Source organism: Maribacter sp. PR1 (assembly GCF_028464145.1).
Lineage (GTDB): Bacteria > Bacteroidota > Bacteroidia > Flavobacteriales > Flavobacteriaceae > Maribacter.
The window spans coordinates 288,356-346,026 of the sequence record NZ_JAQPCG010000004.1; the positions used below are offsets into that span (position 1 = coordinate 288,356).

54 protein-coding genes (2 of these 54 running past the window's edge) are annotated in these 57,671 nt (G+C 38.3%); 39 read left to right on the plus strand and 15 right to left on the minus strand.

Features of this window, described 5'->3' with window-relative positions; translation table 11 throughout:
• A protein-coding gene (locus PP182_RS10285; protein WP_272651157.1) for a response regulator crosses the window boundary here: on the minus strand, positions 1–17 show its start. Its footprint begins 1,054 nt before the window's first position; 17 of the gene's 1,071 nt are visible here — the first part of the coding sequence; it begins with the start codon at positions 15–17; its stop codon lies beyond the left edge, outside the window.
• A 324-nt stretch (positions 18–341) separates the two neighbouring features.
• On the opposite strand from PP182_RS10285, the gene PP182_RS10290 reads away from it, so the two are divergent.
• On the plus strand, positions 342–1,136 hold the full coding sequence (locus PP182_RS10290; protein ID WP_272651158.1) for a patatin-like phospholipase family protein: 795 nt from the start codon (positions 342–344) through the stop codon (positions 1,134–1,136).
• Positions 1,137–1,362: 226 nt separating this feature from the next.
• Here PP182_RS10290 and PP182_RS10295 read toward each other — a convergent pair whose 3' ends face one another.
• Positions 1,363–1,827 carry an Hsp20/alpha crystallin family protein gene (locus tag PP182_RS10295; protein ID WP_272651159.1) on the minus strand — a complete coding sequence of 155 codons (465 nt, stop codon included), beginning with the start codon at positions 1,825–1,827 and terminating at the stop codon, positions 1,363–1,365.
• A gap of 131 nt (positions 1,828–1,958) precedes the next feature.
• Here PP182_RS10295 and PP182_RS10300 point away from each other — a divergent pair, with 131 nt between their 5' ends.
• The gene (locus PP182_RS10300) at positions 1,959–4,454 is read left to right on the plus strand and encodes a cation-translocating P-type ATPase (protein WP_272651160.1); all 2,496 of its coding nucleotides are present in this window, start codon (positions 1,959–1,961) and stop codon (positions 4,452–4,454) included.
• Between the two features lie 19 nt (positions 4,455–4,473).
• On the opposite strand, the gene upp is transcribed toward PP182_RS10300, so the two are convergent.
• Together upp and PP182_RS10310 are read right to left on the minus strand one after the other, a co-directional pair.
• A complete protein-coding gene (gene upp, locus PP182_RS10305) occupies positions 4,474–5,127 on the minus strand; it encodes a uracil phosphoribosyltransferase (protein WP_272651161.1) in 654 nt (217 codons plus the stop codon).
• A gap of 12 nt (positions 5,128–5,139) precedes the next feature.
• Positions 5,140–6,228, minus strand: coding sequence for a site-2 protease family protein (locus PP182_RS10310; protein WP_272651162.1), 1,089 nt, complete (start codon positions 6,226–6,228; stop codon positions 5,140–5,142).
• A gap of 119 nt (positions 6,229–6,347) precedes the next feature.
• Here PP182_RS10310 and PP182_RS10315 point away from each other — a divergent pair, with 119 nt between their 5' ends.
• From PP182_RS10315 to PP182_RS10330, 4 genes are all read left to right on the plus strand, one after another.
• Positions 6,348–7,313: a 1-phosphofructokinase family hexose kinase gene (locus PP182_RS10315; RefSeq protein ID WP_272651163.1), complete on the plus strand. Its 966-nt coding sequence runs from the start codon at positions 6,348–6,350 to the stop codon at positions 7,311–7,313.
• 25 nt (positions 7,314–7,338) lie between these two features.
• The gene (locus PP182_RS10320) at positions 7,339–9,195 is read left to right on the plus strand and encodes a CBS domain-containing protein (protein ID WP_272651164.1); all 1,857 of its coding nucleotides are present in this window, start codon (positions 7,339–7,341) and stop codon (positions 9,193–9,195) included.
• A gap of 1 nt (position 9,196) precedes the next feature.
• The gene (locus tag PP182_RS10325; protein ID WP_272651165.1) at positions 9,197–10,408 is read left to right on the plus strand and encodes a succinylglutamate desuccinylase/aspartoacylase family protein; all 1,212 of its coding nucleotides are present in this window, start codon (positions 9,197–9,199) and stop codon (positions 10,406–10,408) included.
• Positions 10,409–10,571: 163 nt separating this feature from the next.
• A complete protein-coding gene (locus tag PP182_RS10330; protein ID WP_272651166.1) occupies positions 10,572–10,970 on the plus strand; it encodes a DUF302 domain-containing protein in 399 nt (132 codons plus the stop codon).
• Between the two features lie 161 nt (positions 10,971–11,131).
• On the opposite strand, the gene PP182_RS10335 is transcribed toward PP182_RS10330, so the two are convergent.
• Complete coding sequence (locus PP182_RS10335) at positions 11,132–11,587, minus strand: DinB family protein (RefSeq protein ID WP_272651167.1); 456 nt, start codon at positions 11,585–11,587, stop codon at positions 11,132–11,134.
• A gap of 3 nt (positions 11,588–11,590) precedes the next feature.
• A complete protein-coding gene (locus PP182_RS10340) occupies positions 11,591–12,262 on the minus strand; it encodes an FMN-binding protein (RefSeq protein ID WP_272651168.1) in 672 nt (223 codons plus the stop codon).
• A gap of 93 nt (positions 12,263–12,355) precedes the next feature.
• Between PP182_RS10340 and PP182_RS10345 the strand changes: the two genes are divergently transcribed.
• The gene (locus PP182_RS10345) at positions 12,356–12,499 is read left to right on the plus strand and encodes a hypothetical protein (protein WP_272651169.1); all 144 of its coding nucleotides are present in this window, start codon (positions 12,356–12,358) and stop codon (positions 12,497–12,499) included.
• A gap of 6 nt (positions 12,500–12,505) precedes the next feature.
• On the opposite strand, the gene PP182_RS10350 is transcribed toward PP182_RS10345, so the two are convergent.
• On the minus strand, positions 12,506–13,267 hold the full coding sequence (locus PP182_RS10350; RefSeq protein WP_272651170.1) for an SDR family NAD(P)-dependent oxidoreductase: 762 nt from the start codon (positions 13,265–13,267) through the stop codon (positions 12,506–12,508).
• 50 nt (positions 13,268–13,317) lie between these two features.
• Entirely contained in the window at positions 13,318–13,956 is a 639-nt protein-coding gene (locus tag PP182_RS10355; RefSeq protein WP_272651171.1) for a WG repeat-containing protein, read from the minus strand.
• 119 nt (positions 13,957–14,075) lie between these two features.
• Between PP182_RS10355 and PP182_RS10360 the strand changes: the two genes are divergently transcribed.
• Entirely contained in the window at positions 14,076–14,387 is a 312-nt protein-coding gene (locus PP182_RS10360) for an HPF/RaiA family ribosome-associated protein (RefSeq protein WP_272651172.1), read from the plus strand.
• Between the two features lies 1 nt (position 14,388).
• On the plus strand, positions 14,389–15,219 hold the full coding sequence (locus tag PP182_RS10365; RefSeq protein ID WP_272651173.1) for a universal stress protein: 831 nt from the start codon (positions 14,389–14,391) through the stop codon (positions 15,217–15,219).
• Between the two features lie 39 nt (positions 15,220–15,258).
• On the opposite strand, the gene PP182_RS10370 is transcribed toward PP182_RS10365, so the two are convergent.
• Positions 15,259–15,660 (minus strand): hypothetical protein, encoded by a 402-nt coding sequence (locus tag PP182_RS10370; protein ID WP_272651174.1) that lies wholly within the window; start codon positions 15,658–15,660, stop codon positions 15,259–15,261.
• Positions 15,661–15,749: 89 nt separating this feature from the next.
• Between PP182_RS10370 and PP182_RS10375 the strand changes: the two genes are divergently transcribed.
• The 10 genes from PP182_RS10375 (at position 15,750) to PP182_RS10420 (ending at position 26,759) form a co-directional block, all read left to right on the plus strand.
• Complete coding sequence (locus tag PP182_RS10375) at positions 15,750–17,264, plus strand: sensor histidine kinase (RefSeq protein ID WP_272651175.1); 1,515 nt, start codon at positions 15,750–15,752, stop codon at positions 17,262–17,264.
• 3 nt (positions 17,265–17,267) lie between these two features.
• The gene (locus PP182_RS10380) at positions 17,268–18,320 is read left to right on the plus strand and encodes a response regulator (RefSeq protein WP_272651176.1); all 1,053 of its coding nucleotides are present in this window, start codon (positions 17,268–17,270) and stop codon (positions 18,318–18,320) included.
• Positions 18,321–18,414: 94 nt separating this feature from the next.
• A complete protein-coding gene (locus PP182_RS10385) occupies positions 18,415–19,251 on the plus strand; it encodes a universal stress protein (RefSeq protein WP_272651177.1) in 837 nt (278 codons plus the stop codon).
• Positions 19,252–19,501: 250 nt separating this feature from the next.
• Entirely contained in the window at positions 19,502–20,473 is a 972-nt protein-coding gene (locus tag PP182_RS10390) for an ROK family protein (RefSeq protein ID WP_272651178.1), read from the plus strand.
• A 58-nt stretch (positions 20,474–20,531) separates the two neighbouring features.
• The gene (locus PP182_RS10395; RefSeq protein ID WP_272651179.1) at positions 20,532–21,371 is read left to right on the plus strand and encodes a universal stress protein; all 840 of its coding nucleotides are present in this window, start codon (positions 20,532–20,534) and stop codon (positions 21,369–21,371) included.
• A gap of 103 nt (positions 21,372–21,474) precedes the next feature.
• On the plus strand, positions 21,475–22,314 hold the full coding sequence (locus PP182_RS10400) for a universal stress protein (protein ID WP_272651180.1): 840 nt from the start codon (positions 21,475–21,477) through the stop codon (positions 22,312–22,314).
• 155 nt (positions 22,315–22,469) lie between these two features.
• On the plus strand, positions 22,470–23,534 hold the full coding sequence (locus PP182_RS10405; RefSeq protein WP_272651181.1) for a serine hydrolase domain-containing protein: 1,065 nt from the start codon (positions 22,470–22,472) through the stop codon (positions 23,532–23,534).
• A gap of 686 nt (positions 23,535–24,220) precedes the next feature.
• The gene (locus PP182_RS10410) at positions 24,221–25,015 is read left to right on the plus strand and encodes a DUF6090 family protein (RefSeq protein ID WP_272651182.1); all 795 of its coding nucleotides are present in this window, start codon (positions 24,221–24,223) and stop codon (positions 25,013–25,015) included.
• A gap of 128 nt (positions 25,016–25,143) precedes the next feature.
• On the plus strand, positions 25,144–25,866 hold the full coding sequence (locus tag PP182_RS10415; RefSeq protein WP_272651183.1) for a DUF6090 family protein: 723 nt from the start codon (positions 25,144–25,146) through the stop codon (positions 25,864–25,866).
• Positions 25,867–26,000: 134 nt separating this feature from the next.
• The gene (locus PP182_RS10420) at positions 26,001–26,759 is read left to right on the plus strand and encodes a DUF6090 family protein (RefSeq protein WP_272651184.1); all 759 of its coding nucleotides are present in this window, start codon (positions 26,001–26,003) and stop codon (positions 26,757–26,759) included.
• 195 nt (positions 26,760–26,954) lie between these two features.
• On the opposite strand, the gene PP182_RS10425 is transcribed toward PP182_RS10420, so the two are convergent.
• Positions 26,955–27,827, minus strand: a complete 873-nt coding sequence (locus PP182_RS10425; RefSeq protein WP_272651185.1) for a hypothetical protein — start codon at positions 27,825–27,827, stop codon at positions 26,955–26,957.
• A gap of 310 nt (positions 27,828–28,137) precedes the next feature.
• On the minus strand, positions 28,138–30,549 hold the full coding sequence (locus tag PP182_RS10430) for a glycoside hydrolase family 3 C-terminal domain-containing protein (protein WP_272651186.1): 2,412 nt from the start codon (positions 30,547–30,549) through the stop codon (positions 28,138–28,140).
• Positions 30,550–30,596: 47 nt separating this feature from the next.
• Here PP182_RS10430 and PP182_RS10435 point away from each other — a divergent pair, with 47 nt between their 5' ends.
• Entirely contained in the window at positions 30,597–31,346 is a 750-nt protein-coding gene (locus PP182_RS10435; RefSeq protein ID WP_272651187.1) for an NUDIX hydrolase, read from the plus strand.
• A gap of 16 nt (positions 31,347–31,362) precedes the next feature.
• Here the strand turns inward: PP182_RS10435 and PP182_RS10440 are convergent, their stop codons facing one another.
• Positions 31,363–33,417, minus strand: a complete 2,055-nt coding sequence (locus PP182_RS10440; protein ID WP_272651188.1) for a helix-turn-helix domain-containing protein — start codon at positions 33,415–33,417, stop codon at positions 31,363–31,365.
• Between the two features lie 236 nt (positions 33,418–33,653).
• On the opposite strand from PP182_RS10440, the gene PP182_RS10445 reads away from it, so the two are divergent.
• From PP182_RS10445 to PP182_RS10505, 13 genes are all read left to right on the plus strand, one after another.
• A complete protein-coding gene (locus tag PP182_RS10445; protein WP_272651189.1) occupies positions 33,654–34,304 on the plus strand; it encodes an ankyrin repeat domain-containing protein in 651 nt (216 codons plus the stop codon).
• Between the two features lie 22 nt (positions 34,305–34,326).
• On the plus strand, positions 34,327–35,427 hold the full coding sequence (locus PP182_RS10450; RefSeq protein WP_272651190.1) for an acyltransferase family protein: 1,101 nt from the start codon (positions 34,327–34,329) through the stop codon (positions 35,425–35,427).
• Positions 35,428–35,483: 56 nt separating this feature from the next.
• Positions 35,484–36,248, plus strand: a complete 765-nt coding sequence (locus tag PP182_RS10455) for a DUF6090 family protein (protein WP_272651191.1) — start codon at positions 35,484–35,486, stop codon at positions 36,246–36,248.
• Between the two features lie 39 nt (positions 36,249–36,287).
• The gene (locus tag PP182_RS10460; RefSeq protein WP_272651192.1) at positions 36,288–36,878 is read left to right on the plus strand and encodes a hypothetical protein; all 591 of its coding nucleotides are present in this window, start codon (positions 36,288–36,290) and stop codon (positions 36,876–36,878) included.
• A gap of 149 nt (positions 36,879–37,027) precedes the next feature.
• Complete coding sequence (locus PP182_RS10465; protein WP_272651193.1) at positions 37,028–37,882, plus strand: CPBP family intramembrane glutamic endopeptidase; 855 nt, start codon at positions 37,028–37,030, stop codon at positions 37,880–37,882.
• A 38-nt stretch (positions 37,883–37,920) separates the two neighbouring features.
• Positions 37,921–38,967 carry a serine hydrolase domain-containing protein gene (locus tag PP182_RS10470; protein ID WP_272651194.1) on the plus strand — a complete coding sequence of 349 codons (1,047 nt, stop codon included), beginning with the start codon at positions 37,921–37,923 and terminating at the stop codon, positions 38,965–38,967.
• A gap of 17 nt (positions 38,968–38,984) precedes the next feature.
• Positions 38,985–39,416, plus strand: coding sequence for a hypothetical protein (locus PP182_RS10475; protein ID WP_272651195.1), 432 nt, complete (start codon positions 38,985–38,987; stop codon positions 39,414–39,416).
• Positions 39,417–39,701: 285 nt separating this feature from the next.
• On the plus strand, positions 39,702–41,348 hold the full coding sequence (locus PP182_RS10480) for a hypothetical protein (RefSeq protein WP_272651196.1): 1,647 nt from the start codon (positions 39,702–39,704) through the stop codon (positions 41,346–41,348).
• A gap of 25 nt (positions 41,349–41,373) precedes the next feature.
• A complete protein-coding gene (locus tag PP182_RS10485; RefSeq protein ID WP_272651197.1) occupies positions 41,374–42,861 on the plus strand; it encodes an APC family permease in 1,488 nt (495 codons plus the stop codon).
• 3 nt (positions 42,862–42,864) lie between these two features.
• Positions 42,865–44,313 carry an aldo/keto reductase gene (locus PP182_RS10490; RefSeq protein WP_272651198.1) on the plus strand — a complete coding sequence of 483 codons (1,449 nt, stop codon included), beginning with the start codon at positions 42,865–42,867 and terminating at the stop codon, positions 44,311–44,313.
• 563 nt (positions 44,314–44,876) lie between these two features.
• Positions 44,877–46,124, plus strand: coding sequence for an esterase (locus PP182_RS10495; RefSeq protein WP_272651199.1), 1,248 nt, complete (start codon positions 44,877–44,879; stop codon positions 46,122–46,124).
• A gap of 20 nt (positions 46,125–46,144) precedes the next feature.
• Positions 46,145–47,146 carry an amidohydrolase family protein gene (locus PP182_RS10500; RefSeq protein ID WP_272651200.1) on the plus strand — a complete coding sequence of 334 codons (1,002 nt, stop codon included), beginning with the start codon at positions 46,145–46,147 and terminating at the stop codon, positions 47,144–47,146.
• A 575-nt stretch (positions 47,147–47,721) separates the two neighbouring features.
• A complete protein-coding gene (locus tag PP182_RS10505; protein ID WP_272651201.1) occupies positions 47,722–50,586 on the plus strand; it encodes a PQQ-dependent sugar dehydrogenase in 2,865 nt (954 codons plus the stop codon).
• A 236-nt stretch (positions 50,587–50,822) separates the two neighbouring features.
• Here the strand turns inward: PP182_RS10505 and PP182_RS10510 are convergent, their stop codons facing one another.
• Positions 50,823–51,509: a helix-turn-helix domain-containing protein gene (locus tag PP182_RS10510; protein WP_272651202.1), complete on the minus strand. Its 687-nt coding sequence runs from the start codon at positions 51,507–51,509 to the stop codon at positions 50,823–50,825.
• 66 nt (positions 51,510–51,575) lie between these two features.
• The gene (locus PP182_RS10515; RefSeq protein WP_272651203.1) at positions 51,576–51,875 is read right to left on the minus strand and encodes a hypothetical protein; all 300 of its coding nucleotides are present in this window, start codon (positions 51,873–51,875) and stop codon (positions 51,576–51,578) included.
• Between the two features lie 595 nt (positions 51,876–52,470).
• On the opposite strand from PP182_RS10515, the gene PP182_RS10520 reads away from it, so the two are divergent.
• From PP182_RS10520 to ablB, 6 genes are all read left to right on the plus strand, one after another.
• The gene (locus PP182_RS10520) at positions 52,471–53,331 is read left to right on the plus strand and encodes a sigma-70 family RNA polymerase sigma factor (protein ID WP_272651204.1); all 861 of its coding nucleotides are present in this window, start codon (positions 52,471–52,473) and stop codon (positions 53,329–53,331) included.
• A 10-nt stretch (positions 53,332–53,341) separates the two neighbouring features.
• Positions 53,342–53,539 (plus strand): 30S ribosomal protein S21, encoded by a 198-nt coding sequence (gene rpsU, locus PP182_RS10525; protein ID WP_272651205.1) that lies wholly within the window; start codon positions 53,342–53,344, stop codon positions 53,537–53,539.
• Positions 53,540–53,953: 414 nt separating this feature from the next.
• Positions 53,954–54,769 (plus strand): pyrroline-5-carboxylate reductase, encoded by an 816-nt coding sequence (proC, locus tag PP182_RS10530; protein ID WP_272651206.1) that lies wholly within the window; start codon positions 53,954–53,956, stop codon positions 54,767–54,769.
• Positions 54,762–55,553 (plus strand): glutamate 5-kinase, encoded by a 792-nt coding sequence (proB, locus tag PP182_RS10535; protein WP_272651207.1) that lies wholly within the window; start codon positions 54,762–54,764, stop codon positions 55,551–55,553. Before proC ends, proB begins: the two co-directional genes overlap by 8 nt.
• Entirely contained in the window at positions 55,550–56,749 is a 1,200-nt protein-coding gene (locus PP182_RS10540; RefSeq protein ID WP_272651208.1) for a glutamate-5-semialdehyde dehydrogenase, read from the plus strand. The genes proB and PP182_RS10540 overlap by 4 nt, the downstream gene beginning before the upstream one ends.
• Positions 56,750–56,788: 39 nt before the next feature.
• Complete coding sequence (gene ablB / locus PP182_RS10545; protein WP_272651209.1) at positions 56,789–57,631, plus strand: putative beta-lysine N-acetyltransferase; 843 nt, start codon at positions 56,789–56,791, stop codon at positions 57,629–57,631.
• 11 nt (positions 57,632–57,642) lie between these two features.
• Here the strand turns inward: ablB and PP182_RS10550 are convergent, their stop codons facing one another.
• A protein-coding gene (locus PP182_RS10550) for an NAD(P)/FAD-dependent oxidoreductase (RefSeq protein ID WP_272651210.1) crosses the window boundary here: on the minus strand, positions 57,643–57,671 show its 3' portion. It continues 1,225 nt past the right edge of the window; only the last 29 of its 1,254 coding nucleotides appear in the window; its start codon lies beyond the right edge, outside the window — the gene reads right to left on this strand; the stop codon is at positions 57,643–57,645.

Below are 57,671 nucleotides of genomic sequence, written 5' to 3' on the forward strand. Positions count from 1 at the left end.
AATAGTATTGTTTTCATTTTCTTCTATATTTAAGGGAAACCAAACGGTTATAGTACTACTTGTACCGGTTGTATTTAAAAAGTTGATACTTCCTTTCGTTAATTCCCTATACATTTAACCAGTTGAAAACCAAGACCAGTTCTTTGTAATTTTATTGCGCTACCTAAAAGAAAAAAATAGCGCTGAACTTTCTGTACATTGCTAAATAAATATATTACAGATATTTAGGTCAGGAAATGACATCAGTCATATTGAGGGTACCAAAACCTAATATGATGATTATCATATTAACCAAGGAGCTTGCTAATTATTTTTGATCGAGCTTTGAAAAAAAGTCGAGTATGAATATAGGTTTGGTACTTTCAGGTGGGGGCATACGGGGTGTAGCACATATTGGTGCAATCAAGGCGCTTGAGGAATTTGGTATTCGTCCATCCCATATTGCTGGTACCAGTGCAGGTGCCATTGTAGGCGCACTTTACGCTGGCGGTTGCAATTGGGAGGAAATATTGGATTTTTTTAAAACAACTCAAATTTTCAGTATTAAAAAATATGCAAGAAGCAAACCAGGGTTTGTGGATACTGAGAAATTCTATGACCATTTAAAGTCCTACTTACCTGAAGACAATTTTGCATCATTGGAGATTCCCTTATATGTCACCGCCACTAATCTTTTGGACGGTACCCTAAAAGTCTTTAACCATGGAGAACTTATTAAACCAGTTTTGGCATCGGCCGCCGTTCCAGGGTTATTTGCGCCAGTTCTATTTAAGAAAGGTTATTATGTGGATGGGGGTACATTAAACAATTTTCCTGTGGATCTCATTAAAAAATATTGTGATCAAATTGTGGGTGTCTATGTAAACCCCTTTGAAAAAATGAAGAAGACTGATCTTAAGCATGCCCACAATGTATTGGAACGTGCCTATCATATAATGGTAGCTAACGAAACCGTTCTTAAGTTTGAAGAATGTGATGTTTTGATTAGGCCAGAGCACATGGCAGACTTTAGTATGTTTTCCCTAAAGAATATGGATACCCTTTTTGAATTGGGATACGAATCGGCCAAGGAAGCCCTTATAAATAGCGATATTCATAAAAGTCTTGAAAAGATGGACAGTTCTAAAACGAACTAGGTACTAAATCGTATTTCTAAACTTTGTACCGCTATCCATATTGTATTAAAATTTCTTTTCTCCGGAAAAAAAAAGAAAAATATGAAAATGTTCTAAGTCTTATAGGACACAAACGGATAAAAATTGGAAATTGGTAACCCATCCCATATAAACCACTTTTGAATAGACACTATTGGATTATATGGGAGGGGGTTACTATTGATAAAAGCTTATCAAAAAAATTATTTTATGAAATCTGTACTTTTTTAGGCGGTAGTTTTTTTGCTTCTTCCTTTTTGGCTAGGTTAAAACTTAAGATACCATCGTTGTATTTGGCTTTGATAGCTTCTTGTTTAACACTTTCGGGCAATTGTAAAGAGCGCTGGAAAGCGTTGTAACTAAATTCTTTCCGTGTATAATTGTCCTCTTTCTCCTCATCTGAAACGGACTTTTCAGCAGAGATATTTAAACAACCGTCTTCAATGGTTACTTCAAAATCTTTTTTGGCAAACCCGGGTGCAGCCAATTCAATTTCGAACGTATCATCGGTTTCCTTTATGTTCAATGCAGGTTCTGATCTTTTACCGTTCCAGAATTGATCCGGTATCATATCCCTCACCCATCTACGGTTATCAAAGAAATCGTCCATATCAAAAAAATCTTGGGTAATAAGGTTTCCAAAGGGTCTTCTTTTAAATTTTACGAGTGACATAACATTTATATTTTAAGGTTATACATTAAATTTATGACTCGAAAATACGCTCGACAATCACTTATTGAAATGATGTAGGTCAGTCTCACCTATTTTTTTTGACTTTATTTTTGAGAAAACAAAAAAGCACTATGTCCGTACATAACTTCGATATAAAAGGATTGACAAATGAGGAAGTTGAAACGTCCAGAAGGAAACACGGATCAAATACATTAACTTATAGAAGTGAAAACGGTTTTCTTGATGCATTAAAAAGTTTGGCCAAGGAACCTATGGTCATCTTGCTTTTGGTAGCGTCATCCATCTATTTTATTAGTGGGAATGTAGGGGACGGTATATTTTTGGCAGGGGCCATTGTTTTGGTTGCCTCAATTTCAATTTATCAAGATTCTAGAAGCCGTAAGGCACTTGAAAAACTGAAAGCACTTACACAGCCCAATTGCACTGTCATAAGGGAAGGAGAGGTCATTGGAATCCCAAGCAATCAGGTTGTTATAGGCGATAGTCTTATGGTCGAGGAGGGTACCGTAATCCCTGCTGATGGTATCATTATCCATTCTAACGATTTTTCTGTCAGTGAATCTATTTTAACAGGAGAATCCTTTTCGGTTTTCAAGGATTCCGAAAAGGATAACAATTCAATTTTTAGCGGTACTACAGTAGCAAGCGGCTTGGCAATTGCCACAGTTACCGCTGTTGGCAATAACACTGAACTGGGAAAAATAGGGAAAAGTCTGGAGGCTATTCAAGAAGAGAAAACTCCCTTGGAAAAACAGATAGGCAATTTTGTCAAAAAAATGTCTATTTGGGGTGTGGTGGCATTTCTGCTAGTCTGGGGAATGAACTATTATAAATCCTTTGATCTACTAGACAGTTTACTCAAGGCACTTACCATTGCAATGAGTATTCTGCCTGAGGAAATACCAGTAGCCTTTACCACATTTATGGCCCTCGGTACCTGGCGATTAATGAAAATGGGGGTATTGGTGAAACAAATAAAAACTGTGGAAACTTTGGGCAGCGCTACGGTAATCTGTGCGGACAAAACCGGTACCCTTACCCAGAACAAAATGAGTTTGGCAAAACTTTTTGTATTACAGACCGGAGAGACCACAATTCCCCAAAATGAATTGGGCCAAGCTGAGAAAGAACTGATTACCTTGGCCATGTGGGCCAGCGAACCTATTCCATTCGACCCCATGGAAGTTGCACTTCATTCCGCCTATGGTCAATTAATAGATGGCGATGAACGACCAAATTATCATATGGTGCATGAATACCCCATCGGCGGAAAACCTCCAATGATGACGCATCTTTTCCAAAATAAAAATGGCCATAGGGTCATTGCCGCCAAGGGAGCTCCCGAAGCTTTTTTTGAAATTTCGAACTTAACAACCCTTGAGAAATCACAAATAGAGGAAACCATAAAATCTTTGGGTAAAGAGGGTTATAGGTTATTGGGGGTTGGGCAAGCCCAATTTAAAGGTATTGAATTTCCCGAAAGGCAACAAGAGTTCAAATTCGATTTTAAGGGAATTGTAGCTTTCTATGACCCCCCAAAAGAAAACATACCCAAGGTATTGGCATCCTTTGATAAGGCTGGAATTGATGTAAAATTGGTTACTGGAGACAATTCGGAAACTGCAATTGCCATTGCCAAAGAGATTAATTTTGTAGGATATGACCGATGTATGACGGGCGATGAACTAATGCGATTAAACAATGTTGAATTAAGGGAAAAAGTAAAAACAACCCAGGTCTATACGCGTATGTTTCCCGATGCCAAGCTCCGAATTATCAATGCCATAAAAGCAAATAATGAGGTAGTGGCTATGATCGGTGATGGGGTTAATGATGGCCCAGCTCTTAAAGCTTCCCATTTTGGGATAGCTATGGGAAAAAAAGGGACGGAAATTGCCAAACAGGCCGCTTCTTTGATTCTTGTGGATGATGACCTATCCAAATTAGTGGATGCCATTGCCATCGGAAGAAAAATTTACACGAATCTTAAAAAAGCAATTCAATATGTGATATCCATTCATATCCCTATTATATTGACCGTATTTATTCCTTTGGCTCTTGGGTGGCTATACCCAACTATATTTTCGCCCTCGCATGTTATTTTATTGGAGTTAATCATGGGACCCACATGTTCCATTATCTATGAAAATGAACCTATGGAAAAAAACACCATGGTTCAGAAACCCAGGCCATTTACTACTACCTTTTTTAAGTTTAGGGAATTGGTAACAAGTATAATACAAGGACTCGCCATCACCCTTGGGGCTCTCCTCGTGTATCAATATGCCGTGGCGGAAGGCTTAAACGAATCTACTACCAGAACTATGGTTTTTATTGTACTTATTGCAGCCAATATCTTTCTCACTCTTGTCAATCGTTCCTTTTACTTTTCAATACTTACAACGTTGAAGTACAAAAATAATTTGGTGCCGCTGATTATTGGTATTACCATTGTCATAGTAGCATTGTTACTTTACATTCCTGCATTTACCCATTTTTTTGAATTTGAAATGCTAACTCCAAAGCTATTATTGATAAGTGTACTTTCGGGATTTGGAGCGGTAATCTGGTACGAATTGGTTAAATGGGGCAAACGACTAAATTGATACAAGAATAATAAAAGAGTTACAGTTTCACCCCAAAAGCCAAATCCCCTGCATCTCCGATTCCGGGAATAATGTACCCCTTACTGTTCAATTTTTCATCAATGGCAGCAATCCATAAATGCGTGTTTTCAGGAAAAACCCTTTTAATATGTTCAATTCCAGATTTTGAACCTATTACGGAAAGAATATGAATCTGCTCTGGTTTTCCATGACCCTTCAGCGCATCAAGAACATTTTCCAGTGTCTTCCCAGTAGCCAACATAGGATCGGTAAGTACCAAGGTTTTACCGGACAAAGAAGGAGCGGCGAAGTACTTCACAATAACTTCAAAAGCATCTTCATCACCCCTATGATGTCGATAGGCCGATATAAAGGCATTCTCGGCACTATCAAAATAATTCAACATACCTTGATGAAGAGGCAAACCTGCCCGTAGCACTGAACATAATACTAGATTATTCTTTGGTAAGGATATTTCCTTACCACCAAAAGGTGTTTTTACCGTAGTATTCGTATAATTCAAATTTTTACTCAACTCATAACTTAGGATTTCCCCAATCCGCTCTATGTTGCGACGAAATCGCATGGAATCCCTTTGGATATCAGCATCCCTGATTTCCGCAATAAATTTATTCAAAAGCGAGTCTTCCTTGCCAAAGTGATGGACGGTCATAGTTTAAAAATTTTACTTTAAAGGTACAGATTTGAATAGGATATACTCTCCAATATTGGTCCTATCAATGACACCTGCCAACGTACCCTCTTCCATAACAGGGAAAAAACTTTTCTTTTCTTTTGCGAACAGTTCCATCACTTTTAATATTTCCATTGATGCATCCACGGTCTTAAAATCTTTATCCATTACATCCTTCACCACAAGCAATGGTGTGCTTGCATGTTTTAGGACATGTTTTTGGGTAACAATGCCAACAATTTCATCCTTCTCTATAACAACAAAATCCTTTTCGGTTCCCGCAAGGGTAATGTCCATCACGTCCTTTATTGTATGGATAGGACTTAACAACGTGATATTCGTCAAGGTCGCTTCCCTGACCATATGACCTTCCAATAGGGAATTTTGTTTTACCATTTGGTTCTCGCCATAAGCTCCAAAAAAGATAAAAAAGGCAATCAGAATTAAAAATGGATTGAATAAAAGTCCGAGAATGAAAAATAGAATCGCTAGGCCCTGACCAATAGAAGAGGCTATTCCAGTAGCCTCGACACGACCTAATTTAAAGGACAACAAGGCTCTTAATACCCTACCACCATCCATAGGAAAGGCAGGAATTAGATTAAAAACCACCAACATTATATTGGCTATGAAAAGATAGAACAAAAAGTTTTGGAACGTGGGTTGGTACAAAACTTCCTCCAATACGATGGCATCAAAGTCAAAATAGCTTTTTACAGGAACTACCAAAACAAGTAGGATGGCAATAACCACATTAACGGCAGGTCCGGCAAGGGCAACCAATAGTTCCTGTCTAGGTTTTTCTGGCATCTTTTCCAACATGGCTACTCCACCAATAGGTAAAAGTGTTATTTTTTGGGTGTTGATATTGAATCTTTTTGCGGTTAGCGCATGACCTAATTCGTGAAGTACTACACATATGAACAAGACCAAAATTAGGGCTTCATTAAGTAGTATTCTATCCAAATTAGACCCTCGCTGTATCTCCAGGAAAGCGACCCAAAACAGCAATAGGGTAAACGTCCAATGTACTTCTATCTTAATCCCAGAAATACTCCCCAATTTTAAAACACCCTTCATATTCTTTTGATTTTAAGCGAAAGTATTCTAGAGGTACTTTTTCAACAATGACATTGGTCATATGAGACCACTTGCCATACTATTATATTTGAGGAAACACAGGTAAAAAGTCCCATAATATGAATAGGATAATTACATTAACGGTCAACCCGGCCATTGACAAAAGCACTACGGTAGCGGGAATAAAACCCAATAGTAAATTAAGATGTAGCAGTCCCGTCTATGAGGCTGGCGGTGGCGGCATAAACGTTTCGCGCGTGCTGCATGAACTGGGTGGGACATCCTTATGCATGTATATGGCAGGAGGGCCAACGGGAAGCCACTTAAACGATATGTTGGTTGATTTTGGTATTCCGCAACTAGTAGTTCCCATAGAAGGATGGGTGCGTGAAAACATTGCGGTTACAGACACTAAAAATAAAGAACAATACCGATTTGGGATGCCCGGACCCATGATCAAAGAACAAGAATGGAAAAAGACTTTGGAACAACTGGAAGCCGTACTCACAGAAGGCGATATCTTGGTGGCCAGTGGAAGCCTATGTCCCGGAATGCCAACTGACTTTTTTGCCAGAATATCTAAAATTGCCGGAGATAAAAATGTGAAATATATACTCGACACCTCGGGGGAAGCCTTATTGAAAGGCGCACGGACCGGAGTCTATTTATTAAAGCCCAATCTAGGCGAACTCGCTACGCTCTGCGGTGTAAAAACAATCTCTTTTTTGGAACTGGAATCTATTGCTCAAACTTTTTTAAAAAATAATCCTTGTGAGGTATTAGTGGTTTCATTAGGACCTCAAGGGGCAGTAATGCTTACTGCTCAATCCGTTGATTATATTTCTGCACCTATTGTGTGCCAAAAAAGTACCATTGGTGCTGGTGATAGTATGGTCGCAGGAATGGTGCTTGCCCTTGCCCAGGGAAAATCATTACAAGAAATGGCTAAATATGGGGTTGCTTGTGGAACGGCGGCCACCATGACATCAGGCACCCAGCTATGTAAAAGAAAAGACGTGGAGGAATTAAACGATTGGATAAGCTCCAATTCAAGTACATCCCAAAAAATTAAAATCAACGTCTAAAGCAAAGTAAATTAAAAAAACTACCATGGGAACCAACCAAGTAGATAAAATTGATAAAAATTCTAGAGCAAGGTTCATTAAAAATCTGCTGAACGATATTCAGGCATTAAAAATCATGCTAAAAGAAGGTATGATTGAAAGTGAGGTTATGCATATTGGTTCTGAACAGGAGTTTTGTTTGGTTGATGAAAACTGGCGTCCCACCCAAGACGCGATAAGAATTCTAAAAGCTGTTAACGACTCCCATTTTACGAACGAAATTGCACGTTATAATATTGAGATCAACTTGGATCCTGAAGAGTTAAAGGAGAAGTGTTTCTCAGTGATGGAAAAAAAACTGAGGTTTTTTCTTAACAAAGCAATGTTGACCGCTAGCAAATATGATAACAAAATTATATTAACGGGAATACTGCCAACAATTACCACACAAGAGCTTTCCATGGAGTTCATGACACCAAACATCCGTTACGAACTCTTGAACAATGCTGTAAAATTGTTACGTAAGAAAGATTTTGAAATGCATATTCGCGGAGTGGACGAACTGTCAATTCACCATGATTCAGTTTTATTTGAGGCTTGTAACACCAGTTTTCAAATGCATCTCCAGATTACTCCAGATGATTTTGTATCTAGCTATAATTGGGCGCAGGCAATTTCAGGTCCAGTACTTGGGATAGCCACAAACTCTCCATTATTGATGGGACGTGAACTTTGGAGCGAGACTCGGATAGCCTTGTTTCAACAGAGTATAGACACAAGAAGTTCCTCCTATTCCCTGCAAGACAAACTAGCCAGAGTTACCTTCGGAAATGAATGGGCATCAGGGTCTATTATCGATATTTATAAGGAGGACATCGCTCAATATGAGGTAATGTTGTCCGATAATGTGGAAAAAGATTCGCTGCTAGAACTTAAAAAAGGTAATATTCCAAAACTGAATGCCCTCAATCTGCACAATGGAACCATTTATCGCTGGAACCGTCCTTGTTACGGTGCAACTAAAGAGAATGCCCATATTCGAATCGAAAACAGATACCTCCCATCAGGTCCTACAGTTTTGGATGAAATGGCCAATTTTGCATTTTGGGTTGGACTAATGAAATCCAGACCCGCTGAGTTTGACGACATAGCAAAAGTCATGGATTTTCGGGACGCTAAAGATAACTTTATTAAGGCGGCCAGAAATGGTGCCGAAAGTATAATGTTATGGAAAGGTACTGGTATATCCACCAGAGATTTAGTTACTAAGGAATTACTCCCTTTAGCCTATGAAGGATTAAAAAAATGCGCTATTGACCCTAATGATATCCATCGTTATCTGGAAGTCATTGAGAAAAGGGCCAAAGGTATTAATGGCGCAAGGTGGAGCATTTTAAATTACCGTCAACTCAAAAAGAACATGAAACAGGACGATGCCGTAACTGCTCTTACTGGAGCAATTTATGAAAACCAGCAAACATCAGCTCCAGTTTCAGAATGGCCCATGATTCCAAAAGAGTTCAAGGTTCGATCCAATGCCGCATTGGCAAAACACATCATGTCTACCCAATTGCTCACTGTCAATGAAAACGATATGGCAGATATGGCCACTAGCATTATGAATTGGAAAAATATTCATCATGTTCCAGTATTGAACGACGATAATGAGCTTTGCGGCCTCTTGACTTGGAGCCATATGACAGAATACCTAAAAGAGCAATCGGATTTTACAGCAACCAAAGTAGGGGACCTCATGGTAAAGGAAGTAATCTCGGTAAAGCCCGAAACCAATTTGGAGACCGTTTATGAACTAATGGAAAAAAATCATATCGGATGCCTACCCGTCGTGAGTAAAAGCAACCTTGTTGGTATTATAACCCTAAAAGATATGAGGGAAATATAAAATGGTAAAAGTTTATAGCAAGGCACTTGATCAATCAATCGAAATAGATCGCATCCTTGGACAAATCAAAGGAGGTACAGCAGGGCCCACGATAATCTTCACCGCTGGAATTCACGGTAACGAACCCTCTGGTATTTTCGCTTTATTAAAGGCTTTTGATGATATTAAATCAAAGAACATTACTGTTCATGGAAACATATATGCTATTGCCGGCAATGTTTCCGCCCTTGAGCAAGGGATACGTTATCACAAGGAAGACCTGAACCGTATGTGGAAAAATGATAGGGTTAAATCACTCTTAGAAAAGCAGAAAATAACTAAAAATGAAGAAGATCACGAACAATACGAACTTTACAGAATTATTTCCCAAATTCTAAAAGAAGACAAAGGACCTTTTTATTTTGTTGATTTACATACCACTTCAAGCCCAACAAAACCCTTCATTACAGTTAACGATACACTATTGAACAGGAAATTCACGCAACAATATCCGGTACCCTTACTTTTAGGGATTGAGGAATATCTGGAGGGCACCCTATTAAATTACATCAATCAACTTGGCTACGTAGCCTTTGGGTTTGAATCTGGACAACATGATGCCCTTTCTTCCATAGAAAAACATACCGCTTTTGTATACCTTACATTAATCTACAGCGGTGTCATCGGTAAAACAGACATAGATTATAATACTTATTATTCTACTCTTTTCAGTTCAACCAAAGATTTAAACCATGCGTATGAAATTGTATACCATTACAAAATAGGACATCGGGAAGATTTCTATACAAAACCGGGGTTTACAAATTTTGAGCCGGTAAAAAAAGGGCAACAAATAGCTACCAGTAATTCGGCACCTATATTTACATCCATGAAGGGAAATATTTTCATGCCCTTATACCAGAAAAAGGGCGAAGATGGCTTTTTTATCATAAAATACATACCTTCAATCTTTCTTTCCCTTTCTTCATTATTTAGAACATTGCATGTTGATCGTATGCTTGTCCTACTTCCAGGGGTTTCATGGATATCAGACCAGAAAGATGCATTAAGGGTAGATTTAAGGATAGCGAAATTCTTAGCAAAAAAACTCTTTCATTTAATGGGTTATAGAAGTAGACAGATAGATGAAAATTTCCTCATCGTGAAGAACAGGGAGACAGTCTCCAAAAACAAAGAGTATAGGAACACGACTTGGTATCGCAACTCGTACTAGTAAACTTAAAACCTCATCCTACTTAATTTCTTTGATAATCAGGTATGATATAAATCATTAGTTAAAAACCATACAATCAGTAACTTGACCCGAGAAATCGCTAATATACATGTATTTTATACGATTCCTTTTAAACAAATCATATCATTAAAACACTAAATCAATGGACTATTATTTTTCTACCCAATTAAAAAACGTGACGTTTGAAGAAGCAATCTCAAAAACAAAAGAGGCCTTGAAAAAAGAAGGTTTTGGTGTTTTGACTGAAATAGATATGAAAAACACCTTGAAGCAAAAACTGGATGTTGATATTAAAGACTATAAAATTCTAGGGGCCTGCAATCCATCCATGGCCTATCAGGCACTTCAGGTAGAAAACAAAATTGGTACCATGCTACCTTGCAATGTAATCGTTCAGGAGAAAGAGGAAGGAAACATTGAAATCGCAGCGGTAGATCCAGCCGCATCCATGCAAGCTATAAAAAACAATGCGCTAATCGAAATAGCTGAAAACGTAAGGACAAAACTTAAACAGGTAATTCAAAATCTGAATAATGTCTAAATGAAGCCCAAACGACTAACATTACTTGGATAGATGTTATTTTTTAATTACCAGTTAATAATAGCCCTATTTTTCTTTCAGAAATGGAAATGCTACTTACTTTAAAAGTGATAAGGCCTTTAGAACTTTGGGGATCAAAAGACAATAAAATTCTCATAGATCTATTTCCCATATTTAATTAAAATTGCCATCTGACCTGCATGATGGTTGGTATGTGAGACGATTCTCCCAAAAGCTTCTGCTTTCGTCTTGGTCCCAAATTCTTTGGTCGTAACAAGTGTTTCCCAATCCATTACCGTTTGCTGTTCCACAATAGCTTTAAGGGTGTTAAACGAATACGATACATAGTCTTTAAGTTCGGAAAGGTTGGTCCATTCACCCGTATCGGTTGAGGCAATTACCGTTTTAGCAATGACCTTTACTCCAGACGCACCAAAAACATTCTTTGCAAAGAGCAATTCTACGTCACCAATATGCCTAATCAGAAAACCAACACTATTCACTGAAGGCGGGAGCTTCTTTTTTAGGTCTTCTTCCCTGAGAATTTCAATTTGCTTAGTAAACCGAGTTCTGGCTTCGGTCCAAAGTTCCACGAACAATTGTGTTTTAGATTTCATATGTCAAGGATTTAAATACCCTTTATATTTTTGAAGTCCTAAATTAACCATCTGAACTGCAGCACCACTAGTCACGGTAGCCCCGGAGATACCATCTATAAACACCCCATCATCCATTCTTTTCTCCATGTTTTGTTGAAGAGCAAAGAAATGCTTATCCAAATCTATTTTTGTTCCCACAAACTGATTTTCAAAAGACTTTTGCGTCGTTGCCGACCCATAACCATATGTTTCAGCCTTATGGTCAAATTCAATTTTTTTGATTTCCAAGGTCTTTATATTAACCAATACCTTGGCCCAGATAGCACCGCCAAATCCCCTTCCATTTATTGGCAAAATAGCGGTATTCGTATTTATAACTTCAAATATGGGCAAAGCATCAACAGTATTGGATTTTTTCAACTCTTTAAATAGACGAACACCCTCGTTCATGTCAATATCTGTTATAATTCCCTGGGTATCAATCTTCTTAAAAGCAATTATTTTGTTCATATCCACACTATCTGAAAAAGTAGAATCGGCAAACTTTAGTATTTCCTTTTGTACTGCAGATAATTGTTTAATCTTAGGTGATTCTTGAATGGTTTCTCCGGGAGTGGGCATGTTAGCCTTCGGTTCTTCCTTACAGCTAAAAACTATAATCATAAGCAATCCAATAATCCAAAATGCCCTCATAATTGAAATTTTTTTACATTCAAATTTGTCTAACAATTAATTCTTTTCTCCATTTTTAAGGAAACAATTGCAATTATAATAAGCCCCAAACCTATGCCAGATAATATGCTGGCAACCATTATCAATGGCGAGGCTTGTAAAAAGGCAACCCTACTCCACACCAACCATGGTCATTCCTCCAATGGCCAAGACACGCTTATCCTCTCTTTTGTTTTCCATGATTTTATATATTCATAATTAGTTTTAGTTGACCAGCATCCCCCCGTCCACCACATGAATACAACCAGTGATCATTTTACTGTCATCGGAAGCTAAGAACAGGGCCATATCGGCAATTTCCCTTGACTCTACGTAGCGACCAAAAGGAACGGCAGCTTCAAAACCTTTGAGTGCTTCCTGAGGGTTTTTAGGTGATATATCCTTTTCTATCCTCCTCATCATTTCATTATTTACCGGACCAGGATGAATGGTATTCACTCTAATTTTATTTGGAGCAAACTCCAAAGCCGCCACCCTCATTATACCAATTACAGCATGCTTAGTGGCCACATAGGCACCTAATCCTGGAAAACCTTTTAGTCCGGCAACGGAAGAAGTAATCATTACACTTCCGCCAGCCTTCATTTTAGGAATTACATATTTGCAGCCCAACCAAACCCCTTTTAAGTTTACGTCGATAACCTGATCAAAAATATCATTAGGATATTCTGCAATGGACATGGAAGTTCCCTCTATACCAGCATTTACAAAAAAGATATCAATCCTATTATGGACTTCCAAAGTATGGGCAACCATCTTTTCGTTATCCTTAGGTTTAGAAACATCAACAACACAATACGACAAGTTCTCGTGATTTATCTCTATACTAGCCTGCTCCAGTGCTTCTTTGCTAATATCAGCAATAACAACCTTGGCACCTTGGTCCAAGAACAATTTTGCGGTTGCCATTCCTATTCCTCCCGCACCACCAGTAATAATCGCTACTTTATCGTTTAATCGCCCCATAATCTGTTAATCTTTATAAACCGTTTTTATTATTTTCAGAAGGTTATATTTTAATTTTTTAAAGCTGTTTTCCGAATTTCCCAACCTTGATCCTTAATATGTACCCCTACAAGGCCCTCCGCTAAATATTTTGCTCCGATTGAAGGTACTTGATACCGTTTTTTGGTCATTTGGATGTTCTGTCGCCGTTCTAAAAATTCGTCTATTTCACCGGAGGTATCCAGTAACACATCAAAGAATTTAAACTCATATATATTAAGTTTGAATTCGTTTTGCCCCTTTAAAGTCTTATCGAACAAAACTCCTGTAGTATAACCATTCTTAAACGGATACACATTTAAAAATTGTGGTTCTATTACCGTGTTTCCTTTTGTGTCCATAAAACCATATAAAGGGACTCCATCCTCCACGTTCTTAGTAATTAAACACCTTCCCTCTTGGAAAACAGGATAACGCACTCCAGAAATATCGGAACGGGATGTATCCGCATTCTCGTTCCAATAAACATCATCTCTATAATCGATGACCAAAGCCCCTTTTGCATTGATAAAACCCCATTGATTTCCTTGGCGAACCCCAGCCAATCCCTCACTAAAAGGGGCTATTTCATCAATCCCCTTAAGCCGTTGCCCTACCATTGTTGAGGGTAAAAAACATATAAAAGCAAATAATAACAGTATATTTTTCATAACTCGAGTTTTTAATTTATTCAAAAATAAAGTAGTGCGGTATAGCCTGAAATGATAAAAATCATTTTATAAGAAGAATAGCGAACTTACTTTTGAACTGAAATCAAAACGTACTTTTTATGATAGTAAATATTCAATACTTAGACATGCCAGAAAGCGAGTCATTAAGTGCAATAGTAACCCGAAACCTAAATAAACTAGCCCATAAATATCAATTCATAATCCGAGGAGATGTTTGTTTCAAGTTAGGTCAAGGCACCGATGGCAATAATAAAATTTGCGAAACACAACTAAGCGCGCCAGGTCCCCGGATTTTTGCAAAATCCGCTGAAAATAATTTTGAAAAGTCAGCCGCTGAAACTGTAAGCGATTTAGAGCGGCAATTGAGAAAACGCAAGGAAAAATTTAGTAGACGTAAAAAAGCTTTTTAGTATGAAAAGAATTTTGGTACCTGTAGATTTTTCCGAAACCTCAACTCATGCCTTGGAGATTGCAGCACTAATTGCAAAACGGCAAAAGGCTGAAATTGTAGTATTACATATGCTGGGTCTTTCGGAAGCTGTGTTGTCCAAAAATGAAATACAGGAATACGAGGAGGCAAGATATTATATGGAACTTGCCAAAAAGCGATTCATACCTTTTTTGGATAAACCATATTTGAAAAATATTAGAATAAGGGAAATTGTTCAAAACTATAAGATTTTTAAAGAGTTCAACGCGTTGGCCCAAGAACAAAATATTGATCTAATAGTCATGGGCTCACATGGAACTAGTGGGGTTAGGGAAGTATTGGTTGGATCAAATACCGAAAAGGTAGTGCGTACTTCAGACGTGCCGGTTCTCGTAGTAAAAATGCCAAATCCAGAATTTAAGATCGAAAAAGTGCTTTTTGCTTGTGACTTTTCCGAAGATGTAATTTTGGCCTTTAAAAATGTTCAGGCATTTACAGACAGTTTTTCTGCCAAATTAAAACTTATCTATATCAACACTCCACATAATAGTTTTAAGAGCACGAATGAAATCGAAGAAAAAATCTCAAATTTCTTTTTTAAGGCAAATGATGCCTCACAAGAAGTGGTAATTTATGATGACTACACAATTGAGCAAGGATTATTGAACTATTCCCAAAAAGGCGGTTTTGATCTACTTGCCATGCCCACACATGGCAGAACGCCTATTTCTCATTTTTTATTAGGTAGCAGAAGTATTGGTGAGGATGTTGCCAACCATGCCAATATACCTGTTCTCACCATTAAAATCTAAAAACACGATACAATTATACACGAACTGAAACCATTTGATCTATGTCAGCAACAGGTCTAACTTTGCCAATATTATTAATTCTGATTTGTTCTTTCCTGAAAAAGAATTAGCGATAGCTCTTGCGGTTTTTTTTGCCATAGACTTTATTTCCTCCGTAAAGGCGTGTGGGTGTTCTTTATAAAATTCCTTGAATTCGTCAAAACACTCATCGCTGCTTTTTGTATACTCCATGAGTACATCGAAAACAATTTCTATTTGGTTTGCGGAGTCGGTGCCATATCTATCCGTAAAGTCATCTAAACACAGCCAATCTTCCTTTACAATTTCTTTTAATTTATCCCATTCCTTAACGTGAACCTTACCATCGCTTATCGCCACGGCGTAAAACAATTTGCCTAAACTTTCATAGAGCATGTTCATAGTTCTAGCTGTATTTTTCATCCTTTCCCTCCTTTTAAACACTTAAAAGTATCATTTGCTGCATACTTGGCATATGACAAAAATCAGTCTATAATCTTTATATTTGATTTATGCATGTTTTCAAGAAAGACAGTAATATTTTTAATCTACTTTCAGAAGGGGTTTCCGAGGGTATTATCGTCATAAATGAAGAGCAGACAATTGTAGCCAGCAATACTTCAACCGAGGAAATGTTTGGATACGGAAAGGATGAACTCATTGGGAAACCATTGGAAATCCTAATACCGAACAGATACCACAACCATCACGACACCCATGTCAAAAATTTTATTGACAAGGGTGAAAAACGCCAAATGGGACATGGAAGGGATTTACACGGTATTCGTAAAAATGGTCACGAGTTTCCCGTTGAGGCAGGTCTCAACCCCTTTGAACTCTATGGAGCTACCTACATCATGGCGCTGATTATTGATATTACGGACCGTAAAAGAAGAGAGAAAGAACTGAGTCACTGGGCACGTATCTTTGATGAATCCCTGAATGAAATTTATGTATTTGATGTTGATAGTCTCGGTTTTATTAATGTAAATAAGGAAGCCCAACGAAATTTAGGATATAACATGCAGGAATTGGTGGAGATGACACCTTTAGACATAAAACCTGAACTCAACCTTTCAGAATTTAGGGCTTTGGCACTGCCACTCTTGGAAGATGAGATGTGCAAGGTAGATTTTGAAACCAAGCACCTTAGGAAGGATGGTACTTTATATCCCGTAGAAGTCCACCTTCAGCTTTCCTTAATGGAAGAGAAAAAGGTTTTTATTGCCATTATTTTGGACATAACCGAACGTAAAAATTATACGGAAAAACTGGAAAAAAAGGTAGAAGAGCGAACTAAACAGTTAACAGAAGCCTTGGCCAAAGAAAAAGAACTTAATGAATTAAAAACACGATTCTTATCGCTGGTATCCCATGAGTTCAAAACCCCTTTGAGCAGTATTTTAACCTCTATTACGCTGTTGGGTAAATATACCGAGACAGAACAACAAGAAAAGCGTGATAAACACGTGAACACTATTAAAAATAAAGTGAAATATCTAGATACAATTCTAAATGATTTTCTTTCTGTAGAACGTTTGGAATCCGGCAAGGTAAATTATAAAATCGAAATCTTTTCATTGAGCAAAATTGTTAATGAAGTAATCTACAACGCAAATATGTTACTCAAATCTGGCCAAAAAATCCAGTATCCCGATAACATTGATGAAATTATTCTCCAATTCGATGAAAAAACACTGGAATTGGTATTGTCCAATTTGATACACAATGCCATTAAATATTCTCCGGAGGATTCCATTATCGAATTAAAGGTAGAAATAGAAGAAGAAGAATTTGTGGTTAAAGTAATCGATGAGGGAATTGGTATTCCTAATGAAGAACAAAAGCACATATTTGACAGGTATTTTAGAGCAGAAAATGCCCTAGTTACCCAGGGTACAGGGATTGGACTGAATATTGCCAAACAACATCTTGAAAACCTGGGGGCAAGCATTAAATTCTCTAGTAGGGAAAATATGGGTTCCACCTTTATTTTACATATCCCCAAAACACTTAACACTATTTAGAAAATGAAACAAATTTTATTAATCGAGGATGATAGGGCCCTTCGCGAAAATACAGAAGAGCTTTTGGAGCTTTCCGGCTATTCGGTGCTAACCGCTCCAAATGGAAAAATAGGGATCCAATCCGCAAAAGAAAACCTACCCGATATTATTGTTTGTGACATTATGATGCCCTTGATAGATGGTTACGGAGTTTTGGAGGAATTGTCGTCCGATGAAAAAACAAAACACATTCCATTTATTTTCCTTTCCGCCAAAACAGAACATAAGGAAATAAGAAGGGGAATGGACTTGGGTGCGGACGATTACTTAACCAAACCCTTTGAGGAAGAAGACCTAATTAGTGCCGTAGAGAGTAGATTGGCAAAGTCGCAACTTTTGAACCGAATGCTTGATATAAAATCCATCGAACAAGATGTTTCTAATGATGAGATGCGTACGTTGCACGAGCTTAAGAACTTCTTTGATGATAACGGTGAAGTGATGGATTTTGTTCAGGGTGATATTATTTACAAAGAACGGTCGCGCTCCAATAAAATTTATCTTATTCTAAAAGGTCTGGTAAAGGGACATTGCATGGATGCGGACGGTAAAGAACTCACAACATCATTATATAGGGCAGATGATTTCTTGGGCTTTACCTCTTTTTTAAACAATATTCCATACCAAGAATCCGCAACTGCTCTGGAACCAGTGCAGCTTGCGGGAATTTCCAAGGAAAACCTCAAAGAGATTTTAGGAAAAAATAAGGATATTTCTTTGGAACTGATGGAGCTGTTGACCGAGAACATTTCCCTCATTAAAGCACAATTACTTCAAATGGCCTATAGTTCCGTTCGTAAGAAAACGGCGCAAACTTTGCTACAGTTCGCCGAAATTATGAAAACAACAACCGAAGAGCCTATTAAAATTTCGAGGAACGATCTCGCCAGTGTGGCAGGAATTGCAACCGAAAGCCTTATACGTACCCTTTCCGGTTTTAAAAAGGAGGGGCTAATTGCCATTGAAGGCCGGAATATTCGAATCATGGAACTGGAGGCGTTGCAATATGTCAATTAGGTTTGAATTTAGCATATTAAAATGCTGAACAACCTGACAAATATCATGTAGCAGGTTTGTTCACTGGTTTATTTTTGTGTATCAAACCTTTTTAATGAAGTACATTTTAATACCCACAGACTTTTCCGAGAATGCTTGGAACGCTTTGGAATATGCGGTCCATTTCTTTGAAAGTGAAATCTGTAGTTTTTATATCTTACATGTTGGCGAATTGAGCAATTCAGAGGTGAATAGGAATTCATTTATATTTCCCCAAAGAGTCATAAGTCCTGCTATAAAAGAGAAATTGAAATCCCTTTTTGAAAGAATCGATAGATTATCAAAAAATAACCAGCATCATTTTATAGCACTTCAGGAGTATGGCAACTTTGTCGATATTGTACGTAAAACGGTAGATTCCAAAAAAATAAATCTTATTGTAATGGGCACCAAGGGGGCCTCGGGTTTAAGAACGTCCATTGTTGGAAGTAATACCGGGGACGTTATTACAAAAGTGTTTTGTAATGTATTGGTGATACCAGAAAATGCTTCATTTATGATTCCCAAGAGGATTGCCTTTCCTACCGATTATAATCTATACTATACCTACCCCATTTTAAAAACTATTGCAGAACTTTTACGCATTACAAAGGCTAATTTTCAGGTCTTTAATGTGGCTCAGCCCAATGTTCTATTCACCCGTTTACAAGAAAAAAATAAAGACTACTTGCAAGATTATTTGGACGAAACATTTCCAAACACACATAGTTTTCTTAGTATCAAAAATCAGGATATTAAGTCCGCTATTCTAAAATTTGTTGATGATAACCAGATTGATATGTTGACAATGGTAGCCAAGAACCTGAATTTCCTTCAGCAACTTCTATTCGATACTACCATCGAAAGACTTAGCTTTCACACCACCATACCTCTGTTGGTATTGCATGAATAGCTACCGCTATTTTCATTTGCCAATAACCACATTCTTAGGATTTTTTTACTTCTTTTTTAAAAAATAGAAATTGAAAGAATTTGTATATACTATAGATTTTAACAGACGGCTGTTAATTGAAAATAAAACCTAACAAGGAAATCATCATTCAATTTGTTTTACTAGTATTGGATTACAACTGCAGAAATGATATATATCAGTTGTAACGTGCTTTAAGTTATTTTTATTTGTAGAATAACACGTTGGCCAGATGGTAAAGAAAGTCGTATTAGGCATTGATATTGGTGGCACCTATACCAAAATAGGCCTTGTCACCAAAAAGGGTGGAATTTTAGATAAGGTTGTTTTTAAAACGGAAGCGCAAAAACCGTTTTCGAATTTCATGGGCAAATTAAAGGTGGAGGTGGAAACGTTAGTTTTGAGATCAGCCTCGGATATTCAGATACTTCATATCGGCGTTGGCGCCCCTAATGCAAACCCAAATACCGGTAATATCGAGAATCCCCCAAATTTGAAATGGGGATTGGCCACTCCAATAAAAAAAATTATGGAGCAAGTTTTTGAACTTCCCGTTGTTTTGGCGAACGATGCGAATGCAGCGGCCTTGGGCGAAATGCTTTACGGTGCCGCTCAGGGGATGAAAAATTTCGTAGCACTGACCTTAGGGACGGGATTGGGAAGCGGAATCATTGTGAATGGACAATTATTGATTGGCGAACATGGTGCTGCCGGGGAACTTGGCCATGTAAACGTAGATAGACAGGGACGCAATTGTAACTGTGGGCTGCAAGGTTGTTTGGAAACCTATGCATCCGTCACTGGTATAAAACGTACTGTTTTTGAATTGATGGCAACGATGCGCGAAGCATCCCCACTACGTAGTTTAAGTTTTGATGAGATGACCGGAACAGCCATTTCCAACGCTGCTATAAATGGCGATGCCATCGCCTTGAAAGCTTTTGAGATGACCGGTGAGATTTTAGGAAGCAAAATGGCAGATACCGTTGCCCATTTAGATCCAGAGGCATTTATACTTTCTGGAGGATTGAGCAAGGCTGGGAAAATTCTTTTAAACCCCATAAAAAACGGAATGGAACACCACCTATTCAATGTCTATAAAGACAAGGTTAAGGTGCTATTATCAACCGCTACCAGCTCTGACGCTGTTCTCGGCCCTGCAGCATTGGCTTGGTTGGAATTCAAAAATACCAAAACCGCATGACCTTTGTCATTTGACGACATTCAGAACACAAATATCTTTAAGTAAAAATATACCGAAAATGAAAAATATACTGATACCAACTGATTTCTCGGACAATGCTTGGAATGCCCTTATCTATGGATTGGAATTATTCAAAAAAACTTCATGTACATTTTATCTGGTGAACGTACATCCTATTGCATCATATTCAGGGGGTGAACCTGCAATGTATGCTTCCCCTGAAATACTTGAAGAAAGTATTTTAAAAGAGAATAAAGAAAAAATGAAATACTTGATCAATAAAGTAGAACACCAACCTATGAACACCAAGCATACCTTTAAAACCGAGGTTTCTTATGGTTTTTTAACAGATCATATAAAACAGGAGGTAAACAAAAAAGATATTGACCTAATTATCATGGGGACAAAAGGTGCGACCGGGCTAAAGGCCGTTTCTTTGGGAAGTAATACAGGTGATGTAATTACAAAAGTACCCTGCGCAGTTTTGGCTGTACCTGAAAATGCAAAATACAGTAGACCTAAAGAAATAGGCTTTCCGACAGACTTTCAATTGGGTTACAATTGGAAAGTAATGCAAAATGTAAAGGAATTGGTCTTAGCCCATAAATCGGCCCTACGTTTTTTATATGTCTCGACCAAAGAAGAAGGACTTAGTGAACTTCAACAAAAAAATCGCCAATTTTTAGAGGACTATTTTACGGATACCGAATATTCTTTTCATACCCTTACAGGGAAAAAATTGGACGAGACCATTCAAAATTTTGTTGAATGTCGCAATTTGGATATGGTGGTCATGGTGGCCAAGCACTTGAATTTTGTAGAGCGTATCCTTTTTAGGCCAACGGTGGAAAAAGTAAGCTACCATACAACAATTCCATTTTTAGTTCTTCATGATTAAATTATCAAGAACTACTTATATAACTATTTACGAATAGTACTGCCAATTTTTACAATAACTGCCAAGAGCTATTTACAGAGTATAATCATTTAAAAAGAACATCATGGACAAGAGAATATTAATACCTACAGATTTTTCCAAGAATGCTCTGAACGCTGCCAGATATGCCCTAGATCTTTATGCAAATTTAAATTGTGAATTTTATTTTCTAAACGTTTTTAGCTTGGATAGCTATACGACCAAATCATTATTCTTGCCAGAACCCGGAAGTACAGAATACGAAATGGCAAAAGCAAAATCCGAAGCTTCTTTTTTAAAACTTTTGGATATTTTCAAGCAACATCACGACAACCCCAAGCATTCATTCCATACTATTTCTACCATTAATTTCCTTTCCGAAGCTCTAAAGCAAACAATAGTCGAAAAAGATATTGAATTATTGGTAATGGGTACCCAAGGCGCTTCTGGGACCAAGGGCATTATTTTCGGAAGCAATACCGTAAATGCAATGGAAAAAATTACAGAATGCCCTTTATTGGCCGTTCCACAAAATGTAAAATTTTCACCCCCTAAAGAAATTGTTTTTCCAACAAATTTCAAATCCACTTTTAAACGAAGGGAACTTGTCTATCTTATTGAAATTGCAAAAATGCATGAAACAGCTATTCGATTGCTATACGTAAGTAAAAAACAAGATTTAACAGAATTACAAGAAACCAATAAACTATTGTTGGAAGATATTATGCAATCTATTGAGCATAGCTTTCATAACCTAACCGAAAAAGATGTATCCGATGGTATAACCTCATTTGTTGAAAGTAGAAATAGTGATATGATTGCATTTATAAACCATAAGCACTTTTTCTTCAGTAGCGTCTTCTCTAAACCATTGGTAAAGGAAATTGGATATAAGGCCATCGTACCAATCTTGGCCTTGCACTGATATCTAAAAATATAATTAATACAGCAAATTGAATTCATTTTCAACAAAATGTATAGCGCATAGTCCCCTGCAGGATGCTTCCACACCATACTCTGAATGATGGGCATAATTTGCAACAATCATTAATATTCATCGTCTATATAGTAAAACACTTTATGAATAAAACAATTATAAGACTAATTCTTATTTTAACTATTACGACTTCAATCAGTTGTCATCAAAACAAAAACTTATTGAATAATGCGAATCCAACCGAAAAGGGATTCTCTCAATCAAAATTAGATTCATTAGGCAGGTATTTAGAGGATACAGGTTCTGAAGCTTTGATGATTCTGACAGATGGAAAAATTGTTTATGATTGGGGAAATACAGATAAAAAACTACTTGTACATTCCATTAGAAAAGCTTTGCTAAATTCTCTTTATGGAATCTACATTGAAAATGGAACAATTGATACAACTATGACCATTGGCCAACTCAAAATAGATGATATTAATCCACTAACGGAAATAGAAAAAACAGCTACCATAGCAGATTTATTGAAATCAAGGTCTGGTATTTATCATAACGCAGCAGCAGTTTCAGAAGGTATGTTGGCATCAATGCCTGAACGTGGTATACACAAACCAAATGAAGCCTATTACTACAACAATTGGGATTTCAATACCCTTGGATATATTTTGGAAAAACAAACTGGAAAAACGATTTTCGATTTGTTCAATCAACACATAGCGAGACCATTAGGAATGGACTATTCAAATGATTACATAACAGTTAAAAATCCTGATGATAACTGGACAATCCCGAATGTGGACGGGTTTTATCAGTTTGAGGAAGATAAATCAAAATACCCTGCTTACCACTTTAGATTATCCGCAAAAGATTTAGCTCTTTATGGTCAACTCTATTTAAATAGAGGGGAATGGAATGGCAAGCAAATCATTCCAAAAAAATGGATTGAACTTTCTACTAAACCATATTCGATTACAAATGAAGATTATGGAATCGGATATGGTATGCTTTGGAATGTTTTAATTCCTAACGAAAACAGAAAATCTAAATCATTCTTTCATACTGGTGTTGGTATTCATATGCTCGGAGTTTATCCCGAATCAAATCTTGTTTTGATACATCGAGTAGATACAGAAAAAGAATATGAATTCCATCAAGGAAATTTCTACCAAATGATATCAAAGGTTTGGGATTCAAAAGAAAAATAAAAACTAGGTCCAATAATGCATATACAACATAGCTACTTCAGGCTATTTGATAGGTTCATATGTCTTTATGAAGTCGAAAAAAAATAAATTTGGCTTGTTTAGGAAAATAAAATTAACAACAAAAATTTAAAAATTGGGCTCGTGCATAATCCGAAAAGTTAGCGTCTTTTTACACGCTACTTTTCATATACGAGACCGAGGATGTCCAATTATTCATTTCATTTTTATTTTCCCTAAACGTATTCATCGGTCGCTCCGCTCGGTCGCCTGCGGCGTACTTTTGTTGCACAGCTCGCGCAGTCAACGCACCAAAAGCGAGTGGACATCATCGCCGCGCTCTGTCAGATTACAAAGTCCGTAGGATAAGGGACCTTTTACCATGAACGCCGCTATGGCTAATCTACTGGACATATCAGGACACTAAATGTAATTATTCATGCCCTGCCCATTTAAATAAGGTATTCATCGGTCGCTCCGCTCGGAAGGTCGGCAAATTTTGTTTCCAATACCACAAAATCCAGAAAGGTAGCGTCCGCTCTTGTGGACTACTTGACGAACTATGGAACGGATCTTACCCGAAGACAGCTATCCGTCCCATAGTTGAACAGATTTTGCTATATTTCCGTAGAAATCACCGAACTGCGTTTAGCAGGTCGTTATGCTTCATTATGACCAAACAATAAACAATGATAAAGTTCTTTAGACGTATTCGGCAACAACTGCTCTCTGAAAACAAATTCAGTAAATATCTGATTTACGCCCTTGGTGAGATTATACTTGTTGTTATAGGAATTTTGATTGCGTTACAGATCAATACATGGAACCAGGAACGGGTAAATTCCCGGGAAGAGCAGCGTATATTTCAAGACCTTTCAGAGGAATTGGAATTCAATAAATTTCTTCTACAGTATGGAAGTAATACGATGTTGGAAGTACTTGCTGCCACTGAACGAATATTGTCCAGAATCAATGATATTGAATACAATTATAGCGAGAAAACATTTAATCAGGATTTAGATAAACTTACGTGGGTTTGGGTTTCGGGAAGACCTACAACGCTGTATGATGTACTTAGTGCTTCAGGCGATTTCAAGCTTATTTCTTCTCCCGTACTCCGTAAAAAACTGGCCGATTTGAAACGCAATCAGGAGTCCTTGATAAAATTTGAGGAAATTCAAAACCGCTTTGTGGATGAACAAGTACGACCATTTTTAAATCGAAATGCAGACAGGACGAAAGTAAGATCTGTATTTAACAATGGGGCAAAAAGGGTAACTATTCACCATAACTCCGTTTTCCCTTCCAATTCCGAGAAGTTATTTGAAAATAGGGAATTTGCCAATCTCTTGACCGATCTTATTTTTTTTACTTCAAGAATCGAGGTTAACTATAAAAGGTTACATATGGACATTGCCCAAATAGATTCTATAGTCTATGCCAAATACCCCGACTTGGAGCCAAAAAAATTCAATCCATATTAAATGAAATTCTTCAAATTAAAAATGATGAATTAATAAAAACGAATGGTGACAATTTGTATATGTAATGACTTGTTCTCTCCTACTTATAGCCTAGAATCTTTTGCTACGCTATCAGAAACCGCAAACCAATGATAAAATTCTTTAGACATATCCGGCAACAACTGCTCTCTGAAAACAAATTCAGTAAATACCTCCTCTATGCAATTGGTGAAATTATTTTGGTGGTCATTGGAATCCTGATTGCACTTCAAATTAATAATTGGAATGAAACCAATAAATTGAATACAAGGGAACTTACTTTATTGAAAGAATTAAAAACGAATCTTAAAATAAATATTGCAAATCTTGAAAACGATATTGATAAACAGGTTAAGAGTGTTAAAAGCTTTAATTACATAATAAATCTTCCCAATAGTAATCTACCGTATAGTGATTCCATTCCAAGCTATTTGTCCGATATAGATTATGCACCAGACGTTATTTTGGTTTCTTCGGCATTTCAAACCTTAAAATCTTCCGGACTAGAATTAATACAATCAGATACTTTGAGAATAGAAATCGTAAATTTATTTGAAGTGGATTACCCAAAACTCATGCAAGAAACTAGAAGGATTGAAGACCAACTTTGGTCAGCTGTGGTAATCCCACTTTTCCAAAAGCATTTGAGTAATAATAATACCGGTTGGATTCCCAATGATTATGATAGTTGGTTAAAGGATAAAGAATTTTTTAACATGGTAAGTTTTAGAGACAATCTAAGGAAAAGTTCAACCAATTATAAGGAAGTAGCAGTGGAGCAAACAAAAAATGTGATTTATCTTATTGAAAAAGAGCTGACAAGGAGAGAATAAAGAAAGCGCCACAATATGCATCATGTTCCTTGTGAGCATGAGCTCACAACGCCATATACACCTACGGTTGTGCGTCATTATTTCCCGCTCAAAGGATTAAATATTTATCCTACCTTTCTAGAAACCAACAACCAATGATAAAATTCTTTAGACGCATCCGGAAACAATTACTCTCCGAAAACAAATTCAGTAAATATCTGATTTACGCCTTTGGTGAAATAATCCTTGTTGTTATCGGAATTTTGATTGCGTTGCAGATCAATAATTTAAATGAAACTAGGAAGCAAAATGACCTAGAGCAAGACTATCTATTTGCATTAAAAAAGGAATTTGAGAACAACCTAGTCGAAGTAAATCGGGTAATTGAACTAAATACCGCCTTACTAAAAAATGCTCAAGAATTATCAAGGTATACAGGGCCAAATACTCCCAAAATAACCGAAAAGGAATTTGGACAACTATTTTTTGGCGCAGTTAATTCAGAAGTGCAATATCGTCCTGGCTCTGGAGTAACCAATGAAATAATCAGTTCCGGTAAACTGAATATTTTTCAAAACAAAGAACTAAAAAATGCACTGGCCACCCTCGATGGCTTAATGCTAAGAATACGATTTCAAGAAAATAATGAGTTGTCAAAGCATAGGGGTGCCTTACTGGATTTTGGACAAGATAAGGTGAGTATGCGTAGAATGGTTTTTGATGCTTACGGTGAAACGTTTGGCATGGACAAGGGCAAGTTTTTAGACAGTAATTTACATCTATTACGTTCTTTAGAATTCGATAATCGACTTGTGGGATTCATTGCTACTTCTGGCTTTTTAGAAGGGAGATACGTCGAACTCAAACAACAAATAGAGCAAATAATAGCCATTATTGACAATCAAATTGAATAACGAAGGTTGAACTATATATATGATGTTCATTGCGAGCATAAGCTCACAACGCCCCGTAAGTAAAAGACCTAATTTGGAGAATAAAAAATATTATTGCTGGCTATTTCTGTATTTGGAATATGCCGAATATTAACTAAAGGCATAATCAAACCCAAAATAGACTGATTATACCTTATACCTATTCTAAATATAAACTCAGGTTTGGGCGAAGGTCAACATTCCACCAATTGAGGGTAGTGGTTTGTATACATTCATTTCAATATAGTATCTAACTTTTATCCTACAACTGCCAAACGTTGGATCGCTAACCTCAATAATCTTTTCAATTTGTCCTGTAGTCATATAGGGTGTTAGACGTATTCGCAATAGTCCTTCATCATCTGCGTTCAGAAAACCATCTTTCTCAATAAAATTCAGATGAACTAAATTGGAGCTCCCCCCTAGTTCAACAACTCTCCTTAATTGACTTCCAGGCAACCTAGTGAACTGTGCATCTGAAAAGAAATTGTTCGAAGGATACCACTCCCAAAAACCAGTTGGTTGATCATCAATAGTCTGAGTAATCTCAAATTCTGCAGAACCGTTTCCAAAATCAGCAGCATCAAGTAAATTAACTGAAGTTTGATAAACATTTACACTATATTTTGGTGTCAAGGTAATTGTAGTCGACCTTTGGTCAATAGTCCCAGTATTGTCCTGTATGCGCAATGTTATATGCTTTTCGAAAGCAATTTTTTCTTCTGGTGATTGATAAGCGTGAAAGACTTCATACGTTCCATCCGGTAAAGGGTTGGTCCCATTCAAAGCGGGAGCTAGGTCTAAGTTCAATCCCGGTAGAATAGATATAACATCAGATTCTAGGTCGCCCCAATCAATAAAAATTCTTCTGACGGATTTTTTCGTTACCATTCTGACTTTAACAACCACACTATCGGAGGTTATTTCCAAGTCTGAAAGAAAATTTACAAATTTTTTCGGTTCTAATACCTTGACTACTGAATCAAAAGAGTTTAAGTCGTTTACCTTTTTTTTTTCGTTCTTTTCTAGAACATTTGCTATTGTTTCCATTAAATATATTTTAGTGGGGGAGGATTAATGAGGAACTATCACCAAATTATGTTATTAGACTTAAGTCTCCGTATCACTTTGTACAAACCGTATTAGATTACGTATAATCTGTAGGAATTTACGACGTCTCGAAAAGAGTAAGCTATCAATTCAATTGTTTCAATAATTTACCTTGGCCTTTAAAACCTTTAGAAAAAAATATAAATCAAACTGTCGCCATTTTAAATATTCACACAGTTATTATTGAAAAAAATACAGGCAATCGTCACGATTGCCTGTATCTTCATCTAAAATTGGGGGAACTACCTGATTAAATTTTTACTTGCACCGCCTTTTTAATAGCTCTAGAAGAAGCACCGGCCTTAATCTTATAAGTTCCAGACTCTAAAGTCCATTGCAAACTACTTTCGTTCCAATAACGGAGGTTTTTGACGGGTACATGAACACGAAGCGTATCTGTTTCACCGGAAGATAACAAAACTGTTTTGGCGAATGCTTTCAATTCCTGTACTGGCCTGTCAATTTGAGTAGAATCCTTGGAAATATAGAACTGCACCACTTCTTTGCCGGAAACTTGCCCAGTGTTCATCACGGGAACTGTAATTTTAAGCGAATCATTTTCATGGACCAATTCCATTTCACCATATTCGAAGTTGGTATAGGACATCCCATAACCAAAAGGATACGAAACATCCAGGTTTGCTTTATCAAAATGACGATATCCGACATAAACACCTTCTTCGTATTCGGTGAAGTCCACATTTTCCTCCATTTTATCCTCAGGAATATCGTCCTTGCCAAATAACAAATCCGTCATCTTCATGGGCAAACCGTTCTGTGGAAAATTCACATTACTCGCGTGATCTTCAACCTCAACAGGAAATGTCACGGTTAATTTTCCACTTGGATTAACCTGTCCGCTTAAAATATCCGCAACGGCATTACCCCCTTCTTGTCCTCCTTGCCACGCCAGGACAATAGCGTCCGGTTGATCTTTCCAAGAAGCGGTTTCAAGGACACCTCCAATATTCAACACTACGATGACCTTTTTATTGGCTGCATGAAAGGCTTTGCAAGTGACCTGTAATATGTCCTTTTCTTTGTCTGAAAGTAAAAAATCGTCTGTTGCCACTCTATCCCCGCCTTCGCCACTATTTCGCCCAATGGTAATGATGGCCAAATCACTTTCCGCGACAATATCCTGCATCATTGCAGCATTATAGGTCATCTCTGTTGGAAGGTAAGGATTGAACATGGCGGACATCCCCTCAGGTTTTACAAAAGCTTCTGGATTGGCCGTTTTATGTTCATGGTAGGCGTCTTTTGCTTTTTGATTTATCGAAAAACCCGTGTTGGCAAGCCCTTCTTCCAGGGAAACCGTATAGGCTTCGTTTACATCGCCCGAACCTGTTCCTCCGGCAATAAAGTCGTAAGAATACACGCCGATTAGCGCTACGTTTTTACCTTTCTCCAAAGGAAGTGTTGCTTCATTCTTTAAAAGGACTATGCCCTCTGATGCCGATTTTCTGGTAATTTCGGCATGCGCTTTCAGATCAGGATTTTCACTGTACTTGTAACCCTTCATCTTCTGGCTTTTGAAAATCAAGGTCAATATTCTTTTTACGGAAGTATCCACGGCATCCATGTTCAATGTACCCTCGTCATGGCCTTTTGTTAGGGCATCCCATTGTTTTTTGGTGCCGGGTTCCAATAAATCGTTTCCTGCGTTCACCATGGCAACGGCATCGCTACCACCAAACCAATCGGACATGACAAGGCCTTCAAAGCCCCAATCATCTCGTAAAACATCCGTAAGCAAATGTTTGCTTTCAGCCGTATGGGTACCATTTACTTTATTATAAGAGGACATAATGGTCCAAGGTTGGGCATCTTCCACAATAATTTCAAACCCTTTCAGGTAAATTTCACGCATGGCACGGTCCGACACTCGGGTGTCGTTAAAGTTCCGGTTGGTTTCTTGGTTATTGGCCACAAAGTGTTTTACCGATGTCCCAATTCCGTTGGATTCGATACCGTTGACCATGGCTGCTCCAATTTTTCCTGTTACTAAAGGGTCTTCAGAGTAGTATTCAAAGTTTCTTCCGCAAAATGGGTGACGGTGGATATTGGCCCCTGGTCCAAGAATTACATCAATTCCGTATTCCAAAGCTTCGTTACCCATGGCGTCCCCCACTTTGTATGCCAAATCTGTGTTCCAAGTAGATGCCAAAAGCGTGGCAATGGGGAAAGCGGTACAATAAAAAGTACGGTCAATTCCTTCTCGGGTCGGTTCAATACGAAGTCCTGCAGGGCCATCGGAAAGATTAAGCGCAGGCATTCCCAATCTAGGAGTGGCCACAATGGTTCCCACCACACCTGGAATTCCTTCTTCGGGATCTACCATGCCTATTCCAGATGCCATACCCGAACCTTTTAAAATATGTATTTTCTCCTCTAAAGTCATTTGGGAGAGTAGGTCCTCTACCCTATCAGCAATGGATACACGGTCATCTTCGTAGACATCCAAGACGCCATTTTCATTACGATCCAAAAAGGTGTAACCGTCTATCGTGAGCTTCGGTATTTCTTCCTTCTCGGTGTAATCATCTTCAAAATTTAGAAATTGTGAACTTACATACCACCATCCTAAAAGTCCGGAAACAATCAAGATGACTAGTATGACACCAAAGGTTTTTAGGGTAATTCGAAGTATTTTTCTCATAACTTTTTAGTTTGTGACAATACGACACAAATTTAGAAAAGATTTCCATGTGGCAAAATGCCACAATTCATTATTTTTGCAACGTGGACTTTCAGGAATTTATAACGCAAGGCGAAAAAAAGTATCTTCCCAATCTTTCGGTGGATATGGTAATCATCGGTTTTCATGAAGATAAACTCAAGTGCCTTTTGCTTCAAATTAATGAGAAATGGTTGTTACCTGGCGGTTATATTCTTCGAACAGAATCTATTGAGAGTGCCACCGTGCGTATTTTAAGGGAACGTACCGGACTGCCGGACCCTCATTTTAAGTTTCTATCGGTTTTCGGAGGTCCCGACCGCAAGTTTACAAAGGAATGGCAGCATTTTTTAAAGAGTCATAACCTTCCTTTTAAGGAAGATTCTTGGATAAATGACCGTTTTGTGACCTTAGCGCATTACTCCTTGGTAGATTTTGAAAAGACCAATCCCGTTGTGGGCAATTTAGATGAAGCTTTTGCCTGGTTTAATTTGGATGAACTACCCAACATGTGGATGGATCACAAGGAGATTGTACTTGCTGCCAAAGAACGACTCAAGAATGATATCCAAAAGGAGCAGGTGACCTATAATTTACTCCCAACAGAATTTACCATGCCGCAACTGCATCAATTGCATCAGACTATTTTGGATGAGAACTTGGACAGAAGCCGCTTCCAGAAAAAAATGCTTGCATCCGGAGCTTTTGAACGCTTACAGAAACTTAAAAAAGATTCACCTGGTCGAAATCCCTATAAATATCGGGTAAAAAAATCTTAGGATCACAGCCCTAATTTTAAAGTAATCCTTCCTTCTTTAAGTTGGTTCGCAGTTTTTCTTGATTATCCCAAAATCGGTCTTTAATTCTTTGGATGGTCTCTTCATATTCCGGATGCTTCTGTAGAGGCTTAATAAGTGGGTCCTTCTCTAAGAATAGTAAAATCCAATATTGAAAATGATCTTGCAATGCGAAAGCCTTGAGTTGCTCTATACCTGCATTGATTTTTCCCTCATATGCATACCTAAGTGCCATACTGGCGCTCTTGTACAAGGATTCGTCATTTTCGCAATATTCGGAATATACTCTGAAAAAATGGGCTGCTTGTTCTTTCAGGCCCATCTTCTCATAGACCAAAGCTATTTTCGCGTCTTCCTGAGGGTAAATATTCAGTCCTCGCTTATCCCTAATTTCCGTGAATCTCTTATAATAAATATAAGCACCATCATAATCTTCTTGAAAGTAATGTAGCTTGGCAACTTCTTGTAAAATATCCAAACGCGTGCTATCCTTTTCTAGTTCTTTGATCAACGCCGTTTTGGCTTGCTCCATATCCCCATTCTCCGCATATTCTATATAGGTCTTTAAATAAGGTGCATAGGCGTTCGTTGGATCATATTCTAGCGACTTATTAATATATTCCAAAGCCTCGTTGATAAAGCCTGTCTGTGCAAGCGCATTACTTAAGGTTAAATAAATATATCCTTTGCCCACGGAGTCGTTGGCAGAAATATTCAATTGAACACCCATTAGTGCATACTTCAGATATTTTGCGGTATCCGGAATATAACTGTTGTATAATAGGGAAAGGACCTGAACAACATCAGCTGAATTAGGATTATATTCCAAAGCCTTCTCCAAATGTGGCAAAGCCAATCGGTATTCCTCCGTGTGCATATAATACAATGCCCTGGAAATCAGACTTACGTCATTTTTGGAATCATATAGCAAGGCCTTATCAGAATAATTATTTATAAGATTTGTGTACTGTTTTTGCCGCTGGTGTATATCAAGGTGATAGTATGATATGGCTAGATTAGCATATGCCAACGCAAATTGTGGGTCATATTCTACTGCCTTTTCAAATAGGGGAATGGCTTCTTCCAAGCCTTCCTTGGTATTCCTGTAATATGGGTCAAGTGCCTTAAGGTAATAATCATAGGCCAAGAGATTTTCAGTTGGTTTTTTTTCAATTTGCTCCAACTCAGATGGTGTCACTAGTGCCTGAATGGCATTGGCTATTTTCTTAGCTACGTCGTTTTGTAAAGCAAAGATATCTACTACTTCCTGGTTGTATTGTTCCACCCAAATGGGCGTGTCCGTTGATGCCTCTATCAATTGTATATTGAGCAAAACCTGATTGCCCACACGTTGGCCACTACCTTCTACCAAGTAACTTACATTGAGTTCTTCGGCTATCTCGGGAATACCCTTATCTGTTTTTCTGTACTTCTCCACAGATGTTCTACTTATGACCCGCATGTCTTCTATTTTCTGGAGATTATATAGCGCCGCCTCCATAAGACCATTTACAAAATAAAGATTGGTGGAATCGCTGCTTTCATTTTTAAAAGGTAACACGGCAATGGACTTTTCAATTTTAGGTTCATTTATCTCATCCTTTTTATTGAACAGCACGGCGGCAACCAATATCAGTGCTAAGGACATTGTAGCAATAAGTGGCCAACGGTATCGCTCAAAAAAGTTGGTTCGGACCTTTTCCGTTTCCACCACCATATCTTTTCCAACCTCCCCAGGGGGATATCCGTACTGTTCCCGAAAACATTTGATGAAGTAGGAGGTGCTTCCAAAACCTACTTGATACGAAATTTCGGAAACCGTTGAAGACCCTTCCTTTAGTTGGGCCATCGCTTCTTTAAGTCGTACTTGACGAATGAATTGGCTTGCGGAAAGTTTTGTCTGTTTCTTGATTTTCCGGAGCAAGTTGGACCGGCTCATATGCATGGCATCTGCCAATTCGGACACCCCAAATTGCTCGTTGCCCAATTGCTGCAGAATCAGGGCTTCCGCTTGTTCAATAAAGGATGCTGTGTTGGTCGATGAGTTTGACATGCTATTTTTTACTGCCTCTAAATTAGGGAAAATCTAAAGAATTACACCGTATCCCATAGGTCTCCTATTTAACGGAAAAATCATCTTTTGCGCCATAATTTATATCCCTGCGCCATAATTTTTATGCCCTCCCGAAACTTGATATAGTTCTCCGCATAGGTTTTAACCCTTGCCTCAGCACTTACCCCACCTTTGTAGTATCAAAAAACAAGTATCAATAATTAAAAACTTAAATCATGAAAACAAAAATTCAAGAACACCTATTAAAACTAAATAACAAAGTCATGAGAAAAACATTTAAAATCAATTCCATGAAATCATTAGTAAATGTATCACTATCACTTCTTTTACTTACCACTGCATGTGGCCAGGTAGATACTAAGACAAAAGTACCGGCGAAGAGCAGCTCAGAAGTAAAATCCGTGGTTGATGCACCTTCAATGGACATCCAAGCGGCAATTTTATCAGACAATATTGAAGCCGTCAAACAACATATCGAAGCGGGTACTGACCTTAATAAGAAAGATGCTATGAGTGGTTCCACACCTTTGATTACTGCGGCAAGCTTCGGCAAAATTAAAATTGCCCAAGAACTTATCGATGCCGGGGTGGATTTATCTGCTAAAAATAATGATGGTGCAACAGCTTTGCATACCGCTGCATTCTTTGGTAGGGTTGAAATCGTTCAACTGCTTATTGACGCCAAGGTTGATAAATCTACCCAAAACAATTTTGGCGCGACTGCTAGGGAATCCGTAATGGGACCTTTTGAAGACATGAAGCCAATCTATGAAATGCTTAAGCAACAATTAGAACCTCTTGGGTTGCAACTTGATTTGGCAGAAATCGAAAAGTCAAGGCCGGTCATTGCCATGATGTTGCAGTAATCACCTATAATAATATACTCCCATGGAAACACAAAGAAGACACGATATTGATTGGCTCAGGGTTATTGCCATTGGCTTGCTACTCATCTACCATATTGCTATAATTTTTCAGCCATGGGCTATGTTCATTGGTTTTATCAGAAGCGATGAACTTTTAGAGGGGTTATGGAAACCCATGACCATGTTGAATGTATGGAGAATTCCACTATTGTTCTATGTATCCGGTATGGGACTTTATTTTGCCATGCGCAAGCGCAACTGGAAGCAATTGCTTATGGAACGTACCAAACGAATTCTTTTGCCCTTTGTCTTTGGTTTTGTAGCTATAACCACACTGCATATGTTTATCTTTCAGAAGTATTACAACCTACCCTTAGGCTATTATCCACATGCAGGACATTTATGGTTCCTTGGGAATATTTTTGCATATGTAGTGCTATTAATGCCATTATTTTTCTATTTAAAAAAGAATGAGCACGGAAGGTTTAAAAAAGGGTTGTCTTTTATTATGAGCTATGGTGCAGGACCATTACTAATTTCTATATTTTTTATCCTAGAAGCGCTAGTAGTAAAACCTCAGCCCTTTGCCATGTACGCACAGACGTGGCATGGCTTTTTTCTTGGTCTTCTTGCTTTTTTATTCGGTTTTCTTTTTGTGTACAGTGGTAAAACCTTCTGGCAAACCGTCTTAAAGTGGCGATGGTTGTATATTGGGGTAGCCGCTATTTTGTATGGTATTAGATACTTAGAGTTTGCCACGGAGGCACCTGGTTACCTAATGGCCATAGAATCTAATTGTTGGATTTTCGGAGTTTTTGGATTGGGTTACAAATATTTGAACCGGCCAAGCAAGATTCTAAGCTATTTAAGCCAAGCGGCGTATCCTGTTTACATTATTCACATGTTTGTTTTGTATGCCGGAGCTATGCTTATTTTGCCAATGGCGATACCCGTTTTCCTAAAATTTATTGCTATTACGGCGTTTACGGTTATAATGAGCTATCTTATATACGAATTCATACTTCGAAGAATTGCTTTCTTAAGGCCTTTGTTTGGATTGAAATGGACATCAAAAAAATTCGAAAATTCAAAACTTCACTCCCCCGATATAAAGTTAGAATAGTATGATAAGACGGAAATACTGAATAAGAGAATAACTCTTGAAATCCATAAATTAATATGAAAATCTTTCGAAAAATACGGTTTGAACTATTGGGTGAAAATAAGACTAGACATTATGCACTATATGCCATAGGAGAAATAGTGCTGGTTGTCATCGGAATATTAATTGCTTTACAAATTGACAATTGGAACCAGTCCAGAAAAGATGACAATGCCCTAAAAGAATATTTAGTAAAAATCAAGTCCCACACTTCGGAAGATCTTCGGCAACTAGAGGAGATAACGCAGGGCAGGGCACAAATAGCCGATTTATGCAAAAAGGCCCGTACAAGTATCTTGGATAAGACAGAAGATGAGAATCTCCATATCTTTAAGTTCAGTGGACTTGCCTTTGCGGATTTCTATTTTAAACCGAATACAGGCGGATATGAAGCTCTGAAAAATTCCGAATATTTTGGAAAGATTAATAATACCCCGTTGGATTCGCTATTGACCAAATACCATAGTTTAGTAGAAGTCATTGCCGAAAACGAGAAAAGTTATAACGATTATATGGTGAATCAAGAGGCCTATCTTTCTACCCAGTTCGATCTTTCGCTAGTTTTAGCGTCCGCTGTTATGACACAAGATGCCTTAAGCATGAGGGCAACGCCAAAATCCGAGTACGATGAGGCCTTTAAGCAATATACGGCGTCCGCTCCTTACCGAAATGTTATTAGTTTGGCGGCCTTTCAATTTGATGAAATGATCAATCAGTATAATCAACTAGGAGCTATTGGACAAAGCGTTAGCAAAGAAATAGATGCAATTACTAATGATTAAATTTAAAAGACTTATTGACCAAACTCTAGCAATGAAAAAATGACCAATAAAAAACCAAAACAAATAACCAAATTCTTTCAGAAAAATATTTCTGGTAAAAAAGTAGTATCACTTTTCATAATTACCAATGTAGTATATGTATTCATGCTTACTGTTACTATTCCCAAAACAATGGAATTTTCAAATGGAATGAAATTGCTTGATATGCTACCAATGGGATATGACTTCAATTATGTCGACCAACTATGCAACACACTCGGAGAAATTGGACGTAGGACTTATTTAAGCAATCAAATACCTGTGGATATGGTTTATCCACTTTTATTTGGAATAAGTTATTGCTTAGTACTTGCCTATTTTCTTAACAAACTCGACAAACTAAAAACGGTGTTGGCATATCTCTGTCTTTTGCCTTTATTAGCCGGAGCGATGGATTACGCCGAAAATATAGGAATCATTGCTATACTCAACAGCTATCCCGAAATAGACCATAGTACTGTAACAATAACGAGTAGTTTCAGTCTTCTTAAGAGTACGATCACGACACTCTATTTCGTGATTTTAATAATATCGCTGGTAGCACTAGGAATTAGAACTCTGAGAATAGGTAAAAGTACCAGGTCTAGTTAATGGAATGGGCTGTTAAGAATGATATCCAATTCATTGGGCAAAGGATAGCTATTGAACAACTATTTAGCACCATTGGCAAGAAAAACAAAGATGTAAAGACAATCAAATTAGCACTGTAAATAGACGTGTAGTCACCTAATAAACTTATTATGAGTAATGAACCAAAAAATCAGAAAAAAGTCCGGAAAACGATACTGTTGTTTTTGGGTATTTTGACCTTGCTAAGTACTATCTGTTATTACGCAATACTCAAGCTGAACCCTACAAGCATCTATGTCGGGGCTTTAATGATGAGCCCTGCCTTATCCGCCTTTATTACATTGAAGCTACTGAAAAGACCGATTTCAAGTCTTCCTTGGGGTCTGAAAAGTTTGAAAAATTTGCGCCTATCCTATGTGATTCCGGTAGCCTATATTATGATTGCCTATGTATTGATTTGGGTTTTCGGTTTTGGAAATGTGCTCAATCAGGAAACTATCACCGAGTGGTCGCAAGAATTAGGCATGGAAGGTTTCAGTAGTACAATTATACTATTGACTATGATTGTTCTCTTATCTATTGTTGGTGTTGTAAAGAACATTGGTTCGACATTGGGCGAGGAAATAGGATGGCGGGGATTCTTCATCTACGAACTTCGGAAACTATTTTCCTTTGGCACTGTTTCTTTAATTAGTGGCCTAATTTGGGCGATATGGCATTGGCCAATAATCTTTTTGATATACAAGGGAAGTGGAAGCTTGTTGCTTCACATTACAGCCTTTACCGTAATGATAGTGGCAATTTCGGTCATTTTGGCCTACTATACTTTTAAATCCAACAGCTTGTGGCCTGCGGCCCTATTTCATTCCGTGCACAACATATTCATACAGAAGATTTTCACACCGTTGACGATAACAAATGACCGCACTACTTTTTGGATAGATGAATACGGACTCATGCTACCGATTATTACGACGCTATTTGCCATCTATTTTTGGCGAAAGGCGAAAGTTGAGAACCTATAGGTTTTAAGACAATAAAATGAAAAACAAACAACCGTATTATGGCAAAGGAACAATCAAAACGAATACTCAAAATCATATTTATTATGGCAAGCATCAGCTCACTATTCTTTGTACCCTGGATTTTGCTAAGATTACTGTTAACACCATTACCTGATACGGTTCAGGAACAGGTCAATGATGCTATTGGATACGGTTTGGACGGCATGATTGTTTATGTAGACCAAGCTGGCAAGCCACCTCAATTTTATGCCGCTGGCTGGCAGGATCGAAAAAATAAGATTCCTGCCAACCCAAAAGCTTTATTCCGGATTGCCAGCATTAGCAAGTTGTATGTTGCTGTTGCCGTAGCAAAATTAGTTAATGACAATCAGTTGTCTTTAGACAAAACGCTCGCTGATTATATGCCGGAACTGGTGGGACGAATTGAAAATGCGGATAAAATCACCTTGAGAATGATGGTGCAACATCGGAGTGGTATTCCGAACTATACTGACTTTCCGGGTTTTTGGATAAACGATTATTCGAAAAATACCAAAGAATCGCTCGATTTGGTCCTCGATACCCCTGCCGATTTTAAACCGGATAAAAAATATAGGTACTCAAATACCAATTATCTGTTGATTGGCGAAATCTTGGATAAAACATTGGGATACAGTCATCACCAATTTATAAAAAAGGAAGTTTTAATGCCCCTTGGGCTCAAACATACCTACAGTTTGTTAAGTGAAGTGAATTTAGAAGATGTTATGAGCGGATATGCCGTAGATTATGAGCCAGACCTAAAGCCCAATGATTTTGTAAGCCCTGCCGGCTCAATGGTGGCTACAGCAGAGGATGTGGGTATATTCTTGAGGGCATTGAACGACGGCTCTTTGCTAAATGATAATGAACAAGCTATCTATTCATCAATTTATGTATATGAACATACAGGATTATTACCAGGATACAGCAGTATTGCCAAGTATCACAAGGATATTGATGCTGTGGTTGTTCAATTTGTAAATACCAGTGGCGGATACTCCTGGAATGTATCGGAAATGGTATATAAACGTATTGTAAAGTTGGTTAGCCGAAATTCAGAATAAGAGATAACTTAAGACCCATGAAAAAAATAACCGCATTTAGTTTTATATTAATTGCTTTTGTTTTCGGAGTTATTTTCTACCAGAAAGTTGAGTTACCTACGGTTTGGGAAGGATATTTCACTAAAAACTACTACGGACAATTTGGTCCCTTAACCATGTGCGTGGAACTTCTAATTGCAGGTTTATATCTCTTCAAGAACAATAATAAGGTCAATTTTTCATTGGCCTTATTCGGTTTTACCGTATTGTTGGATTCTATTTTTACACTTTTTGGGCTCTTTCCTAATGTATTACCGTTTTATACCAAATTAATCTTTCTTTTCTGTGCTGTTTGGTCGTTATGGCTTGCGTTTACCGATACTTTTAAATTGGGGCGCATTACTTTTTGGAGTGCATTGTTAAGTTTTGCTTTGGGAAATGTTGTTGAACTCTTTTTTAATTTGTGGTAAAAATGAACTTTAATATCAGCAACCTTTATTGTTTATTCAATTTTTAATAGAGTTTTATAGTTAGCCATTTGAAGGAATTAAAATGATTCAAAAATAATTGATATTAGGAGCGCTTATCTGTTTATGATTTATATACATAAACACTTTATGTCCTTTATAACAATTGAAAACACTACAGGTTGAAGGCTTTTGGTTGTTTTTTTCTTCACAAACCTATTATTCTAGCGGTTCATTACCTTACTATGCTTAATTTGCATGCCGACACCAAACTAAAACGTACTAAAAATGAAAATCCCTGTCATTTTCAAAAGGAAAATTTCCTTCGTTATCCTTTCCACACTATTCGTTCTACAAATCAATGCACAAAATGCTTCTAATGCTTACGAAGATTTGGTTGCACTTTTTAAGGAATGGAGAGCCTTTGAAAATCCACCTTTACGGGATGGAGCCCCGGACTATACCCAAGAAACCTTTGACAGTAGATGGCCGGTCTTCAAAGCCCTTCACCAAAAACTACAGGAAATAGATACCACCGGATGGAGCATTCCCCACCAAGTGGATTGGCGTATTGTACATGCCGAAATGAACGGATACGATTTTAACCACCGCATTCTAAAGCCATGGCAACGGGATCCGGCATTTTATACCACCATCTGGACGGACCGTAGCGATGTACCTGCGCATGAGGGTCCTACACATCACGCCGTTTTGGACCTTTGGAAATATGAATTTCCCTTGAACAAGGAACAGCGTAACAAATTAATTGAACAACTTACGGTAATCCCTAGCTTGAACGAGCAGGCAAAACTGAACCTTACCGGTAATGCAAAAGACCTTTGGATTGCCGGCATTAGAGATATTAAAACCCAAAGCCAAAACCTGGAAAACATGAAACAGCTTCCGGGAATAGCAAAGGACAGAAAATTGATGAAGGCCATACAGGAAGCGGTTACTTCCACAGATGGATTGGCAAATTGGTTGGAGGCCGAAGCCTCCTCAAAAACCGGTCCTTCAGGTATTGGAAAGGAAAATTATACCTGGTACCTGCAAAATGTGCATTTGGTCCCCTTAACCTGGGAAGATGAAGTGATGCTGCTAAAACGCGAACTTTCACGTGCTTGGTCTGCCCTTAAACTAGAAGAACACCGCAACAGAAACCTACCGGAATTGACCGATGCCAGTTCCCCCGAGGAATATGACCGTCGGGCCAAGGAAGCGGCCAAAAGCCTTCTCGATTTTTTGGACAACAATGAAATGGTGACCGTAAAGGACTATTTTGAACCCGCCCTCAATGCACATTTAGGCGCATTTGTACCCAAAGAAAAAAGAAACTTTTTTTGGATAACGGCGCATTATGATCAACGCCCCCTATTTTCCCATTTTTACCATTGGTTTGAATTGGCGCGAATGGATACGGAACCCCACACTAGTGAAATAAGACGAACCCCTTTACTTTACAATATATTCGATTCCCGAAATGAAGGTACGGCCACGGCGGTGGAAGAAATGTTCATGGATGCTGGACTCTATGATGATTCTCCCCGCTCGAGGGAAATCGTGTACATCATGATTGCACAACGTGCTGCAAGGGGCCTAGGTTCCTTATACGCCCATGCCAATATAATGACCATGGAGGAAGCCGGTGGCATTCATTCGGAATATACCCCAAGAGGATGGATGAAAACCGAAAAGGAACTACTGCTTTTTGAACAACACCTCTACTTAAGACAGCCGGGTTATGGTACCAGCTACATTACCGGAAAGTATTTATTGGAAAACACGTTGGCCGAATATGCAAGAGTGAAAGCCGCCCGGAACGAACCGTTTGAAATGCGTGCTTTCTTTGATGAATTGAATTCGGTAGGCAGTATACCTATTTCCTTGGGAAGATGGCAAATGACCGGAGTTCAAACCTATTTGGGCCTTGATTAGTTTCTGAAAAAGAATACCGAAGTCCATGACCAATATCAAGCCTAAAAAACTGTCCCGCCAAATGGGAATTCTGGCCCTTACGGCGACAGGTGTTTGCTCCATGTTGGGTGCCTCGATCAATGTGGTTCCCTTTATGATCCAACGCAATGTCCCCGGCATAGGCCCGTATGTATTACCAGCTTTTGCTTTTGCGGCAATACCGGCACTATTTGCAGCTTTGGCCTATGGTATATTGGGGTCCGCCATGCCAAGAGCAGGGGGTAGTTACATTTATGCGAGCAGGGGTCTCAATCCCTACCTAGGTTTTGTGGCCAGTTTTTCACAATGGTTTGGGCTATCCATTGTTATTGGTGTTATTGCCTATGTGACCGTTCCTTTTATTAGGGATGTAACTTTGGCTTTGGGTTGGCAGGGAATATCCGAAGGTCTGGAAATCGGATGGATTCGGGTATCCATTGCCTTGGCCCTTATTTGGTCCTTTGTGGCTATCAATAGTAAGGGCATTAAAAGCTATGAACGCATTTTACTGCCCATGATGTTCTTGATGTTGGCTTTGGGCGGGATTGTAATCGTCGCCGGATTGGTTTACGACTCCTCCGATTTTCTGACCGCACTACAAGAAAAAACAGGAAATACTTTTGAACCCATAAAAAGCATCGTTTTTGACTGGCGGATATTTTTATCGGCCGCAGCCTTATTATTTTCCAGTTTTATCGGGTTTGATTCCATTGCACAAGCGGGCGGGGAGGCCAAAAATCCAACAAAAGCCTTACCTACCGCCATTCTATTGGCAATTTTTGGCGTAGGCCTTTTTTATTTTTTATTCGCCGTATCGGTGTACCATATTGTTCCATGGAGTTTTGTTGCTCAAGAGGCCCTGGAAAAGGATATATCCGCACCGGGCCTATTGAGTTATGTTTTGCCCTCCGGTTTGGGAATCGCTATTTTGGCCGGGGCCGCCATTGCCCTAATCAATGATCTGCCTGCTATGCTTTTGTCGGTCTCCAGGTTAATGTTCGCTTGGGCAAAGGATGGTATTTTTCCAAAGGCCGTTTCGCGGATACACCCTAAAAACCATACTCCGCACATAGCTCTTTTTGTAGCTGGTGGTATGGCCAGTATCGGGGTTTTGGGATCTCATTTTGCAGGAGACTTCTTTTTGGGCATCGATATTATGGTCACCTCCATGATGGTGAATTTTTTGTTGATGTGTATCACTTTGGTCTCCATCCACAACATCAATCCCAATATAGCCAATGGAATCTCGGTCATAAAAAATAGAAACTGGCAATTGTGTATTGGTTGGCTGGGCATTATTAGCCTAACGGCATTTTTGATTATTCATACCTATAAAGATCTCACCGCTAGTGCCAGTGCTTGGTATTTTCACTCCACCCCTATTTGGTTGATTGTTATGGGTTTGGCAAGTGGTATATTTGGATATAATTGGAGCCGATTAAAGAAAAATGAAATCGAAATTGCAACACGATTTTTAAAACTTCCTGAAGAATAAGCAATGCAAACAACGATACAATTAGCTGACGGTTTAGAAATTTCAAGAGTGGTTACCGGACTTTGGCAAATAGCCGATATGGAGCGGGATGGCACTACCCTGGACCCTATCGCCACCTCAAAATATATGCAGCCCTATCTGGATGCCGGACTCACTTCTTTTGATATGGCAGACCATTACGGATCAAGCGAAATTATTGCCGGTACGTTCAAAAATAGCTTAGGCGACAAAAACCAAGTGCAATTATTTACGAAATGGGTCCCCAAACCCGGTAAGATTACAAGGGAAGATGTTCGGGAAGCGGTAAACACTGCATTGGATAGAATGCAACAGTCTTCTATTGCCCTGATGCAGTTTCATGCGTGGTACTATGTGGATGCCAGTTGGTTGGACGGACTTTTTTATCTGAAGGAATTGCAGGAAGAAGGGCTCATTAAACACTTGGGTGTTACCAACTTTGATGCCGCTCATTTACGAATAGCCTTGGCCAGCGGTATCCCAATTGTAAGCAATCAAATTTGCCACTCCTTGATAGATCAACGGGCCATGGGTAAAATGTCCGATGTATGCAAAGAATACGGTGTAAAATTATTGGCCTTTGGTACCTTGGCCGGTGGATTCTTGACCGATAAATGGTTAGGAAAACCAGAGCCTTCACAAGAAACGTTGACCACATGGTCACAAATGAAATATAAACGTTTTATCGATGCCGCAGGTGGATGGGCACCATATCAAAACCTATTACAAACCGTAAATGAGATTGCAAATAAACATAATGCCTCTATCGCCAATATAGCAAGTAGGTATATTTTGGAGAACAAAGCGGTTGCCGCCGTAATCGTAGGGGCGAGATTGGGTGAAAGTGAGCATATTCAAGATAACCGGAAGCTATTAGAAATCACCTTGGATGCAAATGATATCGAAGCCATTAAAGATGCGCAGGCCCACTTAAAACAGATACCTGGTGGTTGTGGGGACGAATACAGAAAACCTCCGTTTTTGACCGCATCTGGAGACCTTAGCGATCACTTGGAAACCATTCCAAAAGCATTTGCTCCTATAAAGACAGGTAAAAATAAAGAACAGATTTTTAGCGGTACCGAATGGGAAGAATACGCAGGGTATTGCAGGGCAGTAAAAATAGACAACCGAATTCATATATCGGGCACAACGGCCACGCATGGCAGTAAAATGATCGGAGGTACCGACCCGGCCGCACAGACGCATTTTATAATTGACAAGATAGAAGGCGTCATCACTTCTTTTGGTGGCACGCTGGCCGATGTGGTTCGTACCCGCATTTTTGTAAACCAACTAAAGGATTGGGAGTCCGTAGCACGTGCTCATGGTGAACGGTTCAACGGTATCAATCCGGCAAATACCTTAGTGGAGGCTAAATTGGTGGGCAAGGGTTATTTGGTGGAAATCGAAGCGGAGGCGGTTTTATCCTAATCGTTGTTGGAGATCAACTCAGGGTTTCCATATATCCTACTTCAGATTGGATTTTTTGATATCGCTATCAAAATATAGCCCATAGGGCCGTTGTCAATACGTTAACTTTCATTGGTAATGTTTTTCGTTGCCGTCAAAAATAATATATCATTCAGAATAAAAATTGATATTGTAATTATTAGTCAAAGGGATATCCTGATTAACGATTATTACTTTTCTACGGGACAGCATTCAACTTCTGTGTGTTTCCTATTTCATGAATAGCGCAACACCTAGCACAAATTAACATCACTCGTAAGAACAAGCCCTATTCTCTTTTAAGGAATATGTTTCACACTATTGTGCGGCCAGAAAAATTATTATTGTCTCAATTTGAGACTTTAACATTTATAAACCATGGTTTATTTAAATTATTGACTATTTTTCCCTGTATAAATTATCACTAATCACCTTTTATTCTTAGTAAAATTAAAATTCGTAAATACTTTAACAGTTACAGGAAAGCGAATTGACAATAAAGAATTATAAAAAACTGCCGTGGACAATTTAAGAGAACAATCCAAATGTATGAACCCAACAAAGAGAAAACTATGTTATTATCCCATTTAAGTTTTACCAAAAAAGTTGCCCTTTGGCAGAAAACAGCCGCACTGCTATTACTAATGACACTAACGGCAATGGCCCAGGAAGTGGGTCAAAGGGAACGCTTGGTTTCCCCTGAATTAAAGGATGATAATACCGTTGTCTTTAGTATAAGGGCTCCAAAAGCAGAAAACGTAACGCTTTCCGGGAATTGGATGCCAATGGTACCCGATGGAATTCAGGGAATGAAAAGACAGACCGTAGCACTTACCAAAGACGGGCAAGGTGTCTGGTCTACTACTGTTGGGCCATTGGAGCCCGAGTTATACGGATATTCCTTTTTAGTAGATGGTGTTACCACCTTAGACCCTTCTAATTTAAAGGTGGCAAGGGACGGGACTTTTAGAACGGAAAGCCTGCTTTATGTTCCAGGTGATGCTTCGGACCTTTATTGGGCCAAAACAGGTCCTAAAGGAAGCGTCCATCAAATTTGGTATGAATCCCCTACTTTGGATTTGACCCGTCGTATGTTCGTTTACACGCCACCGGGATATCATGAATCCAAGGAAAACTATCCGGTTTTATATTTGCTACATGGTGGAGGCGGTGACGAAGAAGCCTGGCCCACCCTTGGTGTAGCTCCGACCATTTTGGACAATCTTATCAATAGCGGCAAGGCCAAACCCATGATCGTGGTTATGACCAATGGTAACCCTTCACAAGCTTCCGCACAAACCATATCTCCCAAACTACCCAACGTGGAGCAATCCGCAGGGGGAATGGCCAACATGATGTTCGAAAAAAGCCTGGTCAATGATGTGATACCCTATATTGAACGTAACTTTAAGGTAAAGGCCAATAAAGAAAATAGGGCCCTTACTGGTTTAAGCATGGGTGGTTTACAAACCATAAACACCTCTTTTGAAAACCCAAACCTCTTCGATTATATCGGTGTCATGAGTATGGGCTTTGCAGATTTGAGCCGATTCGGAATCGAGGTAGACCATTCAAAAAGAGCCCAACAGATTTTGGCGCTCAAGGCGGCAGGCCCCGATCTGTATTGGATAGCCTGTGGAAAAGATGATTTTCTCTATGAAAGCGTGGTAACCATGCGTAATGAATTGGACAAGCAAGACTTTGACTATACCTACCGTGAAAGCACTGGAGGGCATACTTGGAGCAATTGGAGGATTTACCTATCCGAATTTGCACCTATGTTATTTAAATAATTGAAAAATTTAAATCAAAAATGAAACAATTGACCAACACTCTAAAAACAGCCCTACACCTAACCTTTATACTGGGTTTATACTCGGTTGGTAACGCCCAAGAAAACAAAAAAAGACTGCCTGTTATAGATGTACACGTACATGCCATGAAGGTTAACCCAAACTTTTCTTCTGAAATGTGTCCGTGGTTCCTCAAGGACATGCCGGGAAGTGGACCCAATCAGGACCCGCCTTCATTTATTAATACCGGATGCGTAGCCCCTTTAAAACCAGCCAAGACCGATAAGGAAATGCAAGAGGCCATTCTTAGAGCAAATAGGGAATTGAACATCACCATGGTGGTAAGTGGAGATGCGGATATCATTCATAAATGGCATAGTGCTGCACCGGACCGAATAATTCCATCCTTCGGAATAAGCAATGCGGAGCAAATGACCGTTGACACATTTAGGGATTCCTTATCCAATGGCTTTTATAAGGTCATGGGCGAGGTAGCTCCACAATATCAGGGAATGTCCCCAAGTGATATGTCCTTGGACGAATACTTTGGGGTCGCGGAAGAGTTAGGAATCCCGGTAGGAATCCATATGGGAACCGGCGGTAACGGAATGGCCAATATTACTTCGCCCAAGTATAGAGCCTCTCTTGGACAACCCTTTTTATTGGAAGAAATGTTGGCTCGTCACCCAAAACTAAAAATCTGGGTCATGCATGCCGGTTACCCCATGATAGACCAGATGATTGCACTAATGGGAGCCAATGCCTATGTGTATGTTGACTTGGCCGGGTTTATTTGGAGTTATCCCCAAGAAGAAATCCACGCCTATCTAAAGCGATTGGTCCAAGCGGGCTTTGCCAAAAGAATTTTATATGGAACCGATTTAATGATGTGGCCCGGTCTATTGGAAACTTCAATCGGTGTTATTGAAAATGCAGATTACCTTTCCGAAGATCAAAAACGCGATATACTCTTTAATAACGCGGTTAGGTTTTTCAATTTGGATGCCTCCAAGTTTGAGTGAACGAAACTTATGCAAGGTAACCCTAAATTAAAAGTGTAATCCAAAGAATCAAAAATTCAAAGTAAAATTTAAAACTCATTAGTTAACGGAGGTAAAAGAGACTAAATTTTATATGGGAAGGACAAATAGAATAGCGTTATCTTCTTTGCACCGACCTTTCATAGCATGTGGCAAGGGTGGTTGTTTTATGAAAGCTGTTTTTGGTCGATAAAAGAACTGAAATAGAAGAGATTAATAGTAAGGCCAAGGCTTTATCCTTCATGAAAAGAATATTTTGTAGATACTAAAAATATGCTAACGCCTAAAAAATTAAACATGGAATCATTAAAATTTGATGGTAAAAATAATTTTTACCTGAGCCATTAAGGCCCTTAAATAAACGAAATGTAAAAGGACTTCCATTTGCATTTATAAGAAGAATAATCGAAGAGCACTACCCACAAATTAAATACACTGAATTCAAATAACCGTAGGTTTATAAAACTTTGTTAAACTTAGTGTTTACAAGTTAAACAGAAATTGTCCGAAAGGTATCTTTTGTTTACATTTAAAACTTACCAACTCAATTAAACAAGATGCAACAAGATTCTAATGGGTTTAAAGTCAATGGTTTCAATTGTCTTAAACTCGCTGTAAGTTCCCTAGTATTACTTATTTCATGTAATGAAGAACCTGTAGCAGACCTTTCTCCGCCAGAAGAAAATAGATTTACAACTACAGTTCTTACAGAGCCCGGTGAATTGGATGAGCCAATGGCCTTTACCTTTTTGAACGACACAGAGTTATTATTTGTGGAAAGAAAAGGTGGAGTAAAGTCCTTTAATGCCGATACCAGAATCGTAAAAACAGTGGGTAATGTACCTGTAAACACCATTTATACTAATAAGGAGGGTCAGACCAGAACTGCTGAAGAGGGTTTAATGGGAATCGTAGCAGATCCAGATTTTCCCAAAAATAACTGGGTTTACATGCTATATGCCGACCCGGATGAGCCCAAACATGTCTTAGGTCGCTGGGAATATAAGAATGGAAAATTAATGGATGAAACCAAGAAAATAGTATTGGAATATCCTGCCCAACGCGAAGTATGTTGCCATACTGGAGGCGGAATGGTATTTGATAAAAATGGAAATTTATTTTTAACCATAGGGAACAATACCGCCAACCCACCACAAGGAACCTCCAATTTGGATGAGCGTCCAGGGCACGAAACCTCGGATGATCAGCGAACAGCTGGCAACTCTAATGATTTACGTGGATCTATTATTCGTATTCACCCTGAAGATGATGGATCTTACACGATTCCTCAAGGCAACCTTTTTCCCAAAGGAACCCCGAAAACTCGTCCAGAGATTTACACCATGGGACATAGAAATCCTTGGAGAATTTCAATTGATAATGAAACTGGATTTATCTACTGGGGTGAAGTGGGACCGGATGCCTCGGATGACCTAGATCAAGGACCACGTGGTTATGATGAGTTTAATCAGGCCAAGGGACCTGGATTTTTTGGATGGCCATACTTCATAGGTGACAACAAACCTTACGCAGACTATGATTACGAGACGGATTCCATTTATGGGTATTTTGATGTTGAAAACCCAATTAACACCTCTCCAAACAATACTGGGATTACAAATCTTCCTCCACCCCAAAAGGCATTTTTCTGGTATCCTTATGGGTATTCCGAAGAGTTTCCTCAAATGGGTAGTGCAGGACGAAGCGCTACTGGTGGTCCTATTTTTCGTGAAGCGGATTTTCCTGAATCTGACCAGCGGTTCCCAGCTTATTTTGAAGGTAAATGGCTAATTACAGAATTTATGCGCGGATGGATTTTTGCAGCGACCATGGATGAAAATGGAGACTATGTTTCCATGGAACCTTTTTTACCCAAAGAGAATTTTTCAAGTGCCATCGACATGCAGTTTAGTCCAGGCGGAGATCTTTATGTTTTGGAATATGGTTCAGCTTGGTTTCGCGGTAATGAGAATGCACAAATTAAACGTATTCAATATAACGGTGGAAATAGAATACCGATTATACAAGCAAGTGCCGATAAAAAAGCAGGTGCGGTACCCCTCAACCTAACCTTGTCATCGGAGGGCACCATGGATTATGATAATGACGAACTCTCTTATGATTGGACAGTTGAATCGGACAATGGTTTTTCGAAAAGTTTGAATGGAGCCAACCCTGAAATTACACTGGAAGATGCCGGAATTTATACGGTTAATTTACAAGTTACCGATAGTGAAGGAAATAGCAATCAACAGCAATTTAAGGTAACCGCAGGAAACGAACCCCCCAATGTCGACTTACAAATTGTAGAAGGTAATCAGAGTTTCTTTTTCCCAGACAACCCAATCACTTATAAAATTAATATTGTAGATAAGGAAGATGGTACAGTTTCCGACGGAAGCATTAAAGAAGAAGAAGTAGCCGTTAATTTCGACTATGCCCCTGAAGGATTCGACCCCATTGAAATTGCACAAAACCATGTAAGCACCGATGAATGGATAACCCTTTCTAAAGGTAAGTCCTTAATAAACGAAAGCGATTGCCTTTCTTGTCACCGTGTGGATATTCGTTCAATAGGCCCGAGCTATATGGAGGTCGCAGAAAAATATAAAAATGATGTTCAGGCCCAAAAAGAAATAGCCCAAAGAATCATCAACGGTAGTGTAGGTATTTGGGGAGAACATGCCATGAGTGCACACCCAGACCTAAGCGAACAAGATGCTACGCTTATTATTGAATACATTATGGGGCTCAATGACCCAAAACAGGAAATGGAAAAAATTCCATTATCGGGTAGCTATACTACCACTGTCCCCAAAAAAGAAAACGGCAAGGGTAGTTATTTACTTAGAGCTGCCTACACGGACAAGGGATCATCCAATGTAAAACCCCTGACCACAGAGAAGATTATAGCCTTGCGGAACCCCGTAATCACATCGGAGGAATACGACGATGCTGCGGGCACAAAACTTTTGATAACACCGGCTAGAGCCTTAAAAATGAATAAAAATAATAGCTGGTTATCCTATAAGAATATCGATCTAACAGGGATTTCAGAAATCATAATAAACGCAGAGGCCTCTTTGAGAACTAAGGATATTGGTGGAATAATAGAGGTCCGTTTAAATTCACCTGATGGAACGCTCGTAGCTACAACGGAAAAGATTACACCCCTAGAAATTGATTTTAGGGCGGAGCGACAAAAACTGAGAAATGAATGGGAAGCAGGAGGAAAAAAAGGTCCTGAACCAAGTTTTAGTACTGTTTTTGCGCTATCTAAACAAAATCTACCGATTGATGTTAAAGACTTAAATGGTTTCTACGATATTTATTTCGTGGTCAAAAATCCAGAAGCCAAAGAGGGCGAAATGCTATTACAAATTAATACGTTGGAGTTCATAAAAGAATCGGAAACGTCATAGACCTTGAATAATTTATAACCAAAAAAGCATGCTATATAGCTTGCTTTTTTATTGAATCCAATTACAATCCGTTAGTATAAAGTTCTATATTCATGGGAGAGTACAACCCATAAATTCTTTAAATCTGCATCAGCATAATCCGATATGACTTCTATATTTATCAATTCTATTGTAACCTCTACCGCTATTCCATCTGTCCAGAAAACAGAAACAATAATTGCGGCACTAACTCTTTACTAGGACATTGAACGGGAAGGTATTTCAAGAACTTGCTTTTTCCTTTTAAAAGACTTTTTATACTCCGAAGGTACTTTTCCAAAACGTTCCTCAAAAATTTTGGAGAAATGGCTTCTGCTAGAAAATCCAATATGATAGCAGATTTCAGATTGGTTCATTTCTGTATTGTGTATGAGTTCACGGGCAACTTCCAATCGAATATTGTTTACAAACTGATTTACCGTACAACCGTAAAGATACTTGACCCCGGCCTGTAACTTATTGCGGGAAACTCCTACTTTTTTTGCCAATTCCTTTATGGATGGCCTATTACCAATATTTCCCCTGACCAAATCCCCCAAACCGGTCATTCGAGATAACTCAGCTTTACCTACTTGTGGTGCAATTTTATCTGTATTTTTTTCACGATCATGGGCCTCTATCTGGGAGGCAAGCATATTCATCAATGCACCTTCGGCCAACAATCTTCCAACGACATCCGTTCGTTCATTTTCAATTAAAATGGTGGCAAATTCTGATATCTTGGCACTTATGCCCCCAAAAAATCTAAATGATTTATCCTTATTTAAGAAAGGTTCAAAAACATCCAGTAAATCGGACTGTAAACGCGTCATACTAATACTATCGGAACTTGCCAGTTTGTTCGGTTCCAAAATAAGATAACAACATTGAAACTCGATCCCCATTGGTATACCAAATTCAGCACATTTACCGGCTTCTCCACCCAATATAAAATTTTGATTTTGGTGAATCTAATGATAAGAATTCTCATTCGAATACTTATGTAACTGATACCCATTGACCACAATGCCCAGATAAAGTAATTTATTGGATGAAAATGTAAGATTAAATTTTAGGTCTTCATTTAAGCATATACCATAAGCCCAAGCCGTAACACCATCAAAAGGTTGAAAGAGGCTAATATGACCTTTTCCATTAACATTATTTAGTTTCAAATTGGCAGCACCAAGACCTTCCTCAAATGTGGCTTCATAATGCTCGGCAAACTGACGAAGCATTTTCTCAGGATCACTTTCCAGAATATTGAGCATCACTTTATATTTAAAATTAGGCCCGTGTTTAACGTTTTCTTGATTTAATAAGAAAATTAATAGTTATCGTTAAACAATTTTACGATTTCAGTATATCAAATTAAATATAGGGATTTTCCATTAAATTTAAAACGTAACCATTTCATTTCCAAATCAACACACCCATTTTCAATCAAAGGAGTTCTGTTAATTCAAAAAATAAAATTGTAGGAATAATCTTAATTATTGGCAAGGAGTTTATACAATTGATTTGATAGGTTTTATTAAGGGTTATACTTTAGCGTGAAACCAGGTTTATTTAAATCGTTTAGTAGAAGCTAGTTTCGCTAAATTAATTTTTCTATGAAGAGTTTTAGGGCCATTCGGAGCTTTTAGATCTTTCTAAATTTAAATAAACGAAACTGATTATACTTCAAAAAAGAGTAAACTCATCTAAAAAATAGTAAGAATGAAAAAGTTCATTTTTGAGTGCTTTTGTGCTGATTTTAATTAAATCTTGATTGATTTCAACATAAAATGAATGTTTTTGGCCAATTATTTGGATTTTAAATTAAAAGGTGTAGGTTATAAGTTATATATAATCCAAAACACTTTTATGCGTCAACTAAAGATTACAAAGCAAATAACCAACCGAGACACAAAGTCGCTTGAAAAGTACTTTCAAGAAATCAGCAAAATTGATATGATTACTGCGGACGAGGAGGTAGAGTTGGCCCTAAAAATTAAGGAAGGGGACCAACAGGCTTTGGAAAAATTGGTAAACGCCAACCTTAGGTTTGTCGTCTCTGCGGCCAAACAGTATCAAAATAGGGGATTAAGTTTAACGGACTTGATCAATGAAGGGAATCTGGGGCTGGTGAAAGCTGCAAAGCGTTTTGACGAAACCCGAGGTTTCAAATTTATTTCCTATGCCGTTTGGTGGATACGCCAGTCCATTCTACAGGCCTTGTCCAAAAATGGGAAATCAATTAGGTTACCGCAGAACAAAATTGCCACCAATACCAAAATCTATAAAGTTTATTCGGCATTGGAGCAAAAATTTGAACGCCCGCCAAACCCATCCGAAATTGCAAAGGAACTGGATATGAGCGTTAGAAAAGTTGAAAGCTCCATTAAGAATTCCGGTAGATCCCTTTCATTGGACGCTCCATTCAAGGAGGAAGAATCCTCTAACCTGTATAATGTATTGTCTTCCAAGGATGCAAACAAACCGGATGAAAAAATGATGGAAGAATCACTTCAAACCGACTTGGATGAGGCATTGAACACAATACCGGAAAGACAACGGGATGTTATCCGCTTATTTTATGGAATTGGGAAAGAACCTCCAATGAGCTTGTCGGAAATTGGAGATTTATTCGATATTACACGGGAACGTGTTAGACAAGTACGTGAAAAAGGACTACGTGCGTTAAGAAATAAGTCCAGAAACAAAGTTTTAAGAACCTATTTATAAAAAAATTAATATGCTAAAGATAGAAGTAAAAGAAGGAGAGTCCATCGAGAGAGCTCTTAAGAGATATAAAAGAAAATATAGAAGAACTAAAGTGTTGGATCAAATAAAAGAAAGACAACATTATACGAAACAGTCCACGGAAAGAAGAGAAGCCTTACAGAAAGCGGAATACAAGCAGCAGTATCTTTTGGAAAATGAGGACCAATAGGGTCATTTTGTCGTATTATCATATTAGCTATAAAATCACTCAAAATTTAATAGATCCACTATTATTCCGATTACACTTTAAGGATTAACTACCTGAAAATCAATATAACATAAGCTTAACATGTCTTTTTTGGAAGGTCCATGTTTATTTTTATGTTACACACCCACTAATATAAAAGAATGAAAATAATTTACGTAAAAAGAGAAAGCAATGTAAAAGAAGTATATAGAACCCATTTGGGTGGATTAAACTCTAAAGTAACCTATATAAAAAAGTATTTTTTAGGGATGCCTTTTAAAACAATACATAAATATACCCACACTTTCTTTTCTAAAAAAAACAACAGAATAGAAAAAATGCTATTCGTCTAAAAATAATTAAACCTTAAATTTTTACAAACAACAAAACTATTTTATGAAAATTTTAGTCATCGGAGCAGGAAATATGGGACTTACCTACGCAGAGGGAATGTCCAAGTCCAAGCTATTAAAAAGAAGAAACATAATGGTATTGGATACCTCCGAAGAAAAACTAGAGGAGTTAGAAAAAGATGCGAAGTTCGATACCTATAAGGATTTATCGGATTGTGTTCCACAAGCGGATATTATCTTTATTGCCGTAAAACCTTATCACGCGGAAGGTCTTATGATGAAAATGGAACCTTTAGTCAATAAAGGTCAAATCGTAATTTCCATCATGGCCGGTGTTACCATTAAAACAATAAAGGGCCTTACAGGACTAAAAAAAGTGGTAAGGGCCATGCCTAACTTACCCGCTCAAATTGGGAAAGGACTTACATCTTTCGTAGCGTCTGAAGAAGTTTCAAGAATTGAATTATTGACCATAGAGAGCTTATTGGATACTACTGGGAAATCAATTTTGGTCAGTGATGAAAATTTCATAGATGCCTCTACCGGAATATCCGGAAGTGGTCCGGCCTACGTTTTCTATTTTATGCAGAGCATGATGGAGGCTGCATTAAAAATGGGATTCTCCAAGAATGTCTCCAAAGTATTGGTAAGTCAAACATTTACCGGGGCGATTGAATTATTTAACCAGAATGACCTGTCCCCTAATTCCTGGATGGACAAGGTAGCCAGTAAAGGCGGTACAACCCGTGCAGCCTTGGACAGTATGGATAATAATAAGGTAGGTGAATTGATCAAGGAGGCTGCTTTTGCGGCTTTTGAACGTGCAATTGAATTAGGAAAAGAAAAATCTTATGTATAAAGAGAAAATCGTTGTAAAAGTTGGCACCAATGTAATGACCAACAAGGACAATAGAATTGTTAGACCTGTATTACGGAACTTGGTTGAACAAATTGCAAAACTTTATGAAAGGGATATAATAACTGTCCTGGTTTCTTCTGGATCTGTGATTGCCGGTAAAGAGGTTTTAGGAACCTCCAATATTGAGGACAGGACCCAAAGAAGACAAGTGTATTCGGCCATTGGACAACCGAGAATGATGCGACTTTACTATAATATTTTTCACGACTACGGTATGAAATGTGCCCAGGTACTTCCTACTAAGCGAGATTTTAGCCCCGGAATTCATAGGCAAAATATGGTCAATTGTTGCGAAGGACTCCTTTCCGAAGGGGTAATTCCCATTGCAAATGAAGATGACGCCGTATCCGTTACCATGAGCATGTTTTCCGACAATGATGAATTGGCCAGTTTAATCGCTCAATTATTAAATGCTGACAAGCTCATCATTCTTACCGATATCGACGGTCTTTATACAGGTGATCCAAACGAACAGAACAGTGATTTGGTTCAGCATGTAAAACCTGAAGAAAATTTAGACAAATACATTAAGGACAATAATAAAAGAGAAGAAGAAGGCCGAGGCGGAATGGGCTCTAAATTGGATTATGCCCAACAAGCTGCCGCAAAAAATATCCCAACTTATATTGCCAATGGTAAAAAGAAAAACACCATAATCGATATTATAGATGGGAAAAATGTGGGTACCAAAGTAACCTCTGACGAACAAGAATTAGTAAAATGAAATTATTGACTACAGATATAAAAAATAAGGTATTGGACAGTATGATGCGACTGTTAAATGAAAACAGACAAAGCATCATTGAGGCGAATAAGAAGGACTTGGACCTTTTTCAAAAGGAAGACCAGGCTATGTACGACCGTCTTATTGTTACCGATAAGAAGATAGACGGAATGATACAATCTATCCAAGAGGTACAAAGCCAAGAAGACCCGGTAAACCAGCCCATCTCATCAAGGATTTTGGAAAACGGGCTGGAAATAACAAACAAGACCGCTCCTTTCGGGACCATAATGATTATTTATGAATCGCGACCAGATGTAACCATTGAGGCTGCTGTACTGGCCTTTAAAGCCAGCAACAAAATATTATTAAAAGGTGGTAAGGAAGCCCTACATAGCAATACCATACTTATAGATTTATGGCATAGGGCCTTGGAAGAAAATGACCTTCCAAAGAATTACATTCAATTACTCACCATGAATCGGCAAGAAACTCAGGATTTCTTGAAAAATCCCACTGAAAAGCTGGATTTAATTGTTCCAAGAGGTGGGGAAAGGCTTATCAACTTTGTAAAGGAACATGCCAATTGTGCGGTTCTTGTAAGTGGTAGAGGTAACAACTTCCTTTATGTAGATGAGAATGCGGATTGGGAAAAAAGTATTAAGGTCATCATGAATGCCAAAACAGATAAAATATCGGCATGTAATGCCCTGGATAAAATTCTCATAAATCAGAAAATCAATAACTATGACCAAAAACTAACAGAGCTATATAATCTGCTTAGCTCCAAGGAAGTTGACACCTTGGTTGACGATACGGTTAAAAAGACCTTGACCACGGCTGAACCTATAACGGACCAAGCTATCTGGAAAGAAGAATTTTTAGCTATGAAATGTTGTTTGGGTGCAGTTAGTTCCTTGACTGAAGCTGTTGAGAAAATCAATGAAAATTCTGGTGGCCATTCTGCAACCATTATGACCTGTGACAAAGGTTCTGCCAGACAATTTATGGAACAGGTAGACTGTGCGGCGGTATATCAAAATGCCTCTACTCGCTTTACCGACGGAGGGCAAATGGGAGTTGGGGCGGAACTCGCCATTAGTACGGATAAATTGCACCATCGGGGTCCTTTAGGACTGGAGCAATTGGTCACTAACAAATACTATGTTTTTGGTGATGGACAAATAAGGGAGTAACCCTAAAAGTTAGTATTAAAAACCAAATCTTGAACCTATATGTTTGAAACTGTAGAAAATATTGAGGGAGCAACCATATATCATGGAGAAATCCATAATCGAATTTATTTATCAGAAATAAATCAAGAAAAAATAGATTCCATTCTGCCAAAGATGACCGCATTGGCAAAACGCAAGAAATACGATAAAATCCTGAGTAAGGTCCCCGAAAGTGCCATCGACTATTTTGAATCTAAAGGATATAAAATTGAGGCAAAAATTCCGGGACTTTACAATGGGAAAACTGCAGGCTATTTTTTAGCGGAGTATCTGAATAAAAGCAGACACCAGTGTGATGAAAAACAATTGAAGACCATAGAAACGGTCAAGACCATCGCAATGGCGGCAAACAAACCAGATGAAAATCCACACATGCGGATGCCAAAAAATTATGCCATTCGCAAATTAAATACGGCCGATTTCCCAGCATTGGTAAACTTGCACGAGGAAGCATACAAGTATCATCCAAAACATATTAAAAGAATTCAGGATTTTGAACAACTGGCAGAATTGGACCACCAATTCTATGGTTTGTTCGTAGATGGAAAGTTACTGGTTTCCGCTATACTAAGGGTGCAGGATAAAGAATCTAACCTGGAAATCGTCGATTTTGCGACCCATCCCAATTTTAGGGGCCAGAATCTTTCTTATTATTTAGTTCAGGAAATAAAAAATGTGATGGACAATTTGGGATGTACTACAATTTACGCACTGGCTAGAGCCACCTCCTATGGACTAAATATTACGTATAGCAAACATGGATTTAAATATGCGGGTACACTTACCAATAATGCCTTCGTTAGAGATGCCTTGGAAAGTATGAATGTCTGGTATTTCAACTAAAAGTATTTCCCCTAAAATTTTCGTTGTGGGTCAAATGGAT

Excerpts from the sequence above, each read along its gene's own strand:
- PP182_RS10290 (WP_272651158.1), top strand. The coding sequence starts at position 342 with ATGAATATAGGTTTGGTACTTTCAGGTGGGGGCATACGGGGTGTAGCA.
- PP182_RS10295 (WP_272651159.1), bottom strand. The coding sequence starts at position 1,827 with ATGTCACTCGTAAAATTTAAAAGAAGACCCTTTGGAAACCTTATTACC.
- PP182_RS10300 (WP_272651160.1), top strand. The coding sequence starts at position 1,959 with ATGTCCGTACATAACTTCGATATAAAAGGATTGACAAATGAGGAAGTT.
- upp (WP_272651161.1), bottom strand. The coding sequence starts at position 5,127 with ATGACCGTCCATCACTTTGGCAAGGAAGACTCGCTTTTGAATAAATTT.
- PP182_RS10310 (WP_272651162.1), bottom strand. The coding sequence starts at position 6,228 with ATGAAGGGTGTTTTAAAATTGGGGAGTATTTCTGGGATTAAGATAGAA.
- PP182_RS10315 (WP_272651163.1), top strand. The coding sequence starts at position 6,348 with ATGAATAGGATAATTACATTAACGGTCAACCCGGCCATTGACAAAAGC.
- PP182_RS10320 (WP_272651164.1), top strand. The coding sequence starts at position 7,339 with ATGGGAACCAACCAAGTAGATAAAATTGATAAAAATTCTAGAGCAAGG.
- PP182_RS10325 (WP_272651165.1), top strand. The coding sequence starts at position 9,197 with ATGGTAAAAGTTTATAGCAAGGCACTTGATCAATCAATCGAAATAGAT.
- PP182_RS10330 (WP_272651166.1), top strand. The coding sequence starts at position 10,572 with ATGGACTATTATTTTTCTACCCAATTAAAAAACGTGACGTTTGAAGAA.
- PP182_RS10335 (WP_272651167.1), bottom strand. The coding sequence starts at position 11,587 with ATGAAATCTAAAACACAATTGTTCGTGGAACTTTGGACCGAAGCCAGA.
- PP182_RS10340 (WP_272651168.1), bottom strand. The coding sequence starts at position 12,262 with ATGAGGGCATTTTGGATTATTGGATTGCTTATGATTATAGTTTTTAGC.
- PP182_RS10345 (WP_272651169.1), top strand. The coding sequence starts at position 12,356 with ATGCCAGATAATATGCTGGCAACCATTATCAATGGCGAGGCTTGTAAA.
- PP182_RS10350 (WP_272651170.1), bottom strand. The coding sequence starts at position 13,267 with ATGGGGCGATTAAACGATAAAGTAGCGATTATTACTGGTGGTGCGGGA.
- PP182_RS10355 (WP_272651171.1), bottom strand. The coding sequence starts at position 13,956 with ATGAAAAATATACTGTTATTATTTGCTTTTATATGTTTTTTACCCTCA.
- PP182_RS10360 (WP_272651172.1), top strand. The coding sequence starts at position 14,076 with ATGATAGTAAATATTCAATACTTAGACATGCCAGAAAGCGAGTCATTA.
- PP182_RS10365 (WP_272651173.1), top strand. The coding sequence starts at position 14,389 with ATGAAAAGAATTTTGGTACCTGTAGATTTTTCCGAAACCTCAACTCAT.
- PP182_RS10370 (WP_272651174.1), bottom strand. The coding sequence starts at position 15,660 with ATGAAAAATACAGCTAGAACTATGAACATGCTCTATGAAAGTTTAGGC.
- PP182_RS10375 (WP_272651175.1), top strand. The coding sequence starts at position 15,750 with ATGCATGTTTTCAAGAAAGACAGTAATATTTTTAATCTACTTTCAGAA.
- PP182_RS10380 (WP_272651176.1), top strand. The coding sequence starts at position 17,268 with ATGAAACAAATTTTATTAATCGAGGATGATAGGGCCCTTCGCGAAAAT.
- PP182_RS10385 (WP_272651177.1), top strand. The coding sequence starts at position 18,415 with ATGAAGTACATTTTAATACCCACAGACTTTTCCGAGAATGCTTGGAAC.
- PP182_RS10390 (WP_272651178.1), top strand. The coding sequence starts at position 19,502 with ATGGTAAAGAAAGTCGTATTAGGCATTGATATTGGTGGCACCTATACC.
- PP182_RS10395 (WP_272651179.1), top strand. The coding sequence starts at position 20,532 with ATGAAAAATATACTGATACCAACTGATTTCTCGGACAATGCTTGGAAT.
- PP182_RS10400 (WP_272651180.1), top strand. The coding sequence starts at position 21,475 with ATGGACAAGAGAATATTAATACCTACAGATTTTTCCAAGAATGCTCTG.
- PP182_RS10405 (WP_272651181.1), top strand. The coding sequence starts at position 22,470 with ATGAATAAAACAATTATAAGACTAATTCTTATTTTAACTATTACGACT.
- PP182_RS10410 (WP_272651182.1), top strand. The coding sequence starts at position 24,221 with ATGATAAAGTTCTTTAGACGTATTCGGCAACAACTGCTCTCTGAAAAC.
- PP182_RS10415 (WP_272651183.1), top strand. The coding sequence starts at position 25,144 with ATGATAAAATTCTTTAGACATATCCGGCAACAACTGCTCTCTGAAAAC.
- PP182_RS10420 (WP_272651184.1), top strand. The coding sequence starts at position 26,001 with ATGATAAAATTCTTTAGACGCATCCGGAAACAATTACTCTCCGAAAAC.
- PP182_RS10425 (WP_272651185.1), bottom strand. The coding sequence starts at position 27,827 with ATGGAAACAATAGCAAATGTTCTAGAAAAGAACGAAAAAAAAAAGGTA.
- PP182_RS10430 (WP_272651186.1), bottom strand. The coding sequence starts at position 30,549 with ATGAGAAAAATACTTCGAATTACCCTAAAAACCTTTGGTGTCATACTA.
- PP182_RS10435 (WP_272651187.1), top strand. The coding sequence starts at position 30,597 with ATGTGGCAAAATGCCACAATTCATTATTTTTGCAACGTGGACTTTCAG.
- PP182_RS10440 (WP_272651188.1), bottom strand. The coding sequence starts at position 33,417 with ATGTCAAACTCATCGACCAACACAGCATCCTTTATTGAACAAGCGGAA.
- PP182_RS10445 (WP_272651189.1), top strand. The coding sequence starts at position 33,654 with ATGAAAACAAAAATTCAAGAACACCTATTAAAACTAAATAACAAAGTC.
- PP182_RS10450 (WP_272651190.1), top strand. The coding sequence starts at position 34,327 with ATGGAAACACAAAGAAGACACGATATTGATTGGCTCAGGGTTATTGCC.
- PP182_RS10455 (WP_272651191.1), top strand. The coding sequence starts at position 35,484 with ATGAAAATCTTTCGAAAAATACGGTTTGAACTATTGGGTGAAAATAAG.
- PP182_RS10460 (WP_272651192.1), top strand. The coding sequence starts at position 36,288 with ATGACCAATAAAAAACCAAAACAAATAACCAAATTCTTTCAGAAAAAT.
- PP182_RS10465 (WP_272651193.1), top strand. The coding sequence starts at position 37,028 with ATGAGTAATGAACCAAAAAATCAGAAAAAAGTCCGGAAAACGATACTG.
- PP182_RS10470 (WP_272651194.1), top strand. The coding sequence starts at position 37,921 with ATGGCAAAGGAACAATCAAAACGAATACTCAAAATCATATTTATTATG.
- PP182_RS10475 (WP_272651195.1), top strand. The coding sequence starts at position 38,985 with ATGAAAAAAATAACCGCATTTAGTTTTATATTAATTGCTTTTGTTTTC.
- PP182_RS10480 (WP_272651196.1), top strand. The coding sequence starts at position 39,702 with ATGAAAATCCCTGTCATTTTCAAAAGGAAAATTTCCTTCGTTATCCTT.
- PP182_RS10485 (WP_272651197.1), top strand. The coding sequence starts at position 41,374 with ATGACCAATATCAAGCCTAAAAAACTGTCCCGCCAAATGGGAATTCTG.
- PP182_RS10490 (WP_272651198.1), top strand. The coding sequence starts at position 42,865 with ATGCAAACAACGATACAATTAGCTGACGGTTTAGAAATTTCAAGAGTG.
- PP182_RS10495 (WP_272651199.1), top strand. The coding sequence starts at position 44,877 with ATGTATGAACCCAACAAAGAGAAAACTATGTTATTATCCCATTTAAGT.
- PP182_RS10500 (WP_272651200.1), top strand. The coding sequence starts at position 46,145 with ATGAAACAATTGACCAACACTCTAAAAACAGCCCTACACCTAACCTTT.
- PP182_RS10505 (WP_272651201.1), top strand. The coding sequence starts at position 47,722 with ATGCAACAAGATTCTAATGGGTTTAAAGTCAATGGTTTCAATTGTCTT.
- PP182_RS10510 (WP_272651202.1), bottom strand. The coding sequence starts at position 51,509 with ATGGGGATCGAGTTTCAATGTTGTTATCTTATTTTGGAACCGAACAAA.
- PP182_RS10515 (WP_272651203.1), bottom strand. The coding sequence starts at position 51,875 with ATGCTCAATATTCTGGAAAGTGATCCTGAGAAAATGCTTCGTCAGTTT.
- PP182_RS10520 (WP_272651204.1), top strand. The coding sequence starts at position 52,471 with ATGCGTCAACTAAAGATTACAAAGCAAATAACCAACCGAGACACAAAG.
- rpsU (WP_272651205.1), top strand. The coding sequence starts at position 53,342 with ATGCTAAAGATAGAAGTAAAAGAAGGAGAGTCCATCGAGAGAGCTCTT.
- proC (WP_272651206.1), top strand. The coding sequence starts at position 53,954 with ATGAAAATTTTAGTCATCGGAGCAGGAAATATGGGACTTACCTACGCA.
- proB (WP_272651207.1), top strand. The coding sequence starts at position 54,762 with ATGTATAAAGAGAAAATCGTTGTAAAAGTTGGCACCAATGTAATGACC.
- PP182_RS10540 (WP_272651208.1), top strand. The coding sequence starts at position 55,550 with ATGAAATTATTGACTACAGATATAAAAAATAAGGTATTGGACAGTATG.
- ablB (WP_272651209.1), top strand. The coding sequence starts at position 56,789 with ATGTTTGAAACTGTAGAAAATATTGAGGGAGCAACCATATATCATGGA.